Raw genomic sequence first — 57,671 nt, 5'->3', positions numbered from 1 at the left:
AGGAGACGCGAACACTCAAACTGCCCTCATTGCTGGCCAGCCAGTCACTCGCCAGTTCCATCGTGCGCAAGTCACACAGCCCTGACAGACCCAGACGCACCGCCACCGGAATGAATAAATAGGCCGGTAAACTGGCCTGACCTTGCTGCTCAGGCAACAAATTCAAGGTTGCATCGTAAATCTGACCAGCCTGACCCCACACCTCGACGCCCGGTTTCACATTCAACTCAATGCGGCCTTGCTCCAGACCGCGCTCAATACGCGAATGCCATTCCTGCTCGCCAATGGACGATCCCGCCTCGGAATGGACGCCTTCGGAGGGACGGTACTCCACCTCCTGGTGCCCTGCCCCTTCAGCACGCATCAACGCATTGTCCAAACGCGTCATCACGGCGCTAAGCGTGTCCTGTCCTTCGTAGTTCGTCATCGCCATCGACCAGCGGCACAGACTGCCATCGGGCAGGGGCTGGCGCAGTTCCTGCAAAGCGTTACGCAACTCTTGCGCAAAACCCATCACCTGAGGACCCGTCTGGCCCTGGAGCAGCACAATAAAGTCAGAGCCATTCAGGCGGGCCAGATTGCCTGAGTCCATGCCATTTTTCTGCAATAGTTCAGTACAGCGCTGGGTGAGCAACGTCAACCAGGCATCCACCGCATCCCGCGACAAAGACGTATTCAATGGCAGTAAGTCCCGCTGACGGAACAGGAGCACATGGCCACCTTCTTCTTGCTGAAGAACCTGACGGAACAGGTTCACGAAATATTTGCGGTTAGCCAGGCCCGTTACCGGATCACAGTTCAACTCCAACTGCAGTTGCTCGATTCGGGCGTTTTGCTCCTGGCTACTGACACGGATGCGTCTTCGCACGGTGCTTAAGGTATGTGTCACGGCTTCCAGCTCGGGAATCGTGCGTACTTTTTTGCGGCTGGGTACAGATTCACTTTGATCCATCTGCTGCAACTCGAACTGCACATGTTCGCGCAAGGCACGACGCAACCAGGCCATGACCATCAAGACAAACACACACCAGGCAATTCCAGCGCCCAATACCAGCAAGGTCACGCGCACAAAGCTTTTCCACAAACTGGCACGGGCGTATTCGTCAGCGGGTTTTACCTCAATAGTGCCGATCTGGTTCCAGCCGTTGCTGACATGAGCCGAGGCCACAGGCACCTCAATCGGCAAGGAGTTGGCAAACCACGCAGGCGAAGATCCAGTGAGCTCCTTTTCTTGTTGAGTGCTACGCTCCACCAAGATCGTACCGGAGGTGTCAGCAAAACGAATACGCTCAAATTGCCCGGTATCGTACAGAGCAGCAATCAGCAGCTCTTGGGTCACCGGATCCTGGTTGCTGGGTTGGGACAAGGTCAAGGCCAGCGAAGTCGCGGCCGACTCACCCTGAGCCTGCAACTGACTGCTCAAGTATTGCCTTGCCGAGTCAACGCTGAACCACAGCGTGCCAATCAAGATAGCAAGAATCGCGCACGAGACACTTAGCAGGAGCTGTTTAAGTAAAGACATAACGCTTCCGTATATTCCATAAATTCTGGTCTAGCCCACCCAGCAAGGGTGTCCTGAGAGCTGTTTCCGATCAGGGTTCAAGCCCTGGGGCCGGTACATCATCAAGGAACAAACCCTTCCTTACGCATTTTTTCCAGCAAACCACGCCAGCGGCTGATACTGTCTACCGAACCTTTCTGGGCGTTACCCACATACACCCCTTGGGAATTGAAGCTGAACACGGGGGTCAAATCAGGACGCTGGCTGGCGGGACGAATCGAGCCACTTAAATTATCCAGCAATAAAGGCTCGGACTGCGGTGTGGGGTAGTAGCCCAGCACCATGTGCGCAATACTTTGGCCACCTACTTGTGCCCGTACATAAATCAATCTTAATTTTTCATTGGGCACACCCAGGTGTAACAAGGAAAAATATTTGCCAATCACAAAATCCTCGCAATCGGCCGCCATTTTGCCCAGCGTTTCAATCGGTGTTGCCCAATAATCCAACTGCCCCCAGATGTGAATATCCTCACCAGCCATCGCATTCGCGTTCCAGAAATCGTTGACGACATCCAGTTGGCGGCGCTCGCTTTGCCCGCGGGCGGAGTCCAGGTTAACGATCCAGCGATCTACAGCATTTCCAGCACGGGCGCCAAAGCGGGAGACGGCAGTCTGGCGAATCTTGCTTGCCTCGAATTGCAAGGCTGGCACCGACAAAGGCAGCCACACCAAAACAAGCAGCGCAATCAACGCTAGCAGCGCAACCCTAGATCGAAGAAAAAGGCGTAGCCAGGCAAAAGACAAGAGCACGTCAATCCCAAATAAGCAAACCCTTATAACGGCCTTATAGCGTGCCTATTTAGTAAACACTTGATAACCGCTATTGACCACTAAGGCCTGAGCAAAAGCCCCCCGCCTGATCCCTATTCACATCCAGACCGGTCAGACAAACAAATCATAGGCACAAATACTACAGGATGCTATTGGCAGAAACGACAAGCCAAATAAAACCCCACAAGCCCTGACGGACTTGCGGGGTTCAATACGCTACCAACTACCGTAGCGCTCAGTGAATACACAATTTAGAAATCACTGCTCTTTAAGGTGCCGTCTTTGAGCGAGTTAGCAATCTGAATTGCTTTTTCCGCATCAAAGTCGATATTTTCCAAAATGATCTTCTGATCAAACTGGCTATTGCCTTGAGAGCTGATACCGATTTCCATCTTGCCACTGTCGGACTCTTTTACGGACAAGTACTTGCTCAGGTTGGCATCGCTACCGTCATAACCACTTAACAGATCGCTAATGTCCAAGGTGTCTTCACCAGCCGCACCAAAGTCCATCACACGATCTACAGCAGGCTTGGCAACACTACCCTGGTCTCCGGCATTCCACTGGAAGGTGTCATTGCCAGCACCACCGAACAGGATGTCGTCACCAGCACCACCGATCAATGTGTCGTTACCACCCTGACCATACAAGATGTCGTTACCACTACCGCCATCCAGGGTGTCATTACCACCACGGGTGTCACCAGCCACATTGAAGGCTTCGTGATTTCCCTTGATGTAGGCGTACAAGTCGGTGTTGCTTGGAGCAGACCCATTCTTGAGTTCAAGGAATACCTCCAGCGCCTTCAAGCCGGCTCCATCGGGCAAGTCAGCAGGACGACCACCTGGGATTTCATGCCATGGCAAGACATCACCATCGGTATTAATCGCATCACCAAAGATGATGTCGTTACCGTCACCACCCAATACAGTGTCATCGCCCACATCCAGCAACTCGCTGCTGCTCGAACCACCCTGCAAGGCAGCAGCCAAGTCTTCAGCGGTATGCACGATGTCAGGTGTGCCGGCAGGGCCAGACACCCAGCTTCCCTGCCAGGACCACTTACCTTCTTGCACCCAGACATCCTTATCACCGATAGAAGATGTGTCATCGAAGAACTGCAGATAGTCTTGGGCCACACCACTGCCAATACCGATACCATGCACCGCGCTCAAATCGCTTAAAGCCTCAAACGCGTCGATCGACTGCTCCATAATCGTACCAGTTGTCGAACTACCGCTTCCTTTGACCTGCTGACCATCCATGTAATACGTTGGATTGCCGTCGGTCAGGAAATAAGTCAGATTCTCAAACTGGAGACCAGAAGTCTGCTTAGCCGCTTGTTCATTAAACCATTTCACCGTTTCATTAAAGGCAGCTTCATAGTTCGTACCCTCATACGCGGTCAGATTGTTAAGGGCATTAATCAAAATATGCACATTATCTGTGGTGAGATTATCCAGCTTCACTACTGAGGTAGCTGTTTTGGCAAAATCAACCAACACCACATTCACAATGCCATCGTGGTCCTTCAAGTCCTCGGCCAAATTCTTCAAGGCATTGATAGCCAACTGCATACGTGTCAAACCAGGAGTACCGGATGCGGACCCCATACTGCCGGACGTATCCACCACCAACGCAATGTTGTAATTCTTACCGGGTTCAACAGTCGTAACAGTGCCACCGACGTCAGCCAGAATAATGTCATCACCCTGACTGCCTTGCAGCGTGCCACCACTGTTGTCACCATCATAGACTTCACCGTGGTGCAGCGTGAGGCTGACAGGAACCTGGACATCCTCAAAGTTTCCGTCCACCGCTACTACCTTGGCAGTCAGATCTTTAGTGCCATCGGTGGTCACCGTCACCGAACCTTTGCCATTTCTGTCCAGCGTTACCTCGTAGGTCTGACCGTCGATTTCTACCGTTGCCGTCGGGAAGGTAGTCTCAAAGTCATACTTGCTAGGATCAGGCGGATTCGAGGTTTCGATATCAAACACAACCTCGGATTCCATGCCAGGAATACTGGATGCATCATCATTGATCACCTCTTTGTAGGAAATGGAATGCACCAGATAGTCATCGGTAGCGCCGGGAGCTGTGAACTCTGCTTTCGTAAAGTTCTGACCACTGCCTGGCTCAAACGTGTATGCCAAATCGACTTTGTCTGAGCCGCCGGCTACCCGTTCGGTCTTGGTCACATCACCATTCGCGTCGTAATACGTAACCAAGGCTTGGGTGTTGGAACCACCACCAGAAATGATGGCCCAGCCCACTGAGTTACCCGCGGCATCAAAGAACTCAACCTTCGCTTTTTCAGAATTGGCTCTCCAGGCAAACTGAACATCAAAGGACTTGACCTCATTGTTGAATTCAACCGTGAGAGTCTCCCCATAGCCAAGCTCTTTGTCGTCGCCATTCCCAGCCTGTCCAGACACGCCAAAGCCATCATGGTCCGTACCTGTCACTGTAGAGACATTAGTAGTCTGACCATTTTTATCGGTGGCTGTCACGGTAAAGCTGTCAGTGTTCCCGACGTTACCCACATCAATTGTCGAGGTCTTAGTGACCGTTGCCTTAATGCTGACCGACGTTGGGTCAAAGTCATCCACAATGACGGTACTTGCAGAATCCTGAGTACCCACAGACAGATGATCGAACGCATCATTAGCGTCCACAACGCCCGTAATCTCTACCTGCAAGCCTTCATTGGGCTCTTTGTAAACGTCATCTACCGTATTAACAGTAAATTCTGTTTCGGACGTTCCACCCTGAATAGTCACACTATCCGGCAAGGTGCCTGTATCGCCCGCATTGGCGGCAGCGCCACTCCAATCAAGAGTCACATCGATACTTTGACCTGCTGGCACTGTGACCGCATTGCCCGCACCATCGACTAACTGCACGGTATAACGCAGCTCTCCACCCTCAGATACGCTAGCGCTATCTACAGAGATGATCGCAAAGACTTCACTCATATCCACAATCGTGGCATCACCGCTGTCGGTAATACCGCCAGGCAGATCCGTGCCACTGGCGGTTTGACCCGTCAGTGTGGCTTCCAGCGTGAAGTCCTCATTACCTTCGAACACATTGTCGTCGGTCGTAGGCACCGTCACCACAATGCCATCGGTCGTGCCAGCGGGCACCGTCACGCTGTAGCTGCCATCGGCGTTCTTGGTCACGGTCACATCTTGACCACCAATCGTCACCGTAGGCTCACCAATGTCGTCGGCCTCGATCTCACCACTCAGGGTGAAGGTCAGGGTCGTGTCGGCATCAACGGCCTTGTCCAGGCTCACGTTGAACGTAGCGTTCTCGCCTTCGTTCACGTTACCGGCATCGTCCACCGTCAGAACTGGTACGTCCGCACCGGGGTTGTTTGGATCACTATCCACAATCGTGGCATCACCGCTGTCGGTAATACCGGTGGGCAGATCCGTGCCACTGGCGGTTTGACCCGTCAGTGTGGCTTCCAGCGTGAAGTCCTCATTACCTTCGAACACATTGTCGTCGGTCGTGGGCACCGTCACCACAATGCCATCGGTCGTACCAGCAGGCACCGTCACGCTGTAGCTGCCATCGGCGTTCTTGGTGACCGTCACATCTTGGCCACCAATCGTCACCGTAGGCTCACCAATGTCGCCGTCCTCGATCTCACCACCTAAGGTGAAGGTCAGGGTCGTGTCGGCATCAACCGCCTTGTCCAGGCTCACGTTGAACGTGGCGTTCTCGCCTTCGTTCACATTACCGGCATCGTCCACCGTCAGAACTGGTACGTCCGCACCGGGGTTCGGGTTGGTTGGATCGGTCGATTCGGTATCCACAATCGTGGCATCACCGCTGTCGGTAATACCGCCAGGCAGATCCGTGCCACTGGCGGTTTGACCCGTCAGTGTGGCTTCCAGCGTGAAGTCCTCATTACCTTCGAACACATTGTCGTCGGTCGTGGGCACCGTCACCACAATGCCATGGTACGTCCGCACCGGGGTTCGGGTTGGTTGGATCGGTCGATTCGGTATCCACAATCGTGGCATCACCGCTGTCGGTAATACCGCCAGGCAGATCCGTGCCACTGGCGGTTTGACCCGTCAGCGTGGCTTCCAGCGTGAAGTCCTCATTACCTTCGAACACATTGTCGTCGGTCGTGGGCACCGTCACCACAATGCCATCGGTCGTACCAGCGGGCACCGTCACGCTGTAGCTGCCATCGGCGTTCTTGGTCACGGTCACATCTTGACCGTTGATGGTGACAGTAGGCTCACCAATGTCGCCGTCCTCGATCTCACCACCCAAGGTGAAGGTCAGGGTCGTGTCGGCATCGACCGCCTTGTCCAGGCTCACGTTGAACGTGGCGTTCTCGCCTTCGTTCACGTTACCGGCATCGTCCACCGTCAGAACTGGTACGTCCGCACCGGGGTTGTTTGGATCACCATCCACAATCGTGGCATCACCGCTGTCGGTAATACCGCCAGGCAGATCCGTGCCACTGGCGGTTTGACCCGTCAGTGTGGCTTCCAGCGTGAAGTCCTCATTACCTTCGAACACATCGTCGTCGGTCGTGGGCACCGTCACCACAATGCCATCGGTCGTGCCAGCGGGCACCGTCACGCTGTAGCTGCCATCGGCGTTCTTGGTGACCGTCACATCCTGACCACCAATCGTCACCGTAGGCTCACCAATGTCGCCGTCCTCGATCTCACCACCCAAGGTGAAGGTCAGGGTCGTGTCGGCATCAACGGCCTTGTCCAGGCTCACGTTGAACGTGGCGTTCTCGCCTTCGTTCACATTACCGGCATCGTCCACCGTCAGAACTGGTACGTCCGCACCGGGGTTGTTTGGATCGCTGTCCACAATCGTGGCATCACCGCTGTCGGTAATACCGCTAGGCAGATCCGTGCCACTGGCGGTTTGACCCGTCAGTGTGGCTTCCAGCGTGAAGTCCTCATTGCCTTCGAACACATCGTCGTCGGTCGTGGGCACCGTCACCACAATGCCATCGGTCGTGCCAGCGGGCACCGTCACGCTGTAGCTGCCATCGGCATTCTTGGTCACGGTCACATCTTGACCGTTGATGGTGACAGTAGGCTCACCAATGTCGCCGTCCTCGATCTCACCACCCAAGGTGAAGGTCAGGGTCGTGTCGGCATCAACCGCCTTGTCCAGGCTCACGTTGAACGTGGCGTTCTCGCCTTCGTTCACATTACCGGCGTCGTCCACCGTCAGAACCGGTACGTCCGCACCAGGCTCACCGGTGTTGCTATCTGTAATCGTGGCAGTACCTTCGCCCGTTACATCCTTCAACTCAACATCACCCACAGTACCCGTCAGCTCTGCATCCAGAGTGAACTGCTCTTCACCTTCAAAAACGGCATCATCCACAGTGGGGACGGTAACGGTAATCCGGGTCTCACCAGCAGGCACATCCACGCTGAATTTGCCGTCGGCATCGACGGTCACGGTCTGCACCACGCCATTGCCTACCTGCACCTGAACGGTACGGGGCTCACCATCGGTCCACAGATCGCCAAAACCTGCACTGCCCTCGTTAAGCTGGAGTTCCAGCGTCGTGTTTGTTTTTACTTGATTGCTTAAATCAACCACAAAAACAGCGTCACTACCCTCGCTCAGAACAGGGTTATTAACAGCCAAACTAGGAATGTCATTATTGGCGGGCTCGGTTGGACCTGTTGGATCGGTAGGATCAACCGGCACTTCGCGGCCATCATCAACAATTGTGCCTGTACCTTCACCCTGGACTTTATCAACAGGGGTACCGTTCTGTGTCTCGCCTTCTTGCGTAACAGTCAAGGTGAAATCTTCTTCACCTTCAAAAACATCATCGTCTTTAGTATCTACAGTTACCGTGACGTCAGTGACACCGGGAGGCAGTGTGAAACTGTATGTGCCATCACTATTTTGTGTGACAGGCACCGTATCACCATTGGGCAATTGCACAACAGGGGGCTGATCAAGAGCTATATCGCCATCGTCCGTGGAGCCATGCCCCAATTGCAGCGTAACCGTGGTCTCGTTGTCGACTGGTTTACCAAAATTCACGTTGAAGGTACCCGAACCTCCCTCACTGATGACCGTGTCGGACACAGTAATCGCAGGTACATCGTTATCTTCAACGGTAGTCGTTACCGGATCGCCGTACTCAACCTTCTCGTAGTTGCCGCCCGTGCTGCTCTCAATCCCGACATTTTCCGGGATATTGCCTTGCACCGTCCCATCATCAGGACGAGCTGGATACGTGACAGAACCGCTAGTCTCACCTTCTTTGATGATAATTTCCTGACCATTAGTCAGTTTAATCACCAAGTCTCCGCCTTGCGGAGGATTTTCAACTGTCGCGGTAATGGTGATGTCCTCACCTTCTACAACCGTATCGGGGCCTTCCAAAGTAATTTTTGTAGCATCATCATCGTCCGTGATGGTGCTGCTGGATGTACTGCTCGTATCCAGATTCTCGTAGTTACCGCCCGTTGTCGTGCTGATACCAATATCCTCGGGACGATCGCCTTGTGTGTAAGCATCATCTGGATAAGGATTATCAACAAGCACCCGGCCTTCCGTACTGCCAACCGGAATCGTAATAGTGCTGCCATTGGTCAGCGTGATGATCAGATCTTGCCCAGTAACTGGGTTATCGACGCGCGCAATGATTTCAAATGGCTCGCCTTCCGTGACTCGCTCTGGTGTTTCCAATGTCACAGTCGATGTGCCAGCAACGAGAGTTGGATCCGTCTCATCGCCACCACCACCGCTAAAACGAGGCAATTCTGTGCCTAATACGCCTGGTTTGGGATACTCCAGGGCTAATGGTCGGGTTGTCTCAACAATACTGACCAAACGCACAAAACTACTTCCGCCCTCTCCGCCACCCGTCAGCACAGCAGCGGTAGGATCTAACTGTTCAAATGGGTCATTACCCGCTTCCAGTGCTGCCAGTACTGCAGCAATCGCTGGATCATCAGGATTGGTCAGAACGGCCACAGCAGGATCGACATCCGTCTGGGCAATATCGTCACTCAGCAAGAATTCCCGATTATCGGAAATGGTCATAGGCGGCCCGCCAGGAATCTCGAGCTCGACAAATGCGCCTGTTTCGGTAGTGATCTCAGCGTTTACGGGAACACGCATTCCCTCTTTGAGCGCTACTTTTGAGCCATCGCTGGTACGCATCCATGCTGTACCTTCAACGCGTGTCACTAAAACAGTATCCAGTGCCATAATTGTCTGATTCCTAAAAAAGACCGTCGCAATGCGACCATCTGAAATTGGCTTTCTTTGGTATGAGAATAGCGAGTTGATCTGCTATGTGATATTGGCGCTGCCGCCAGTTCGCCGCTTTACTTGCGATTCTTTACGCAAGTTGACAATGCAGGACTGGACGGCCCAAACAGGCTTATGAAATGCCGTGTACTTTTAGCGCCAACATTAAACGATCAGTTACACCAAGCTTTTCAAAAATAGCTTGAAGGTGGGCACGCACTGTTCGTTCAGTAATGCCAAGATCCTGGGCAATCAATTGATTGGAGTGCCCCAACGAGGCGCGTTGCGCCACCTCGATTTCACGGCTGGTCAAATTGCTTTCCCAACCCGTGCGAATTTCCAAGTGACGAGTCACGTCACTGAGCAGGCGACTCAGCAAAGACTCTCCCACCCAAACCTGGCCCGAGGCCACGTGCTCCAACACTTGCTCCAGCAGAGCCGACGAGCTGTACGCGTGAATATAAGCTCGGGCGCCCAACGCCAATACGGCTTGCCCTTCAGAGTCGACAGGCCGAGGGCTGGCGACCACCACCTTCATCCCTTTTACTGCCTGTACCCATTGCGGGTGATTCCATAACGCAAGCGCACTGTCCATGACGACAAGCTCACGATGTTGCTGTTTCCACCGTAACAAATCCTCCATACCTCGCCCTCGGGCAGGCAAGTAGGTTACGGAATTCTGGTGACTCCAATGCTGCCACAAGGCTTCATCGTTCGTCAGAAATAAAACCGAATTTACTTGTCGCATACCGCTTTTCCCTTACTGGTAACACGAGCTAAAAAGCCATCAGCTCTGAGGCTGACGTGGGATTATTTATCCTCTATCGTCAGCACTACTCCCCCCGTACAGGCCACCCCTGCCGCTTTAACGCTCTGTAAAGGCGTTAGAGCGGGCCCTGAGAATGGGTTTGAGTAAATACTGCATGACAGTGCGTTTACCCGTGAGGATATGAACCTCTGCCACCATGCCAGGCAAAATAGGCCGATTATCATCACCCACGTAAACGGTATCAGTGCGCACTTTGGCTATATAAAATGAATTACCCTTTTCATCGGTAATCGTATCGGCACTGGTTTGCTCCAACACCCCGGCAAGGCCGCCGTAAATCGCAAAGTCATAGGCAGTAAACTTAACTTCAGCAGATTGACCCGGGTGAAGAAATCCGATGTCACGCGGATGGATACGCACCTCCAACAACAAGGAGTCATCAGTCGGCACGATCTCCAAAATATCCTTACCAGGTTGCACAACCCCCCCCACCGTATTAGCGGCAAGAGTTTTAATCGTCCCACGTACTGGCGAGCGCACTTCAGCCAATCGGACACGATCCGCCAATGCGCGCTGCCCTTGCTCTAAAGAAGCCAATTTGGCGCGAGTTTCTGCCAGCTCTGTACGAGCCTGGTTACGGAATGTAATTTCAACATCACCGATCTTGTTCTGCGCCTCTTGTATGGAGGCCTCGATCCTGCTTATTTGCGCCGTAGCGGCTCGTTGTTCTCCGCAATAACGCGCTACATCGCGCTGTAAGCGCAACAAATCCACTTCAGAAACAGCCCCGCTTTTCAGCAAAGGCCGCGTCATTTTCAATTCTTGCGATGTCAGGCCACAGCTCGATGCCGCCTGATCCCGATTGGCCTGCGTTTCTCGTAGCTCTTGCTGGCGTTGATGCAGTTGCTCCTGAGCGACAGAGATATTGGAGCGCAGCTCCTCGGTACGAGCTTGCCAGACGCGACGCTCCATTTCAGCAAGATCCGGCGCCTTTTCCACAACCTCGGCAGGCATATCCAGGGCTTGATCAGCCGCAATGGCCTCAAGCCGGGCCGCCTTGGCCAACAACGACAAGGACTCTGCCTCATTCTCACCCAAGGAAGACGATGCTCGCGTGGGATCAATGCGCAATAGCACCTCGCCCTGCTCAACGGATTGCCCGGGCCTGACAAGAATTTCCTCAACAACACCACCATCGAGGCTTTGTATGATCTGTACCTGCCGAGAAGGCACCACCTTCCCTTCTCCACGCACAACCTCGTCAATGTTGGCCAAGCTTGCCCAAACAATCAGCACGCAAATTGCCAACAGCGTCAACCAGATCAACAAACGCGAACCACGCACCTCTTGCTGACGTGCCGTCCAAGCTGCATTTTTGAGAACACTTCGGCTTGGTGCTGGCCCAGAATCGGCCTTCAGCCTTGCCCGTATCCGGGAAAACAAACTTTTTTTCGTCATGTCGCGCTCCGGGCCTTGCCAATCTGCCCACTACGCAATGCTGTAATGACCTGCTCCTTGGGACCATCGGCCACAATTCGCCCCATATCCATGACAATCAAGCGATCAACCAAGTCCAGTAGCGCTGTACGATGCGTGACCAGCACCACTGTTTTGCCCTCACATTCAGTGCGCAAACTATTGCGCAAAGCGGATTCGCTTTGATTGTCCATGTTGCTGCTAGGCTCATCGAGCAACAGAATAGAGGGGTTTCCCATCAAGGCCCGGGCCACCGCAACCGCTTGACGCTGACCGCCAGAGAGCGAATCACCACGCTCGCCGATCATCATGTCGTAGCCATCTGGGTGCCGACGAGCAAAATCATCCACACCCGCCAACTTGGCGGCAGCCAACATCTGATCATCCGTAACGTAGGGCGAACCCATCGTCAGATTATGTTTCAAGGTGCCATAAAACAGCATCGGATCTTGTGAGACATAGCCCATAGAACGACGCACATCTGCTGGGTCAATCTGCTGATTATCGATACCGTCTAACACAATCGTGCCCGAGGTCGGTTTATACAAGCCCAGAATTAACTTGGACAACGTGGTCTTACCTGAACCTATACGCCCGATAATGGCCACTTTCTCCCCTGCCTTGAGGGAAAAACTAAGCTGATTGATCACATTCTGAGTTGCACCGGGATACGCAAAACTAACACCACGGAACTCGATGGAACCTTCAAGATAAGGCCGAGGCACAAAATTGCGATCATCAGGGTGTTCGACCGGCAACTCCATATACATACCAATCGAATCCAGCGACGTACGCGCATTCTGATATTGCATCATCAGCCCGGCCACTTGCCCAAATGGGGCAAGACAACGGCCCGCAATCATGGAGGAAGCAATAATGCCCCCCATCGACAACTGCGCGTCCTGAATCAGATATACACCGATGATAATCACGCAGATCGTGACCACTTGGGTCAACATCTGCACGGTGCTTACCGTTACAGCCGAAGTCATCTTGATTCTGGCCCCTTGTCGAGCCAGGTACTCTGTAGACTGCTCCCAAGCGCGCTGAGCATTGCTCTGCGCATTCAATACCTTCAAGGTTTCAAGCCCAGCCAAGGACTCCACCAGGCCTGCGTTGCGCTGTGCAGCCGCTTGAAATGTTTGCTTGGTCAACCGCTCCATCCGAGCCTGGGCAAACCAGGACACGGCAAGAATAATGATGATAGCCACGACCGGCGGGATTAACATCCAAGGCGATATCCAGGCCAGTACCGCAAGAAACAGGACGACAAATGGCAAATCAACCAGCGTTGTCAGACTGGCAGAGGCAATAAAATCGCGCACAGACTCAAACGAGCGCAAATTGGCGGCAAAAGAGCCCACCGAAGGCGGCCGATTCTCCATGCGCAAATCCAATACCCGCTCCATAATCCGTGCTGATAACTGAATATCAACCCGCTTACTGGCCGCATCAACCACATACGCGCGTACGCTGGTCAACAGAAGGTTCAGCACGAGCACCAAACCAATCCCTATAGACAGTACCCACAACGTTTCTATCGCATTGTTAGGCACCACGCGGTCATACACATTCATGGTGTACAAGGGGATCGCCAAGGCAAACACGTTAATCAGAAACGCCGCACCGAGCGCATCCCGATATAACTTCCAGTTTTGCGATACGGTCGCCCAGAACCAATGCTTGCCTTTCAGGGGCGTTATACCCTCTGTTGCTCGCACCTCGACCCGGAAGTCAGGTTGCACAACCGCGAGCAGGCCAGAATACAGCTCCTGCAATTGCTCCAGGTCAATTTCACTGGGGCTGCCGCTTTCTGGAAAATGCACAAGAGCACGATCATCCTCGAAGCCCAACAACACGCAAGCCCGACTATCGTTCAGCAGCAAAATGGCTGGCAACAGATTGGGATTGAGTTCGGCAAAAGAACGGCGCCAAATACGCGAGGTGCAATGCCCACGCGCTGCAGCCCGACTCAAAAGAGCGGGCGTCAGGCGTCCCTTCTGCAAGGGCAGACCCGTAGACAGATGCTGGGCCGTACATGGATTGCCGTGAATACGGGTAATCTCTACCAAACAATTCAGTAACGGATCATCATGAGTCAGATGAGGCGGGATACTGAATGTCTCGCTCTGTGGTGTTGGATTTTCAGATGAGTGGTTCGTCGTCATTAATCAAATCCAGCGAATCTCGCAGGCGCTGACGGGTTTGTTTGCGCTCGTTTAATTTAGCCAAGGCTTCAGGGGGCAAATCAGTCATGCGAAGAACGCCATTCGCAATCAAGGCGTCAATCAAGTCTTCCAGAACCCGAATAAAACTGGCATCCGAGACTGACAGCTCTTGTTTATAGCCCTCTTCTTCTGGACTCATATAGCCCCCTAACCTTCAAGTACGCTCAAGCAAAACCAATTAGTTCAGCCCAGCTGTTTTTTCACGCAAGACCGGCGGAGCCATATCGTCACGATAGTCAACTGTTATCGGAGTCAGATTGCTGGTATCCGGTACAGGTGCCATACATGCCTGAAAGGCCTCTTCGGGGAAATCCAGTTTGGCGGCTTCGTCAGGTTGCTCCGAGTAGGGCTGCGCCAAACCAACTGCTGATACCAGACGGTGCGACAGCATCAACCAGCTGTACTCGGCCTGTTGCAGGTCATAGGTGGCATTGGCCAACGCACGACGGGCATCAAACAATTCGTTTTCAGTATCCAACAAGTCCAGCAAGGAACGCTGGCCAATCTGAAATTGCTGCATATAGGCCACACGAACTTTAGACGTAGCCAGCTCATGTTGTTGCAGGAAAGGCAACTGGGCACGCAAACGTTGAACGTTGTTCCACGCTACGGACAAGTCCTGTTGCACGTTGCGGCATGTATAGTCGCGAACATCCCGCGCGGCATACTGCTGGGCAGTGGTCTGACGAATGCGCGCCATATCTGCCCCACCCCGGAACAGGTTATAGGACAGCACTAACTGCACGTTGGAGTTTTGGGCATCACGGTAAGACGATCCGGGTGGATCATTTTTATCTTTACCTGTTGCCGCACGGAACTCAAGTTTTGGGGACATACGCCCTTGAGCCACATGCTTGCCAAACTCGGCCGCTTGATACAGAGCCTGTTTAGCCAAAATGGAAGGACTGTTGCGCAAAGAAGGCAAGAAATCGCTGGTTTTTGTGGGCAGGGATTCGCTCAAGGAAGGAGCAGGCTGCAACACCTCAGGAGCCGCTACCCCGACGATACGACGATAGCGCTGCAAAACGTCATTCAAGTTCCCGGCCTCGGTCATAACGTTACTTTGTGCCAAAGACTGGCGGCCATATGCCTGTTCCAGATCAACACCACGCCCGACGCCCGAGCTGGAGCGCTCCTCGATCTGCTTCAGGATATTCAAGTGCAGATTGTAATTTTCACGCGCCAACTTTTCCATTTCGCGGTATCGCAGCACGTCAATATGAGCATTCGCCGCCTCCAGCGCCAAGGAATCTACGGAAGCCAACAAATCATAGTAGGTGGCCAGTTTTTCGTAGCCCAACTGACGCACCTGATTAATCGACGAGAAACCATCAAAAATCAACTGGCGTAACTGCAAGCTATAGCCACTGCGAGACCAGTTCACAGACGATGCACTGGATGTGCTACCACGCCACTCCCGACCTACCCATCCTTCGGCATTGACTTCAGGCAATAACGCACCACGGCTGACATTCTGCCCTTCCAACGCAGACTGGAAGTCTTGGAAGCGAGCGCCAAGTTCGGGGTTGGACATGATTGCCCGCTCGATACTGTCTTTGAAGCTCAAGCTGTTTTCCTGCGCATGAACTGGCTGAGCCAGCACAAGCGCTGTCAGCAGCGAACTTACCGTTAGAGTTTTTTTACCACGCACGTCGGCCTCCGTAAGATCCTGTGCTGCGCCCACAACGGAGAACATCACCTCAGCGTTGTAACGCATTGCCAGATCAAATTTAAGTACAAAAATGAAAGAAGAATGGGTTCGGTGTGCCGCCTAAACAAAGCGAAAGAAACACCCCCCGAGGGCCCAACACCTATGTATTGCACATGGGCTTTACATCTAAGGCTGGTAAACACATCACCAGCCGCAGCAGTATGTTCATAATGGACCGGGGCAAGACAAGGCGGAGCTACAGGCTTCTGGCCTGTATTCTTGGAGCATAACCTTGTGTCTAATTGTGACTTTTTGCACGAAAACACACTATGATCGTCACACGAGTCACGGGACAAATTGTATCTTAGATTACAAGGGCTTTCGTCGATGACAATGTTAAAAATGATAAATAGCCTGTGACAAAAAGGGCAACAAAACTCTGAAATTAAACGATTTTAAGAAATCAGGGGCTTAACAAATAATAGCGTCATCATGCCCTACTTCTAGATTTCTCCGTAAGAATCTACAAAATCTTTCACCTTAATAAGTATTTAGGTTACATCAACACCCAACAAAATTTTTAACATGCAATAAAAATAATTTTCTTGTCATACCTCTCGGCAACACGCTTATTGCAAATGCCACATTTGTAACTTTTACTTATGACACTGCAATGACCCCTACCCGCCGTATCAAGCAAAATCTAAAAAGAAATTAATAATCAAAAACTTATAACAGTATTTGAATTTCCACCCAGGTTAACGGGCACACCCGAAGCAAAACCAATCCCACTCTACAGGCAGGAAAACGGGCTGATAAACAGCCCGTTTTCTTACCACTTCCCTACTCCTTGTCCAGATGGCCTACCACTGATAGCCTACCCCTGCCGCCGCCCCGAGGTCTCCTCGAGACGTACCGTTGGCATTGACCTTGTACACCCAAGTCCCACTTTCCGAGACACGGGAAATGCCCAAAGCGTAGCCCGATTCACCATTCCAGGTCCCCCCCGCCAAAGAGACCATATTGCGCCCTGGCAAGTACGCCTGCGGCAAGGCTGCAGTTGCCATGGCAGCAGCGACCCCGGCACTCAACTTGCGCTCCTGAGACTGCAGATCACGATCCAGACGCCGCACAGACTCACCAAAGCGTGTCTCGGCCGCCTGGCTTGCTGCCCTTAACTGAGCCACATTGACAGCATCTGTCTCCTCACTACCGGGAGCTAGCCCTGTCAACTGCCGACCACCCAGATTCACTTCGCCCTGAGAACGATGGACACCATCCAAGCCATAGGCAACATATTCCTGGGATGCTCCGCGCACAGCCTGCGACCCGGCCCCTAATGCGACACTGCCTTGCACAGCCTTCGCTCCCGAACCCAGCGCCACACCGTCAGTACCCGCTACGGCACCCGCTCCCACTGCGACACTTCGATCTGCAACCGTACCGCGACCAGCCCCCGAGCCAATTGACACATTGTCATTGCCTTGAACGCCCCCACCGGCGCCAGCACCATGAGCAATATTGTTATCACCCGTCACATCGCGGCCCGCCCCCAGACCTAATGCAGCGTTACCCTCACCTGTGACGCCATAACCCGAATAGGAACCCAACGCCATATTGTTGGAACCCTGTACATTCTGGCCGGCATTCTTACCCTGGGCCAAATTGCCATTACCCACTACCTGTTGACCGGCATTTTGGCCCATTGCCAAATTGCTATCACCTTGCACATTACGGCCGGCCTCCTGGCCCAAGGCGGTATTACCATTTCCGGTTACGTCACGCCCCGCATTGCTTCCATAGGCAGCATTGTTATTGCCCACCGTATTCGTGCCTGCCCAAAAGCCCATGGCATCGTTGTAGTCTCCCTTGACGTTTTGTCCCGCACTACGCCCAATCGACTGATTCCACCCCCCTTCGACATTGGTGCCGGCGTAATAACCAATAGCCTGATTGGCATTTTTGCCGCTGACATTAGAGCCGGCGCCTTCCCCAATACCCAAATTCCAGTTCGTCGACACATCATTGCCAGCGCCCTTGCCCACCGCAATATTCACGCTGCCTGAGACATCCTGGCCTGCGTTATTGCCAACCGCCACATTGTTCTTCCCGCCCACATTCTGCCCGGCTCCCTGACCATACCCGGCATTGCTGCCATCCCACACAGCAGGCGGAGCAGTCTGAGCCCGCACATCCATTGGCTGCAACACAGCCCCCAGCACGGCTGCCGTCAATACCCCATTCACGGCAGCGGCTATATACGTGTATTTCATGAATTTCTCACACTCAAAAAAGCAGCTCGACACGCCCGTAGCCTCAAAACTCCGGGCCTGTCTCGTTAGACCTTACAGTTGCACCGCCATAGCAGGATCGCTGACGCCATGCTTGCCCGTTTCCATACGACCGGCAAAACGGCGCTCAAAGCCTTCGGCCTGCACCGAAAAGTCGTACCAGTTCCCACTGTCTTTCACCGACCAACGCTGCTCAGTCACCTGTCCGGGCTCCACAAGCAGATCCCATGGACCATCAGTGCGATACATGTTCGACAGCACCGTCGCCTTCTGAGCACGATCACCCTGATTGAACAGTTTCAAATAGACATCACCTGCAGTCGGCTCGTAACAGACCTGCACTTCCAGCGATACACCTGTCTCGGTATTGCCCACAAATGTGCGCACAAACCCATTCGTGCTGTACACCCAGAACTCGTAATCCCCGTTGTCCTGTGTGACATCCCAGGTATCCGACAATAATTTGCCAGCCTCGACGGTGTAGCGACGCGGGATCAAGTCCAGATGCTTCTTGTCATAAACATGGAAAACAGCCCCTGCTTGCCCGGTATTGCTAAACAGCAGCTCGACAGAACCTTTCTTGTCTGCTCGCGCACTGGTATGCAATTCATAGGGCAAGGCACGTGAATAACGAACACCGGCTTCCTGATACAGAGGCTGCGGTGTCGCAGGAGGTTCAGCGCGAGGCATCGTCTTTTGCTGTGCTTCCATCGCCTTGTAGTCGCTCATGTCAGGCAAGGTCGGGAAGGAAGGATCATTCGGGCTGGCAAAGTCAAAGGCCGAGGTCAAATCCCCACACACTGCGCGATGCCAAGGGCTAACGGCATCAACGGTGATATCGAAACGTTTTTCCAGAAACTGGGCTACAGAGGTATGGTCAAACACCTCGGAATTGACCCAGCCGCCACGACTCCAGGGGGAAATAACGTACATCGGCACGCGTGGGCCCAAACCCCAAGGGCGCAAATTGCCACTGATGGTGTCATCGGCCTTCAAATACTTACGAGCAGGGTCGGAGAAATACTCACCGTCAAGCGAGACCGTCGATTTACCCATCAACTTGCCATCGACGTCATAAGAAGGGACAGCAGGGGGAGGCAAATGATCGAACAAGCCATCATTCTCATCAAACGTAATGATGAAGGCTGTCTTACTCCAGACTTCCGGGTTCGCCGTCAAGGCATCGAGTACCTGCGAAATATAATCCGCACCTTGGGCTGGGCTACCACCACCACTGGGGTGCTCAGACACCGAGGGCCAGGGCAGGATCCAGGACACCGCAGGCAAGGTCGCATCCAGCACATCTTGCTTGAGGTCCTCCAAGCTGTGATTGCTCATGCCCTGCTCATACAAAGGCTCACCGGGCTTGGACTCACGGAATGACTCAAAGGCCAGACCTCCGTGCATAGCACCCGTCCAGTTATTGTTCGGATCCTGATAAATACGCCAGCTCACACCCGCGTCCTGCAAGACATCAGGCAGGGTTTTCCAGGTAAAAGCCGAGCCTTGATAGGTATAGCCCGGTGTCGGTAAGGCCCCTTTGACCCAACAGCGCAGGTTAACGGGTTCCGAATCGGAGTCTGTGCAATTGACCCCCATGCGGCCGAGTTTGGGATCGTAGTTAGAGCCAGACCAGAAAATAATCCGGTTGGGATCTGTGCCAGTTGCAATCGAACAGAAGTTTGCATCACACATGGTGAACGATTCGGCCAGCGCGTACTGGAAGGGGATATCGTCGCGTTTGTAATACCCCATCGAGTACGCTTTTTTGTACTTGGGCCACAAACCAAACTTGCCTTGCCCCCAGGCCGCCTGGGCATCTGGCATGTTGTGAGGCGTGCCAGGAACAAACAAAGCGTTCATCGTGGCCGAGTTCAAATGGTAAGGCAGCACTTCCTTCGTACCGTCAGACTCATGCCAAACGGATTTACCCGACTCCAAAGGAATCGGGAAACGATCGCCAAAGCCACGAACCCCTTTCATCGTGCCGAAGTAGTGGTCGAACGAACGGTTCTCCTGCATCAAAATGACAACATGCTTGACGTCCTTAATCGTTCCTGTATCCACCGTCGCTGGAATAGCCAAAGCGCGTCGAATGGAAGCGGGCAACATTGCCATCGCCGACAAAGCGCCAGCAGTCTGAGCAGAAGCCCGGAAAAACTTACGTCGGCTCGGCTGGGACAGTTCGATACCAGCATCGTCTGGGGGCAGAATCTTGGTCATGGTGCTAATCACTCAAAAAAGAAAAACGTCATCAAGGAGCGCAGCGCAACTGCGGTGTCTCAGGGAGCTCGGGTTGTTCAATATCGCCACCGCCACCAGGTGGCGGGGTAGCAGAGGAATCCGTATCAGAGCCACCACCACAGGCGGCCAGTGTCAAACTCAGGGCAATAGCCGCAACAACGCTACGGCCCAGTACAAAGTACGAGGTCATGAATCACTCCAGATCGGGAAAACAGGGCCGGCACGAACCGGCAAGGACTTGATAGAACGGCAGCCCTTACGGGATGCCGCTACTTAGCTCAGGCGCTGACGCAAGCGGGCCGCTACCTGATCCAACAAAAAAACGGTGATAAAGATCACGACGAGAATGGTCCCGACGTGGGCGTATTGATACATGTCATAGCGTCCTTTCAGCTCTTGCCCAATACCGCCCGCACCGACCAAACCCACCACCGTCGCCATCCGGACGTTACGATCCAGGATATAGAGGGTGTAACCAGTAAATTTAGGCATTACCTGAGGCAATACGGCATACGCCAAAACCCGCAACTTGCCCGCGCCGATCGCCGTCAGCGCCTCTTGTGGCTTCACATCAGCAGTCTCGATATCCTCGGCATAGAACTTGCCCAGAAACCCCATGGAGTGGATGGCCAATGCCAAGACACCTGCAATCGGGCCAAAGCCATACGCCAGCACCAGAAACAAGGCGGAGATCAGCTCTGGCATGGCTCTAAATAGGCTGACCAAGGCCCGTGCTGTGACATAAAACACGCGATGCGGTGTGTAATTGCGCGCACTCCAATAGGCCAATGGCGCACTCCCCACCATGGCTAACAGGGTGGCCCAAATGGCGATCTCGAAGGTTTCAACCATCTTGACGGCTACCCGCCACACATACCCCAACGGCTCAACCAAGTAAGTCTGCGTATAGACCTCTTCTTCCATCTGCAAGGTATGCGGGTTCAACGATTGCTCGACCACATCAACCGTTTCCACATAGGCAAACAAAGGGAGTTTCTGCGGGTCAAAACCTTCGATACGGCTCACTTGAGTGCGATATGACACCTGCAAGGGAAACATGTTGTCTGCCAAGGCGCTCAGACCCGAAGTCACCTGCGACTGATCCTTAATACCAACCGTCGCCAAGACCCCATCTGCACTCAATGCCGCCATACGATCCATCTCTACCCGCTTGCCGGTATACAACAGCGCAATAAGCACCACGATCGCTATCAAAACGGCCCGCACACCGTAAGGAGGATCCAAATGCCAAGCGGCTGCACTTTCAGGCTTATTCATGACACGCCCTCCACCAACACAGTGCCCGGTCTGACCGTCGAACTGCCTGGCGATGCAGTGGCACGGCCAGGCGTCATGACCGCCCCAGACCATGCCTCCACGGGACTTCCTGGCGTCCCGGCCTGGTACAAGGCTGTGGCTGCGGCCTCATCGAATGCACTGGCTGGCCCATCAAAAACCACAACACCCTGACGCACCGCCACAATCCGATCCGCAAACTCACGGGCCAGCTCTACCTGATGCAAACTGCACAGAACAGTCGCCGCCCGATCACGCGCCTGGCTACGCAACAAACTCAAAATGTCACGGCTGATGCGCGGGTCCAAGCTGGCCACCGGTTCATCAGCCAGCAGCACCGCAGGCTCCAGCATGAATGCACGGGCGATACCAACCCGCTGCTGCTGCCCGCCCGACAGTTCACTGACGCGCCGATGCAAATGCTCCGGCTGTAGTCCGACCTCACGCACCAAGCGGCAAGCCCGCTCGCGTAGTGAGGCTGGAAACTGCATCAAAAACGCTCGCCACGCAGGCAAACCGGGCAAGGCTCCTGACAGCACGTTCGTCGCGACGGTGGCACGCGAGACCAAATTAAAGTGCTGATGCACCATCCCAATTCCCGGTCGCACCGCTTTCAAGCTGCTGCGCTGCACACGCTGGCCATCGACCCAAACTGCCCCCTGCGTAGGAACAGTGAGCCCATTAGCCATACGTAACAAGGTCGATTTGCCTGCTCCAGAGGCCCCCAGCAGCACACAGAACTGTCCTCGAGGCACACTCAAAGACACCGATTTGAGCGCAGTCGTGCCATCGGGATATCGCATCCCCACAGATTCAAAACGCAACATGGCAGCGATCTCGTTCATCACACTCACCGCTGTGCAGCCTTGGCCAGAATCTCGCCTTTGACCTCGTCAGTGAGCAATGACATCTTGGATGCGGGGCCACTGAACTGCTCTTCCGAGAATGCCGTGTCGTAGCGATCCAATTTGGCACCGCCATAGCCACGCACCATGTCTGGAGTCACGCCTGGAGCTTGATGAACCGTCGAGAATGCTTCTTTCAAGGTCTTTTTCAGCCCCTCAGGCAGTTTGGTGTTCATCGCCAGCGGGGGATAAGGAATTGGCTCGCTCTTGAAGATAACCTTGACCGATTGAGGATCAACAGCGCCTTGGCGAACAGCTTTGTCAAAAGAGTCAAAAGACAAGGCGGCTGCATCGACCTGCCCTTGCACCAAAGCAGCCAAACTGCTGGCATGGCTACCGGTCAAATGCAACTCGGCCAAATCCTGGGCGGGATTCATGCCATCGTTAATCATAGAAGCCATCTGAAACGTGAAACTGGATGCCGAATTGACATCACCAAATGCGGCACGTTTACCTTTCAGGTCCTTCAAAGAGGTCACAGAGGATTCTTTCGGGGCAAACATGGCGGCGTAATAGGAAGACTGCCCCTTTTGCACACCCACCGCTAACAACTGAGCGCAACCCCGGTCATGTGCCTGCACATAAGAGACAGGTCCCAGAAAGGCAACTTCAGCCAATTGGTTGCACATCCCTTCCACCACAGCTCCATAGGACTGCCCAACCGTCAAATCAAAATGCAGACCCGTGCTGCTTGTGATCGCGTTGAAGATGGGTTGGTAGTCTGCCTTGGTACCGGACTCTGTACCGCCATCAGCAGGGATCAACAACACGCGCAAGGGGTGCTGTTGTGAACCATCCGCCAATGCCTGTGCCTGTGCAGCAGCGAACGGAGTCAGCATGAAAGCCAGGGCCAATGCGGAAAGATGAAAGCGGTTCGTCTTCATTTCGATAATCCTTGTCGTGAAAAGGTGTGCGTCATGACATGGGTACTTGTCTGACATCGAAACGAAGATTAGCTGCCTTATATGACAAAAAAATGAAAATAGCTCAAAACAACAAAAATGATTTTTGAATAATGTTCAGTTAGAATTTGAGCCATTCCAGCGCGCAGAGCCGGCATTGCGGCCAGTTCGACGCGGTCCTTTTTTGACACTCTGTATCTCGTTTATGACCTCCTTGCTCTCTGCTGCGCCACCCAGCTCCCAACCCGATGCTCCATCGGATGCATCATGGCTCTCTCAGTCCCTAGGTTTGATTCTGGATTTAGATGGCACACTCATCCGTGGCGATGAAGTACTACCCGGCGCCAAGGAATTACTACATTACTGGGAGGGTCGGTATATCGTGGTTTCCAACAACTCTACCCATACCGCACAAACGCTGGCCCCCCAACTGCAAGCATTGGGGTTACCAGTGCCACCGGCCAACTTGGTGCTGGCAGGAGAACAAGCCATACATCACATTGCCTGCCGCTACCCACACAACCCGCTTATGCTGTGCGCCTCTCAAGCGCTGCGGGCACTGGCCATGGAGCTGGGTTTGACTCTGGTAGAGCGAAATGCCGACATTGTTCTGCTGACGCGAGATCGCCATTTCAGCTATGACACTTTGCAGCAAGTCATCCGTGAACTCAGCCAAGGCGCCACGCTTCTGGTCAGCAATGCTGACCTGACCCACCCTGGCCCGCAAGGTCTACTCACCCCGGAAACAGGCGCACTATTACAGGCGGTATTAGCCTGCATACCTGGGGCGCAAGCGGAAATTCTGGGTAAACCGCAATCGATGCTATTTAGGGAAGGCTTGCAACGTCTGGGCTTGCACAATGAGCATGTGACCGTTATCGGGGACAATGCCGCCACAGATGCCTTGGGTGCAGTCAGCCTCGGATTAGGCTATCTACTGGTCGGCCCATCCTCGCAAGCCGACGCGCCAGACGTAGGCGCCTTGATGCTCCGAAACATCCCCGTGCGACGTCATCTCCACGAAGTCAGCCAAGGTTAATAACGCTTGTTGGATAGCACTTCAAAGGTGCTGCGCAAAGTCTGCACCGATTTATCATAGTCAGCTAAGGCCAGGCAGGCGATCAAAGTATCAATAATAGCCAGTTGAGCTAAACGACTGGTCATCGCCTCGGTGCGAAAATGGGTTTCGCGGGACATGGTGTGCAAGACGACATCGGCATAGCCTTGAATCGGAGACTTGCCAAAATTGGTAATACATATCGTGCTGGCGCCCGCCTCTTTAGCCAGACGAGTGGCCAGTACGGTTTCATGTGTACTGCCCGAATGAGAAATTGTCAGCACAACCACCTGCGGCCCGGTTAGCGAAGCGCTGATAGCCTGTACGTGTGAATCCGTGACCGCTGTTGCCTGCAAACCAATACGCAACATCCGGTAGTGGGCATCGTGCGCAATCACCGACGAACTACCAATACCGTAAATTTCAATACGCTGCGCCTGACGGATCAACGCAACCGCCTTGGCCAAGGCAGCCGGATCGAGTACCGACTCTGTCTCTTGCAAGGTTTGAATATTGCTGTGAAAGATCTTGCTCACAACCTGATCGATTGAGTCACCCGACTCCAGATCCTCGTGTATGTACTGGACGGGTTGCACAATTTGCTGGGCCAGCGAGATTTTCAATTGCTGAAAACCTGTTGCACCCAGCAGTTTGCAAAATCCAACTACGCTTCCCTCACTGCATTGCGTGCGCTCAGCCACTTCACTGACCGACATGTGGACCACATCTGCCGGATAGTTAATGACAAATTCACCAATGCGCTGTGAGGCCGCCCCCATGGTCGGTAACAAACTCCGAATGCGCGCCAGCATGGCCTGAGGAGTGCTGCGAGGAGACTCTGCCTCCGGTGAGATACGGCGTGTACGTTTCGTGGTGACCATGACAGGAATTGGATTTCAGACAGGAGAGTTTTACTATGAGTCAAAGACGGCCATACAGGATGATCCTGCCATTTTAACGAGCCGACATGACAATGGGAGCATAGGCCGCATAAACGGCCAATGCTCATCAGGCCCTCGCGACCGGCCCTGTCCCTTCGGTGCGCTGCATTCGATCTGCACAGTCTACTCTGGAGAAAAGCACATGTATCAACATCTGGCCCTCTATATCAATGGCCAATTCCTGGACGGGCAAGCTCGTCAGACCCAAGCCGTCATCAACCCAGCCGATGGCAGTACCTTGGGCCAACTGCCCCTGGCATCCCAGGCAGATCTGGATGCGGCTCTGCATGCCGCTCAAGCCGCGTTCCAAAGCTGGCGTCATAGCTCGCCCATGGATCGCAGCGCGATCTTGCGCAAGGTGGCGGAACTATCCCGCGAACGCGCCCAGGAAATTGGCCGTAACCTGACGCTGGACCAAGGCAAACCGCTGGCCGAGGCCGTGGGTGAAATCATGTCCTGCGCCGATCATGCAGACTGGCACGCCGAAGAATGCCGTCGCATCTATGGTCGCGTTATTCCCGCACGCAACCCCAAAGTGCAACAACTGGTCTTGCGCGAACCCATTGGGGTTTGCGCCGCCTTTACGCCATGGAACTTCCCCTATAACCAAGCCATTCGTAAAATCTGCGCGGCAATTGGTGCAGGTTGCACGATCATTCTCAAAGGCCCCGAGGACTCCCCCAGCGCAGTCATGGCCATTGCTCAAGCCTTCCACGACGCCGGTCTGCCGCCAGGCGTGCTGAATATTGTATGGGGTGTGCCACACGAGGTCTCGGACTACCTGATCCGTTCGCCCATCGTGCGCAAAGTCTCCTTTACCGGCTCTGTACCAGTAGGCAAACAACTGGCTGCGCTAGCCGGCGCTCATATGAAACGCATCACCATGGAATTGGGCGGTCATTCTCCCGTGCTGGTCCTGCCCGATGCCGATGTAGCCCGCGCCGCCCGTCAATTGGCTCGTTTCAAGATCCGTAACGCGGGACAGGTTTGCATTTCGCCCACGCGCTTTTACATCCACGACGATATTTACACCGCGTTTGTGGATCGCTTCACCCAAGAGCTGGCCAATGTCAAAGTGGGTGATGGACTGGACCCGGATACGCAAATGGGCCCCTTGGCTCACGAGCGCCGCATCCCCATGATGCAAAAGTTTGTCGACAATGCCCGCTCTCTGGGCGGCAAAGTGCTGTTGGGTGGTGAGCAGATCAAGCGCGACGGTTTCTTTTTCTCGCCCACTGTACTGACGGATTTGCCAGACGATGCGCTGGTCATGACCGAGGAGCCTTTCGGCCCTATCGCCCCCCTGACTCGCTACAGCGACCTGGACGATGCCATCGCCCGCGCCAACAGCCTGCCCTTTGGTTTGTCGGCCTATGCCTTTACGCAATCCTTGCAAGACGCGCATCGACTGGGCACCGAGCTGGAATCCGGTATGGTCAATATCAACCACTTTGGCAGTTCCCTGCCCGAAACGCCGTTTGGTGGCGTCAAGGACAGTGGTATTGGCAGCGAAGGCGGTGCGGAAACCTTTGACGGATATTTAGTCACCAAATTTGTGACTCAAATCTAAAGCTGGCTCCTGGCCCTGCTTTGCAGGGCTAGGGTGAACCCCTACTGTACTAACCGCCTATTCCCGCTACATTATTCAAACACTCGTTTGAAATTAGGAAATAACGGTGAAACGCTCTGATAGGACACAGTCCGCCATTCTCGATGCAGCCGAACATCTGTTCGCGCTGTATGGTCACGAAAATACCTCCATGCGCCAGATTACGGCGCAGGCCAAGGTAAACCTGTCGGCTGTTAATTACCACTTTGGCAGTAAAGACGGACTGACACAGGCCGTATTTCAGCGCCGCTTGAACAGTATCAATCAAGAACGCCTGGAAAAGCTGGCTTTTTATCGCCAACAAGCCGGTGAGGGTCCGTTGAAAGCATCACAGGTAGTAGATGCCTTTTTTGGGCCACTAATCCGCTTGGCGGGTTCTGGCAATGGCACACCACGCTCGTTTATTCCTTTGCCCGGGCAAGACCGCCCGGCACCGCAAGACTTCATCCAATCCATTTGTTGGGACGAGCAAGTCGCCATCTTCCTGCCTTTCAAGCAGGCTTTGCACGAAGCCCTGCCCACCGTGCCCGAAGAAGAAATCATCTGGCGATTTCATTTCATGCTGGGTGCCACCTCTTACGCCTTGATGGGCACCCAATCACTACGTCGGGCCTTGCAATTACCCCTTAGCGACAGCCCCGAAAGTGAGCAACAACTGCAACAGCGTCTGATGAGTTTCCTGCTGGGTGGATTACGAGCGCCTTTACCCGCCAGCACCTGAGCTGAACGGTCCTGACCACCAAGCTACACCAAGGTGAACCACGCCCTTCTTTTAAGGGCAGCAAGCCGAAGGTGCAGCGTGGGGGTATTTTTTACCGCCGGGCCGCCCCAAGGCAAAAAGCTCCCCCTTGGGGGGCAGCAAGCCAAAGGCGCAGCGTGGGGGCATTTTTTTCTTTTCTTAGCTAGTCCGGAGTTGCCATGTTTGTGACCTTGCTATTGATAGTGCTAGTGCTTGGCTGCGTCTACGTTCTCAAAAACCGGAATCTACGCACCAAGTGGCTAAGCCGCCCAATTTACCGCGCTTTTTCCAGTGTTTTGCCTGCCATGTCCCAAACCGAGCGCGATGCGCTGGAAGCGGGTACGGTCTGGTGGGAAAGTGAACTGTTTCGCGGCAAACCCAACTGGAATACCCTGAGCTCTTATCCAGCCTACCGGCTGACCGATGAAGAGCGCCAGTTCATGGACAATGAAGTCAATGTGGCTTGCGCCATGATTGACGACTGGCAAGTCAGCCAGGAAGACTTCGACATGCCTGTCGAGGTCTGGAATTACCTGAAAGAAAACCGCTTCTTCAGCCTGATTATTCCCAAGGAATACGGCGGTCGCGGTTTTTCGGCGCAAGCGCACTCGGCAGTCGTGGCCAAGCTCTCCACCCGCAACTCGGCTTTGTCCGTATCGGTGATGGTGCCCAACTCGCTAGGCCCGGCTGAACTGCTGCTGCACTACGGCACCGACGAACAAAAGCAACACTACCTGCCCCGTCTGGCCGATGGCCGTGACATTCCCGCTTTCGCACTGACCAGCCCTTGGGCCGGTTCCGATGCCGCCTCCATTCCTGACGTAGGTATTGTTTGCAAAGGCGAATGGGAAGGTCAGGAAGTGCTGGGCATGCGCGTCACCTGGGACAAGCGCTATATCACGCTGGCTCCGGTGTGCACCTTGCTGGGTCTGGCCTTCCGCCTCTATGACCCGGACGGTTTGCTGGGTGGCGAAAAAGACATTGGCATTACCTGCGCCCTGGTCCCTAGCGACCACCCTGGTGTCGATACCGGTCGCCGTCACTTCCCCTTGAATGCCATGTTCATGAACGGCCCCACCCGTGGCAAAGACGTGTTCATGCCGCTGGAATTCATTATTGGTGGTCCCGACATGGCTGGCCAAGGCTGGCGCATGTTGATGGAATGTCTGGCTGCCGGCCGCTCCATCTCCCTACCCTCCTCCTTTACCGGCATGGCCAAACTGACCAGCCGCGCCGTGGGTGGTTACTCCGCTGTGCGTACCCAGTTCCGCAGCGCCATCAGCAAGTTTGAAGGTGTGGAAGAAGCACTGGCTCGCATTGCTGGCCATACCTATGCCATGGATGCCGCCCGCACCATGACGGCTGCTGCCGTGGACCTGGGCGAGAAACCTTCCGTGGTCTCGGCCATCGTCAAATATCACGTCACCGAACGTGGTCGTATTGTGGTGAACGACGGTATGGACGTGATTGGCGGTAAAGGTATTTGTCTTGGCCCCTCCAACTTTCTGGGCCGTGCTTATCAACAGATCCCCGTCGGTATTACAGTGGAAGGCGCCAATATTCTGACGCGTAGCCTGATCATCTTTGGTCAAGGCGCGATCCGTTGCCATCCTTTCATTCTGGAAGAAATGACAGCCGCGCTGGATCCTGATCGTGAAGCCGGTTTGCGTAAGTTTGATCAGGCATTTTGGGCACACATTCGCTACACCCTGGCTAACACGGGCCGTTCCTTCTGGCTGGGCCTGGGTGGCTGGCGCTTGCTAAGTGGCCCTACCGGCACCGCCAAGGCCATGCACACCTACTACAGCCAGGCCAGCCGTTACAGCGCCGCCTTCTCCTTGCTGGCCGACGCGTCCATGCTGGTGCTGGGAGGATCCCTGAAAATGCGTGAGCGTCTGTCCTCGCGTCTGGGGGATGTGCTGTCCGAGCTGTACATGCTAAGTGCCGTGCTCAAACGCTATCAGGACGAAGGTCGTCAACAAGAAGATGCTCCTTTGGCTCACTGGGCGGCTCAAGACGCCCTGATGCGCGCTCAACACGCCCTGGACAAGGTGCTGGAAAACTTCCCGAACCGTCCTTTGGCGGCCGTGCTGCGCTTCCTGGTCTTCCCTCTGGGCCAGCGCCGTCTGGGTCCCGATGACAAACTGGATCACACCGTTGCCAAACTGTTGACCAAACCCGGTGCCACTCGTGATCGCCTGACCTACGACACTTACTTGCCTGACGACGATATGGAACCCGTCGGTGCGATTGAAGCCGCCTTGCTGGCGACGCTGAACACTCGTGATATTGACGCCAAAATCCGTCAGTTCGAGAAAAGTGGTCAATTGCAGGACAACCCCAAAGCCAACGTGCGCGATCTGGCCGAAGCCGTCTTCCAGGCCGGTGGCATCACCGCCCAGGAGTATGAACAAATCCAGGCCCGCGATATCGTGCGCGACCGCGTTATTGCCGTGGATGATTTCCCCTTCGATCTGCGTCGGGAAAATCCTGCCGCTGAAGCCGCCAGTGGGAGCCAAGTATGAGTTTTCAACCGGTCTATATTATTGACGGCGCACGCAGCCCGTTTCTGAAAGCGCGTAATGCGCCCGGCCCTTTCTCCGCTGGAGATCTGGCCGTGCAAACTGGACGCGAGTTGCTGCTGCGCCAACCCTTTGAGGCCCCGCAACTCAGCGAGGTCATTCTGGGTTGCGCCGCCCCCTCGCCCGATGAAACCAATATCGGTCGGATTCTGGGTCTGCGTCTGGGCACAGGTCACAAAGTGCCCGGCTGGACGGTCATGCGAAACTGCGCCTCGGGCATGCAGGCTCTGGATTCTGGCGTACAGGCCATTCAAACTGGCCGTTCGGATCTGGTGCTGGCCGGTGGCGTTGATGCGCTGTCCCATGCCCCCATCTTGTTCAGCGATGACATGGTGCACTGGCTAGCCACCTGGGGCAAAGCCCGTAATGTCGGCGCCCGCCTGAAAGCCCTACGCAGTTTGCGTCTGTCCTACTTGAAACCTGTCATCGGCCTGCTCAAAGGGCTGACCGACCCCGTGGTTGGGTTGTCCATGGGCCAGACCGCTGAAAATCTGGCGCATGAGTTTGGCATTACCCGTCAGGATATGGACGAGTTTGCGGCCCGCAGCCATCGCCTGACGCTACGCGCACAACAAGAAAACGCGTTTGAAGAAATCGTGCCGTTGAGCGACACGCGCGGCAATAGCTACCCGCAAGATGATGGCGTGCGCGAAGACTCCACACCCGAAAAACTAGCCAAGCTGCGCCCGGTCTTTGACCCGCCCTGGGGCAATATCACAGCCGGTAACAGCTCTCAGGTAACTGACGGTGCGGCCTTGTTGATTCTGGCCAGTGAAGCAGCCGTCAAAGAACATCAGCTCAAACCCATTGGCCGCATTGTGGATGCGCAATGGGCTGGGCTGGACCCAGCCACCATGGGCCTGGGCCCTGTTTTTGCTGCGACGCCTATTTTGGAGCGCAACCGCTTGGCCCTAAATGGCCCGGACTTGTGGGAAATCAACGAGGCTTTTGCAGCACAGGTACTGGCATGTCGTGCTGCATGGGACGATCAGCAGTGGTGCCAACAACACCTGGGCCGTGATGCGTTGGGACTGCTGGATATGGACAAGCTCAATGTAGACGGTGGCGCTATTGCAATTGGCCATCCGGTGGGTGCCTCCGGTGCCCGAATTGTGCTGCATTGCTTGAATGCCCTGCGTCGTCGCAACTTGCGTCTGGGCATGGCCGCTATTTGTATTGGCGGCGGTCAAGGCGGCGCCATGCTGATCGAATCGCTGCAAGGAACTGAATCATGATGCCCGTCGCTACCTTGGATTTGCAAAACTTCACGCTGTACACGGACGATCAGCACATTGCCTGGCTGAAAATCGATTGCGTGGGCAGCTCGGTCAACCGGCTCTCGGCAGCCGTCCTGCAGGAACTGAACCAGACGCTGGACTACCTGAACAGCCATCCTCCTAAAGCACTGATTATTTACTCCGGCAAAGCGGCCGGTTTTATTGCCGGTGCCGATATCGATGAGTTCTCCGAACACGGCAACAACCCGGAAAAAGGGCTGGCACTGGTCACACGCGGCTGGACCGTTTTCAACAAGCTGGCCAAGCAAAGCTACCCCACGCTGGCCCTGGTACAAGGGCACTGCCTGGGCGGTGGGCTGGAACTGGCCCTGGCCTGCCGCTATTGCCTGACCGTGGATCAAGACGACACACGGCTGGCTCTGCCCGAAGTGATGTTGGGTATTTTCCCCGGCTGGGGTGGCATGTTGCGCCTGCCTGAATATATAGGCCCTGCCGCTGCCATGGACTTGATGCTCAGTGGCAAGAGCGTAGATGCCCGCAAGGCTGCTCGCCTGGGTATGGTCGATGCCTGCGTTCCCGTGCGTCTGGCCAAACAAGCCGCCGTCAAACAAGTACTGAGTGGCAAAAAACCACGTCGTGCCAAAGGTCTGCCACGCCTGATGAACAGCAAGCTATTGCGCCCCCTGGTGGCGGGCCAAGTACGCAAGCAGCTAGAAAAGCGCGATCCCTATCAGCACTATCAGGCCCCACGTGCCATTTTGGAAATCTGGGAGAAGCACAACGGCAATGCCTTGAAGGCTCCCGAGCTGATCGAGCAAATTACCCGTTCCAACACCGCCGCTAATCTGCTGCGTGTCTTCCATCTGCAAGAACGACTAAAAAGCATAGGCAAACATTCATCGACTCAAGAGATCAGCCATATCCATGTAGTCGGTGCAGGCGTCATGGGAGGCGATATTGCGGCCGTATGTGCACTGAAAGGCATACGTGTGACCTTGCAAGACCAGGACCGCAAACGCATCGCCCAGGCTCAAGGCCGTGCTGCCAAGCTGTTCCAGCGTCGTCTCAAAGACCGCAGGCTGGTACAGGCCGCCCTGGATCGCTTGATTCCAGACCCAGACGGCCACGGCATCCCTTCTGCAGATCTGGTTCTGGAAGCGATCTTTGAGAACGCTGATGCCAAGCGCAGCCTGTACACCCGCATTGAGCCCCTGCTAAAAGCCGGTGCTGTGCTGGCAAGCAATACCTCCAGCCTGCCCCTGTCCGAGCTCAGCCTGAATCTGATCAATCCGGAACGGCTGGTAGGGATTCACTTCTTTAACCCGGTATCTCGTATGCCATTGGTTGAAGTGGTGGAAAGTGAACTGCTGGCTCCGGACGTACGCAGCGCCGCCTATGCCTTTGTGAATCAGATTGGCAAACTGCCCTTGCCCGTTAAAGACAGCCCTGGTTTTCTGGTTAATGCCGTCCTGGCTCCCTATATGTTGGAAGCCATGCGCTGCGTGGACGAAGGGCTGGATCCGGCCACCGTGGACAAAGCTATGTTGCAGTTCGGCATGCCGATGGGCCCGCTTGAGTTGGCCGACACCGTAGGCCTGGATATTGCCCGTGATGCCGGTGCCCAACTTAGCCAGCAGGCGGCCATGCCCGCTTGCCTGAAAACCCATTTGGACCGTCAGGAACTGGGTCGAAAAACCGGCCAAGGTTTCTATACCTGGAAAGAGGGTAAAGCACAGAAATCTCCTGCGGGAACGGTTCCAAACGGTCTGGCAGACCGCTTGATCAAACCGCTGGTCGAGCAGACCGAACACCAGGTTCGCATTGGTGTTGTAGAGGACGACGATCTGGCCGATGCAGGTGTCATTTTCGGTACCGGCTTTGCCCCATTCAGGGGAGGTCCTCTGCACTACAAAGCAACACAAAAACAACGCAATTAGTTCGAATTGGCACAAACACCTATACGCCGATTGGCCTAGGTCATGCACCATAGAAAACAAACAGGTGTTTTAAAACCTGTCCCAAGCCTCTGTCAGACGTCGCACCTATACCTTGGAGAAGAGACATGAAAAAGACGGTTGTAGCTTTGCGTACCATCCCCGCCTTGCTGATTCCTCTGGGAATGAGCATGGGAATGGGTCAAGCCCAAGCGGCTGGTTTTAACTTGCTAGAACAGAATGCGAGCGGCCTGGGTAATGCCTACGCGGGCTCGGCCGCCATTGGTGACAATGCCAGCACGATCTACTTCAACCCGGCTGGCATGACCTTGTTGCCCGAGACGAACTTCTCGGCAGGTTTTAACGCGATCAAACCTACGTTCAAGTTCACCGATAAAGGCAGTACCGACCCCCTGGCCCTGACGGGTGGCGCCAGCCGTCCCGCCACCGGCGGTTCGGGTGGTGACGCCGGTAAAGTCGCCGCTGTTCCCAATATTTATCTCTCCCACCAGCTCTCGCCCAAATGGTGGGTGGGTTTGGGTATTGGCGTCCCGTTTGGTCTGACGACTGAATACGACGAAGGCTGGGTTGGCCGTTACCACTCCGAAAAGTTCGCCATTGAAACCATCAACGTCAACCCGTCGGTAGCCTACAAGGTCAACGATCAATTGTCCTTCGGTGTGGGTGTGAACTGGCTGCACATCGACGCAGACTATCGTCTGGCAACACCCGTTGGTTACCATCCCGCACTGGGCCCACTGGACATGAGCACCCGCGTCAAGATGAAAGGCGATGCTTGGGGCTGGAACGCTGGTTTGCTCTATCAAATTACCCCCAGCACTCGACTGGGCGTCTCCTATCGCTCGCAAATCAAGGTCACGGCTGACGGCGATACCAAATTGCGCAATCGCAACATCCCTGCCGGCATTCCCGCTCCCAACATCAACTGGGATGCCGAAGCCACCATCAAGCTACCTGACACCGCCATTGTCAGCTTGGTACACGACTTGAACTCGCGCTGGCAACTGCTGGCCGACGTGTCCTGGACAGGCTGGAGCAGCATTCCACGCCTGACCATTGAAAACAGCGGCCCCGGCGCCAAAGATTCCGGCCTGGAGCTGAAGTTCAAAGACGCTTGGCGTGTCGCCTTCGGTGCCAACTACCACTACAACGAACAGTGGACGTTCAAGGGTGGTGTAGCGTGGGACCAATCGCCCGTACGCGACAAGAACTACCGTCCAACCGCCCTGCCTGACAGCGACCGTTACTGGGTTTCCCTGGGTGCCCAATACCGTCCCAGCAAAAACGCCACGTGGGACATCGGCTACACCCACTTGTTCCTGAAAAACACCGATATGAACAACAACACCGATGTCGGCGCTCGTGGTTTGACACGCGGTACCTACAAAAACAGTGGTGACATTCTGGGCGTGCAGTTCAGCTATCGCTTCTAAGGATGCATTATGGCCCGCAGTCGCCGCATGGAGCTGCTCGCACGCCTTCCCCCCGCATGGCGTGCCCGCTTTTTGCAGCTGGGCTTTAACTGGCACCCCGCCTTCCGGGCAACCGGCGGGCGGGTCCACAAAGTTTCAGCGAACTTGCAACACATCGTCGTACGCCTGCCATTGCGTCGACGCACTCGCAACATCAATGGTTCTTTATTTGGTGGTTCCCTGTTTGCCATCACCGACGGCGTGCACGCCACGATGCTTCTGGCTGGCTTGCAACGTCATGTCATTGTCTGGGACAAGAATGCAGAGATTCAGTATCGCCGTCCAGGCTACCAGACACTGTATGCCAACTTTCAAATCAATCCAGACGAACTGGACGCCATACGAGGACAGCTAGACCAATACCACGAGGCTGAAGCCACATTTACCGTGCAGATCCAGGACCCTGAAGGCCAGATCTACACCACGGTGGAACGCACCATCTATATTGCCGACGCCCACTTCTACCAGCAGAAATCACAATCACGCTAATTTGTCGGAGGATCGCTTCATGTTCACCCCCCGCTGTGCCGCCCTGATTTTAAGTCTGTCCCTAGGGCTAACCGCCGCTCAGGCGGCTACTGTTGCAAATGTCACCGTACCAGACATGGTCACCGTCCAGCAGCAAAGCCTGAAACTGAATGGGGCAGGCCTGCGTAAGAAAGTTGTTTTTAATGTGTACGTTGCCGCCCTATATACCGCGTCTCCTTCCCAGGATGCCGACACCATCATCCAGGCTCCCGGCCCGCATCAAGTACGGATGGTTCTTAAACGCGACCTGGACGCCCAAACCCTGATCGATGCCCTGAAAGACGGCATTCACAGCAACCTGACGGATCCAGAAAAACAGGAATTGGCCCCCGTTATCAAGCAATTTGAAGACTTGATGCGGCAAGTTGGCCAAGCCAAAGAAGGCGACATCATCGTGCTGGACATGAATACCCCCCAGGTCACGATTCTGTTTAACGACAAGGTTTTAGGTCAGCTCTCCCACCCTAATCTGCCCCCTGCTTTGTTGAAAATCTGGTTAGGCAAAAAACCTGCCCAAGAATCGCTCAAAAAGGCCCTGCTGGGATTGTCTTGAACCTACTCGCCCTGGAGCGCTTCATGGATAAAGTCTGGCTGCAGAACTACCCCGCCGGTATTCCTGCCACTATCGAAGATCAGGCCCAGCAGTACTCGTCCTTGCTGGATGTATTTGAACAAAGCTGCACCGAGTTCGCACAGCGCACGGCCTACATCAGTATGGGTAAACGCATGAGCTACCGCGAACTGTCGGCCAATGCCTTGGCCCTGGCCAGTTGGCTGCAAAGCCAAGGCGTGAAAAAAGGCGACCGCATCGCCTTGATGATGCCCAATATGCTGCAATACCCCATCAGCCTGTATGGGGTGTTGCGCAGTGGGGCCACCATTATCAACACCAACCCGCTGTATACCGCCCGTGAGCTGCGTCACCAGTTGCAAGACAGCGGTGCTGAAACCATCATCATTGCGGAAAATTTTGCCCACGTGCTGCAAGAGGTTTTACACGAAACACCTATCAAGCGAATCATTGTGACCAGCGTGGGCGATTGCCTGGGTGGCTTCAAAGGCTGGCTGGTCAATCAGGTGGTGCGCCACATTAAAAAAGGCGTGCCTGCCTGGTCCTTGCCTAACTCCGTCTCGTTCAAGACAGTGCTGGCACAAGGGCGCGGCCGCGCACCTGCTCCCGTCACACTGACCCACGATGACATTGCCTGCCTGCAATACACGGGGGGCACCACGGGCGTGGCCAAAGGGGCCATCCTGACCCACGGCAATCTGGTCTCAAACCTGAGCCAGGCTCTGGCCTGGATTCGCCCCAATCTGAAAGAAGGCCAGATCGACTGCATTGTCACTGCTTTGCCGCTCTACCATATCTTCGCCTTCACCGCGAACCTGCTGGTATTCCTGCGCCTGGGCGCAGAAAACCTGCTGATCATCAATGCTCGCGACATTCCGGCCATGATCAAGGACATGTCCAAAATACGGTTTACCGCCATTACCGGGGTGAACACCTTGTTCAATGCCATGCTGAACAATGCCGAATTCCGTAAGCTGGATTTCTCCTCCCTGCGCTTTACACTGGGCGGCGGCATGGCGGTGCAGGAAGTGGTCGCCCAGCGCTGGCTGGAGGCTACAGGCAAACCTTTGGCCCAGGCGTATGGTCTGACTGAGACCTCCCCCGCTGCCACCATCAATCCGCTGGATAAACAAGAGTTCACCGGCTCCATTGGTCTGCCCATCCCATCGACCGACATACGCATACGCGACGAAGACCAAAACGACTTGCCCCTGGGCGAGACGGGCGAGTTGTGCATTCGTGGTCCGCAAGTCACCCCGGGTTACTGGCAGCGCCCCGATGAAACCGCCAAGGTTTTTGATCGCGATGGTTTTTTACGCACGGGCGATATCGGCTATATGGACGAGCAAGGCTATGTCTTCCTGCTGGATCGCAAAAAGGACATGATTCTGGTCTCGGGCTTTAACGTCTATCCCAATGAAGTCGAAGCCGTGGCTGCCCAGCATCCGGATATCGTCGAGGCCGCTGCCGTCGGTGTTCCCGATGAAAAAGCAGGTGAAGTCGTCAAACTGTATGTCATCAGCCGTAATCCTGACCTGACAGAACAAGACGTGATCGCCTTTTGCCGCAAGAACCTGACCGGCTACAAGGCCCCACGCAGTGTCGAATTCCGCGACGATTTGCCGCGTACCAATGTGGGCAAAATCCTGCGTCGGGAGCTGCGTCCGTAGCACGTCTGGTGCACACGCTTAGACCAGGATGAAAGGGGCTTATGCCCCTTTTTCATTAACCGACGTATTCATAAACAAATAAGAATCGGATCGTTCGTCGCCCTGATACCGCTCTTTAGAATGGGACAAACTATTGATATAAGCGAGTGTCAGAATGCACGCCCTGTCCCGCCTCTCGGAGGCCAATCGCACCGCGATTGCCCACATTACCGACGAGCTCGATCCGCTTTCCCTGAACTGGCTATCCGGCTATCTCGCCGGTGTCGCTCAAGTACGCCACACCGGCCTTCCCGCTCAAGCGCCTGTTTCCCCTGAACTGTCTTTGGTGCCCGCCGCCGCTGCGCCCGCCCAACGACCTGCCACCATTGTGTTTGGCAGTCAGACAGGCAATGCCCAACGCGTCGCCGAAGCCTTTGCCCAACGCTGCGAAGCCGCCGGTATCCCCGTGCGCCTGCTGCGCGCCGACCGTTACCCCACGCGCGAGCTGAAAGAAGAGCGTCTGCTGTACGTCATTATCAGCACCCAGGGTGAAGGCGATCCGCCAGACGACTCCATCGCGTTCTTCGAATTCCTGTCCGGTGCCCGTGCTCCCAAACTGCCCGAGCTGAAATTCGGTGTGTTGGGCTTGGGTGATTCCAGCTACCCCCTGTTCTGTGGGATCGCGGAAAAGATTGATCAACGTCTGCTGGCTCTGGGGGCGGAACGCATTCTGGACGCAGGCCTGGCCGATCTGGATATTGATACCGTTGCCGCCCCCTGGCAGGACAAGGCCTTCGGTTTTCTGGAAACGGATCACCAGGCTCACGCTGCGGCAACAGTTCCTGCCGCCCAGTCCAGCAACGTTACAGTGCTGGAAACCCAGACTCGCAGCACCTTCACTCGCGACAATCCCTTTCAGGCCACCGTACTGCAAAGCCAAAGCATTACGGGCCGTGATAGCACCCGCAATATCTATCACTACGAGTTGTCGCTGGAAGGCAGTGGCCTGAAGTATCAGCCCGGTGATGCACTCGGTGTTTGGCCTACTCAAAATGCCAAGCTGGTCGAAGCGGTCATTCAGACTTTGAAGCTGGACCCGCAAGACACCGTCACCATTCAGGACAAGTCGCATACGCTGCAAGCGTGGCTTAGCCACTACCGTGAGCTGACACAACTGACCAAGCCTTTCCTGGTGGAACTGGCCAAGCGCAACAACGATGCCGTGCTGCAAACCGCTGTAGGCCCGGATGGTTTGAGCACCTTGCAAGAGCTGCTAAAGACTCATCAAGTGCTGGACGTACTGGAACGCTTCCCGGCCACCTGGAGCGCTGCCGAGCTGGTGCAAGCCTTGCGCCCCCTGGCACCCCGCATGTACTCCATCGCCTCCAGCCAGTCCGAGGTAGATGAAGAAGTGCATCTGACCGTGGCCAATGTGCACTACCAGTTCAATGAACAAGATCGTTGGGGCGTGGCTTCCGACTATCTGGCCCGCCTGAACGAAGGCGATACCGTGCCGGTGTTTATCGACCCCAACACACGTTTCCGCCTGCCTGAAGACAGCAACCGTGACGTGATCATGATTGGTCCCGGCACCGGCGTGGCCCCCTTCCGTGCCTTTGTACAAGAGCGCAGCGTTCAGGGTGGCGAAGGTCGCAACTGGCTGTTCTTTGGCAACCCACACTTTCACTCCGACTTCCTCTACCAGACCGAATGGCAACGCGCCTTGCAGGACGGCCAGTTGCAACACCTGGATCTGGCCTTCTCGCGCGATCAGGAAAACAAGGTTTACGTACAACACCGCTTGCTGGAAAAAGCAGCCGATGTTTACGCCTGGATTCAGGGCGGCGCCCACATTTATGTATGCGGTGATGCCAATCAAATGGCCAAGGACGTACACCAGACCCTGCAGGAAATCGCCCGCCAGGAAGGTGGATTGGACGCAGACCAGGCACGACGCTGGTTGGAAGAACTCTCGGCGCAGGGCCGCTACGCCCGCGACGTTTACTGAGAAGCAAGAACATGACAACTAAGAAAATCGCCGCTATCGAGCAAGTCAAAATTGATAGCCGCTATCTGCGCGGGGGCATCACCGAAGGTCTGGCCGACCCCATTACCGGCGCCATCAGCGAAGACGACAACAAGCTGCTGAAGTTTCACGGCAGCTATCAGCAAGACGACCGCGACCAACGCGAAGAGCGTCGCAAACAAAAGCTGGAACCGGCGTTCAGCTTCATGATTCGCGCCCGCTTGCCCGGTGGTGTGGTCACGCCCGCCCAGTGGTTGGCCTTTGACCAGATCGCCTGTGACTGGGCCCAGTTTGGCCTGCGCATCACCACCCGTCAGACCTTTCAATGGCACGGCGTGCGCAAGCCCTTTTTAAAACCCACCCTGCAAGCCATTAACAAGGCCATGTCCACGACATTGGCTACCTGCGGCGACGTGAACCGTCAGGTGGTCAGCGCCACCAATCCCTTGCTGTCCGAGCAGCACGGTCTGGTTCAAGAGTGGGCTGACAAGATTTCCGAAACCTTCTTGCCCAAAACCCGCGCCTATGCCGAGATCTGGCTGGACGGCAAAAAAGTCGAAGACGCCATTGATGGCGAAGACTTTGAACCGATTTACGGCAAAACGTACCTACCCCGCAAATTCAAGATCGGTATTGCCGTGCCTCCCTTAAATGATGTGGACGTATTTGCGCAGGACATCGGCCTGATCGCGATTATTGAAAACAACCAGTTGCTGGGCTTTAACGTCGCCATTGGCGGCGGCATGGGTGCCACTCATGGCGACGACACCACCTACCCGCGACTGGGCAGTGTGATCGGCTTTGTGCGCCCCGAGCAACTGCTGGCCGTTTGCGAAGCCGTTATCACCACGCAACGCGACCACGGCAACCGCGACGAACGCCGTCATGCCCGCCTGAAATACACCGTGGATAAGTTGGGTGTGGACTGGTTCCTGGAAGAAGTGCAAAACCGCAGTGGCCAAACTCTGGAGCCTTCGCGCCCCTATCACTTTGACCACAATGGCGACCGCTTCGGCTGGACCCAAGGCAGCAATGGCCGCTGGCACCTGAGCCTGCGTATCGATTCGGGCCGCATCATGGATACCGAAGTCGGTCCCTGGCTGACGGGTATGCGTGAAATTGCCAAGATTCACCAAGGGCAGTTCCGCCTGACCTGCAACCAGAACCTGATCATTGCCGATGTGCCTGAAGAAGATAAGGCCAAGATCGACAAGCTGGTCGCCGATCACAAGCTGGATGTGTACCAGACACAAAGCGGCATACGCAGCAGCACGATTGCCTGTGTTTCTCTGCCAACTTGCGGTCTGGCCATGGCCGAGAGCGAACGCTACGCCCCCATCCTGCTGCCCAAGCTGGAAACCTTGCTGGACAAGTATCAACTGCGTGACGAACGCATTGTGCTGCGTATTTCCGGCTGCCCCAACGGCTGCGCCCGTCCTTACCTGGGTGAAATCGCTCTGGTGGGCCGTGCCCTGGGTCGCTATGACTTGCGTTTGGGGGCGAACTTCAGCGGCGAACGCCTGAACGTGATCTATCGCCAGAATATTGATGAACCTGAGATTCTAAGCATTCTGGACGAGCTGTTTGGCCGCTTCGCTGCCGAGCGTCTGGAAGGCGAACATTTTGGTGATTTCCTGGTTCGCGCTGGCGTCGTTGCCGAGCCGTCAAGCCGCTTGATTCCTTTGGTTTTACAACCGGCCTGATATGAACCTTTTTCCTTTATTCGCCAACTTGAAGCAGCGCGCCGTACTGGTGATCGGCGGTGGAGAAATCGCCGAACGCAAAGTACGTCTGGTTCTGGCTGCCGGTGCCCAGGTGACACTGGTCGCCCCCTATGTAGTGGACAGTCTGCAAGAGCTGGCCAAACAAGGGCGCATCACCCTGATTCGGGAGCGCTATCAGGCCCCACATCTGCAAGGGGCCTGGCTGATTATTGCCGCAACCGACAAGCGAGACGTAAACCAGGTCATTGCCCAGGACGCACAAGAAGCGCGCATTCTGGTCAATGTGGTGGACGACCCCGAATTGTCCAGTTTTCAGGTACCTGCCATTGTGGATCGTTCACCGCTGATTATTGCGATTTCCTCGGCTGGATCAGCCCCCATGTTGGCACGGCGAGTACGGGAGCAATTGGAAACCATGTTGGACCACAGCCTGGGTGCGATCAGCCGTCTGGCACAGGAATACCGCAGTGCCATTCGACGCGCTCGCCCCGAGCTGGGTGCGCGCCGCCGTTTCTACGACTGGCTGCTGGATGGCCCGGTGGGTGCGGCACTACGCAGCCACCAAAATGAACAGGCACGCCTTAGCCTGGAAAGCGCACTGCAACAGCCTGAATCGCCCCGTGCCACACAAGGCCGTGTGATTCTGGTGGGAGCCGGTCCTGGAGATCCTGGTCTGCTGACGCTGCACGCCTTGCGCGCACTGAATCGTGCCGATGTGATTCTGTACGATAGGCTGGTATCCGATCAGGTGATGGAGCTGGCCCGTCGCGATGCGCACCGCATTTTTGTCGGCAAACAGTTGGGCGAAGACCATCATCAAACTCAGAACCGTATTCATCAGCTGATGATTGAACACGCCCGCGCCGGTCAAACCGTGGTGCGCCTGAAAGGCGGCGATGGCTTTATTTTTGGTCGCGGCGGTGAAGAGCTGGAATATCTGGCTAAGCACGGTATCGCGTTTGAAGTAGTACCCGGTATTACGGCTGCCATCGCATGCGCGGCTTACAGCGGCATTCCCCTGACACACCGCGATCACGCCCAGTCCGTGCAGTTCGTGACAGCACACCGCAAAAGCGGTCACGGTATCGACGATTGGAACCCGCTGCTCGATACCAGCCAGACAGTGGCTGTGTACATGGGTTTGCAGCAAATCCTGGGCTTTAGCCATGAGCTGGTGCAGCGTGGCCGTAATGCCACTACGCCCTGCGCCTTGATTGAAAATGGCTCGCGCCCTGAACAACGCACCTTGCTGTCCACACTGGAAAGTATTGCCCAGGATGCACAGCAGCATCAGTTTGCCAGCCCCTGCATTTTGGTAATTGGCCAGGTCGCCACCTTGGGCACGACTTTGTCCTGGTATGGCGAGTTGATTGATCAGCTCAGTCCACGTGCCGCGATTGAACAGGATGCGGATAGTACGCTAGTCGCTGCCTGAACCCGCCGTCCCTAGAGTAATAGCTGCACCAAGATGAACATGAAAAGGCCCTCAACATGTCTTGTTGAGGGCCTTTCTATTCGGTATTCCGGTGCTTCTGCAACAGCCGCCAGACACGCACACCACCGTTAACGAGCGATGCAGCAAAAGTGTGAAACGGCAGGTTCCGTGGTCATTTTCCTACCCTGCACTTCTTGAAAGCACTGAGCAGTCAACTGCCTCACCCTCCATGAGGTCGAAGGGCAAGCGTATGTTTTTAACGCTGTCCCAAAGCCGCAAACAAGGCTCGCAAAGCACTATCCAGCAGATAGCCAATCAGACCAATCAGGACAATTACGGCCATCAATTCGGAATACGCCATGCGATCACGCGTATCCAGAATCAGGTAACCCAAACCGGCTGATACGCCCAGCATTTCACAAGGCACCAGCACAATCCATAAGACACCAATCGCCAGTCGGCTACCTGTCAGCACCGAGCCAACAATGCCGGGCAGAATCAAATACAAAAGCGTTTCCAACTTGGTGGCTGCCAGACTGCGACCCAGCATCAGCCAGCGCGGATTCAAATGACGTACACCCGAAGCCGTATTCAGCAAGACAGGCCAGACACCGGCCACACCCAGCAGAAAATAAATCGGTGCATCCCCAATCCCGAAGGCCATGACGGCAATGGGCATCCATGACAGGGGCGAGATCATGCGCAAGAACTGGAACAAGGGAGTTAAAGCAGCATGAGCCCGATTAGACAGGCCCAGCAGCAGGCCAGCGGGCACGCCGACACCCAAAGAGATCGCCAAGCCTACAAAAATACGCTGCAAGCTGGCGCCGACGTGCATCCAGGTCTCCGACCAGCCCAGTATTTCCAGCAGGCTATGAAACGCGGCGGCAGGCCCAAACTGTTGCATCAAGGGGCTGCTTGACCAGACTGTGGCCAAGTACCACAGCACGACTCCCGCCAACAAACCGCCCAAACCCCACAGGGTGCTGGCAATCCAGGCATTCATTTTGGGGCGTCGCAAAGACGCAGCCGATCGCGACTCGGACTGCGTCACAGGCGTCGCACGGGAAGAAGTAGCAGACGCGCTCAAACTCATACAACAATGCTCTCGTTGCGGGTGTACTGCTCGGACAAGCCAAACTGCGCCAGGCCACCCTGCTTTTCCAAAGCGGCACGCACAAAACGATCATCCACCAGATCACTGGCTACGTGTTCAGGAGACAATCCTTCCAGAAAACCACGCTCGCCCTGGATCAAGGTCCCTTGCAGCATTTTCACCAAAGACTCGGTGTAGCTGGGGAAGGGATAGGGTTGAAAATCAATGCGCTGGTCGTCCCAGTCCGGGTGACGAATCACACCAGACTTCACGTATTGAGCGCGATCAGCCGGGTCCGGGGATAGCACTTTCAAAAGATTTTCCTGAGTGTGCGGGGTATAACGGTTGCCTCCTTCACGCGACAGGATTTGAGCCGCCTCGGCACGGTTGCTCCGTATCCAGATCTGCGCCTTGACCAGACCCTCCACCACACCTTGCGACCATTGGGGGCGAGTCTGCAAATCCTGCTCGTGCATGAAGGCCACGCAACAGGCGTGATCGCGCCAAACGTCACCGGTAAAACGCAAAATGCGGCCCATTCCCTGGGTTTCTGCCAAGGCATTGAAGGGTTCAGCTACGGTGAAACCGGCAATCCGCCCCGACGCCAAAGCCGGGGGCATATCGGCAGGAGCCATCACCACCAGATTGACCTCATTGGGTGCCAGCGCACCGGCGTTTTTCACGACCGGCGTCAGGCCATGTGCTTTGAGCACATGCTGCAAGACCACGTTATGAATGGAATACCAGAAAGGAATGGCCACCGTCTGCCCACCCAATTGTTCAGCCGAACTGATGTTCTGCGCCACCGTGATGGCAGAGCCACTCATGTGATTCCAGGCCACCACTTTGGCAGGCACTTTGCTGCCATAACGCGCCCACACCGTCATGGGCGAGAGCAAGTGCACCAGGTTGACCTGACCAGAGATAAAGGCCTCAACCAGTTGCGCCCAGCTGCGCACCATCACAGGCTTTTCCACCGCAATGCCAGCTTCTTCAAAGTATCCATTGTGATGCGCGACCAACATGGCGGTAGCATCAGTAATCGGCAAATAGCCGATACGCAAAGGCGCATTCGACTCGCTTTGTGCACGGGCAACGCCTTGAGCCAGCAAGGGCGCGGCACCCGCTACCGTCAGCAAGGACGCCAGTTTCAGCAAGTCGCGACGGGTACGGGACGTAGGAGATTCAATCATAAAGAGCACCTTACGAAACAGAGGCGTGAACCGCCTGGGAGAGGCTTTGCTCCAGATTGGCCACAATTTCCAGGCGTATGGTCTGAAGCCAGTTGTCCAGATGAGATCGGGGATGGGCCGGGCAGCTCCATTCCCGCTGCAAACTGGCAGGACGGCCCCCTAAAAGCAGGGCACGGTCTGCCAGCAAGAGCGCCTCATCAATATCGTGAGTGACCAGCACAATGGCGCAGCCGGTCTGATCGCGTATCGACAGAATCAGCTCTTGCATCTGACGGCGGGTCACCTCGTCCAGCGCACCAAAAGGCTCATCCATCAACAAGACTTGCGGACGTCGAGCCAGACAACGCGCAATGGCAACACGCTGTGCCATCCCACCCGACAAGGCACCGGGACGCTGGTGGCGGCTTTCATATAAACCGACCTGACGCAGCGCCTGTTCAACGCGCTGGCGGCGCTCTGCGGCGGATACGCAAGGCTGACGAGCAAAGCCCAGGCCAAAGCCGGTATTGGCCTGCACATTCAGCCACGGCAAGAGAATGGCTTCTTGAAACGCCATCGCCAAAGCAGGATGAACTCCGCGCACAGCTTGCCCCAGAAAAGAAACCTCACCCAGTGTGGGAGTCTGCAAACCGGCCAGGACTCGCAACAAGGAGGACTTGCCGACTCCACTAGGCCCCAGCAACGCCACGATCTCACCCGCAGCCACATTCAAGTCCAGGTTCTGCAAGATAGTCTGGCCACCGTAGGCCAGGCTGATCCCCCGTGCGGACAAAAGCCCGGCCTCTTCAGAATCGGTATGCAGGGGGGCGGCGGAACTCATACAGCATCCTGCCCAAGTTCAGCTTTCAGTTGCGCCACGGTGGGCGAAATCAAAGGCACCAGCATGGCTTCCCGATAACGGCGCAGCAATTGGGGATGCTTGCCTTGCATATAGGTGGCCCCACCAATGGCGGAGCTTTCCAAAGCCACGGCCTGCGACGCCAGACTGCTTAACTCGATACGGACGTTGAACAGATCAGGCGGCGTAGCCGAGCCGGGTTTACGTACGGCATCAACCAGCACATCCGACAATTCCTGCACACGATCCAGGAAGCGGCGGGCGGGCTGTTCCTGTACCCATTGGCAGCGTGGCGCCGCCAGCACTTGCTTCAAGGAACGACGTGCCAGCCCCATGGCCATGCCGCATTGCAGTGCCATGAAACGAGGGCGCACCGAGCGCACAAAGTGACCCGCATCGGGATGCAGCAAACGCTCCTGTCCCAGACGCACGGTATTGAACGTCAAGGCTGCGGTATTGCTGCCACGCAGTCCGACCAGATCCAGATCCGCCGAACGCTCCAATCCTGGATCGCCCAGCTCTGCCACCCAAATGCCGGCCTGATCCTCGGGCATGGCGGCCACAATGGCGACCAGGCAATGATCGGGGCGCAGATTAGTAATCCAGGGCAAGCGGCCTTCAAACTGCCATTGCCCTTGTTCGGGCTGGGCACGCACTTGCAGCTCTTCAATACCACCCAAAAACTTGATGGCATTGGACAGGCCCGTCGCACCGGCAATACTGCCGTCCAGCAAACCCGGCAAATAGCGCTCACGCATGGCAGGGTCCTGAACGTCGCGCAGGTATTCAATGAACGTACGCTGGCTCCACAGGACAAAACCCGCTGTCAGCGAATGCTCGGCCACTTCCACGATAGATTGAACGGCATCACCGAAGTCAGAAAAGTCTGCTTTCAGGCCCAGACCCAACAAACCGTCTTGTGCCAGGCGAGGCAGCAAGGCCTGTGCCTGGGACGCATCGCTGTCCAGTGACAGGGCATGCTCTTCCAGCCACTGTGCCAAGCCGCGCGACAAAACAGGACGCTCTGAGGCCAGCGCAGGCTGCTCAGCACGCTTTAGGGCGTTTCCCATGCGTAGGCCTCCAGCTGGCTATTGAGCGGCGTACGGGCCAGATTATTGGCAAAGTTGCAGATCGTCGCCAAACCAATGCCGGTAATCACTTCCAACGCCTGCTGGTCGCCGTAACCGGCTGCGCGGAAATCGGCCAGAGCCTGATCCGACACCTGACCACGGGTATCAATCACCGCACGGCTAAACAAAGCCAGAGCCTGCAGGCGCTCGTCGTTGATCTGGTCAAAGCCACGCGCACGCAAGGCAGCCAGGATTTCCGGGTCCAGCTTGGCTTTATTGGTCGCAATGGCGGTGTGACCAGCCACGCAGAAGCGGCAACCATGAGTGGTGCCAGCGACCAGTTGCACCACCTCGCGCTCGACCAGCGACAGGCTGGCGGTGGCATTCAGGGCGGACATATCCTGATAGGCTTGCAAGGCAACGGGCGCATTGGCCAAAATAGCCAGCAAATTGGACAAAAAGCCGCTACCACGTACCGCTTTTTCAAGGGCTGGTTTGACCACCTCTGGTGCGGAGTCCACAGTATGCAAGGTTAAGCGGGTCATGATGGCGACAATTCCTTAGTTAATCCGAGAAGGTTTCATTGTCGATTGCCTGACGCCTTATCTCCATGTGCGAACATAGCGGTATTCATATTAAAAATATCCACGAAAAGAAATAAGCATATTTTCTGCATGAGCCACTCTGCCTTTCCTGACAGCCATTGCGCCGTTGATTCCAAAGACACCGGACACCCTGTGGAGGATCTGCTCTTGTCCGGGCTGGAGATCTCCGCCAGCCTGTTTCACTTGGGGCAATACTGCAATCAATGGGAAAGCAGCCTGCACGGGCATCAACGGGCAGGCTTTCATGTGGTCTTGCATGGACCGTGCTGGCTACATATTCAGCATCAGGAAGCCTTGGCCTTGCAGGCGGGTGATGCGGTGTTCTTCTTGCGTGATGTGCCCCATCGCCTAAGCTCTTCACCCACGCCGCCGAACTGGAATGTGGCCATACAGCGGCAAGCCATGCAGAATCTGGAGCCACAAGTGCCACAGAGCACGGGCTTGCTCTGTGGCTTCCTGGATCTAGGCCGTGGTTTGAGCGAGTTGCTACTGGCAACGGTGCCGGATGTCTTGCTGATTGATGGTTCGCAGGCGGATGCGGATTCGGGGCGTCCCTTGCTGGACTTGATTCAGGCCGAGATGCGACGTCAGCCACAAGCTAATTCCAGCCTGCTGGAGAAGCTGGTGGAGCTGTTGTTGTTCTATACCTTGCGTCAGCAAATCGGGCAGGCACCCGCCGACGGAGCCCTGCCTGCCGGCTTGATTCATCTGGCTAGCGATCCTGCGTTTGGTGGCTTGATCGAGCAACTATTGCGTGAGCCTGCCAAAGCCTGGTCGGTGGACGATATGGCCGCCTACCTGAATATGTCACGTGCGGCCTTTCACCGGCGCTTTACCCTGCTCTGCGGGATGGCACCGGCCCAGGTCCTGTTGCAGCTACGCATGCAGTTGGCCAAACGCCAGTTGGAGCAAGGGCTGACCATGGAGCAGATTGCCGAACGTATCGGCTACAGCTCTGCAGCAGCCTTTAGCGCTGCGTTCAGGCGCAGTGTCGGTATCAGCCCGGCACAATGGCGCAAACAGGAACCACGTGGCTAAGTCTCGAGTACGACTTACGGCGGCAACTAGCCTCTGTTTTCAGCCCAATCATCTACGCGGGTAAATGGCTCGAACCAGAGGGTCGAGTCAATGTCCTGCGCAAGATGCCCTGCTGCCCAGGCAGGAGTGAATCCCACGGGCACTCAAAAACACACGCTAGTTCCAGCCTTCATGCCAGCACCACGCACACCATACGGTCATCCTGATCTTCCAGCACCCGTCGGCAAACAGCCGGGCATAAAAAAACCCCAATCTGTAAACAGATCGGGGTTTTTTGACTTACCAGAGCCAGACCGGAGCCTGGCATCTGAGCAAGCGTTTAGATCACGCGGGCTGCTTCGATCAAACGCACAACAGTCCAGGACTTGCTGCGGCTGATAGGACGACCTTCGGTAATCTCAACGGTATCGCCTTCGTTGCACTGGTTGGTCTCGTCATGCGCTTTGTACTTATTGGAGCGCACGATGATCTTGCCATACAAAGGATGTTTAACGCGGCGTTCAACCAGAACGACGACAGTTTTGTCCATCTTGTTGCTGACAACTTGACCAATCAGGGTACGTTGACGTTTTTCGGTAGTTTGAGTTTCGCTCATCTTACTTTCCTGCGGTCTCAGCCATGACAGTACGGACGCGAGCGATGTCGCGACGTACTTTGCCCAATTGGCTGGTGTTGGAAAGCTGTTGAGTAGCACGCTGCATGCGCAGGTTAAATTGTGCTTTCAACAGGCTCTCGAGCTCTTTCTGGAGCTCGGCGGCATCTTTAGTACGGAGTTCGCTGGCTTTCATGACGTCTCCTTAAGCACCGATCTGACGCGTTACGAACGTCGTCGAGATAGGCAGCTTGGCAGCGGCCAGACGGAATGCCTCGCGTGCCAGCTCTTCGCTAACACCTTCCATTTCGTACAGGACCTTGCCTGGTTGAATCTCAGCGACCCAGAACTCTGGATTACCCTTACCGTTACCCATACGAACTTCGGCAGGTTTCTGCGAAATTGGCTTATCGGGGAAGATACGGATCCAGATGCGGCCACCACGTTTGATGTGACGGTTAATTGCACGACGTGCTGCTTCGATCTGGCGAGCAGTCAGACGGCCACGGTCAGTGGCTTTCAGACCAAATTCGCCAAACGAAACTTGCGCACCGCGAGTTGCCAGACCGGTATTACGGCCTTTGTGCTCTTTGCGGTACTTTCTGCGAGAAGGTTGCAGCATGTTTTATTCTCCTTCGGACGCAGCAGGAGCAGCGTCTTTACGAGGACCGCGGCCACGACCACCTGGACGGCGGTTTTCAGGGCGGTCACCACGTGGACGACGTGGGCGGCGCTCTTCAGGGGCTACGGTGTCAACAGGCATTTCGCCGTTAGGCAGCATGTCGCCCTTGTAGACCCAGACCTTGATACCGATGATCCCGTACGTCGTGTGCGCTTCGGAAGTGCCGTAATCGATGTTAGCGCGCAGGGTGTGCAGAGGCACACGGCCTTCGCGGTACCATTCGGTACGAGCGATTTCGATGCCGTTCAAGCGACCCGAGCTCATGATCTTGATGCCTTGGGCACCCAGACGCATGGCGTTTTGCATGGAACGCTTCATCGCACGACGGAACATAATGCGCTTTTCCAATTGCTGAGCAATGGAGTCGGCGATCAGTTGAGCGTCGGTTTCAGGTTTGCGAATTTCTTCGATGTTAACGTGCACGGGCACGCCCAACAGTCGCTGCAGGTCAGCCTTCAGGCTTTCGATGTCCTCGCCGCGCTTGCCGATCACTACACCAGGACGAGCCGAGTAAATAGTGATGCGAGCATTTTTGGCAGGACGCTCGATGACCACACGGCCAACGGACGCGCTTTTCAGCTTGCGTTTCAGGTATTCGCGCACACGGATGTCATCAGCCAACATCGTACCGAACTCAGCACCGTCAGCGTACCAACGCGAGCTCCAGTTACGGTTAACAGCCAGGCGGAACCCAATTGGGTGGATTTTCTGTCCCATTGTGACTCCTTAAGCGCCGACTTTGACCACAATGTGGCAAGTCTGCTTCTCAATACGGTTACCGCGGCCTTTGGCTCGTGCAGAAAAACGCTTCAACGACTGAGCCTTGTCCACGTAAATGGAGGTGACTTTCAGTTCGTCGATATCGGCGCCGTCATTGTGCTCAGCGTTGGCAATAGCCGATTCCAGAGCTTTCTTGATGATGCCAGCGGCTTTCTTAGGAGTGAAAGTCAGCGTATTCAGAGCGTGAGCGACGGACTTGCCGCGGACCATGTCCGCAACCAGACGTGCTTTTTGCGCCGAAATATGGACTCCACGAATAATTGCTGTAGTTTCCATCACTTATCTCCGGGCCTTTTTGTCCGCAGCGTGACCCTTGAACGTACGGGTCAAAGCGAACTCGCCGAGCTTGTGGCCAACCATGTTCTCGTTGATGTAAACGGGAATGTGTTGACGGCCATTGTGAACGGCAATCGTCAGCCCAATGAACTCGGGCAGGATGGTAGAGCGGCGCGACCAGGTTTTGATTGGTCGCTTGTCGTTACCCACAACGGCTGCGTCAACCTTTTTGATCAGGTGAGCATCAACGAATGGGCCTTTTTTAATCGAACGTGACATAGTGTTCGCCCCTTACTTGCGCTTACGGCGCGAAACAATCATGTTGTCTGTGCGCTTGTTACGACGGGTGCGGTAGCCCTTGGCAGGCGTACCCCATGGGCTGACTGGCTCACGGCCTTCACCCGTACGACCTTCACCACCACCGTGCGGGTGATCGACTGGGTTCATCGCCACACCGCGAACGGTAGGACGAATACCACGCCAGCGAACAGCACCGGCTTTACCGATTTGACGCAGGCTGTGATCGTGGTTGCTGACTTCGCCAATCGTGGCGCGGCAGTCGATGTGGATGCGGCGAACTTCACCGGAACGCAGACGTACTTGAGCGTACGTGCCTTCACGAGCCAGCAACACAGCGGAACCACCAGCGGAACGAGCGATTTGAGCACCCTTACCAGGCAGCATCTCGATGCAGTGAATGGTTTGACCCACAGGAATGTTGCGGATAGGCAAAGTGTTGCCGGAACGGATAGGAGCTTCCGCGCCAGAGACAACCGTTGCACCCACTGCCAGACCACGAGGGGCGATGATGTAACGACGCTCGCCGTCTGCGTAGCACACCAATGCGATGTGAGCGCTGCGGTTAGGGTCGTATTCCAGACGTTCTACTTTCGCAGGAATACCGTCTTTGTTGCGACGGAAGTCGACAATACGGTAGTGCTGCTTGTGACCGCCGCCACGGTGACGAACCGTGATGTGGCCGTTGTTGTTACGGCCAGCACTGCTGGATTTCTTTTCCAGCAAAGCCGCGTAAGGAGCGCCTTTGTGCAGTTCAGGGTGAACTACTTTGATCATGCCACGGCGACCTGGCGACGTTGGTTTTACTTTTACCAATGCCATATTAGTTCACCTCAGAAAAGTCGAGTTCCTGACCGGGCTTGAGCGAGACATATGCCTTGCGCACACTGCGGCGGCGACCCATGAAACGGCCAAAGCGCTTTTCTTTGCCCTTCTGATTGAGCACCTGCACCGACTCAACTTCTACCTTGAACAGCAGTTCAATAGCAGCTTTGATTTCAGGCTTGGTAGCATCAGGAGCGACGCGGAAAGCGATTTGCTGATTTTTTTCGGCAACGTACGTGGCTTTTTCAGTCACGACAGGAGCCAGAATGACTTGCAATAGACGTTCGGCGTTCATCCCAACATCTCCTCAAACTGAGCGACAGCCGCTTTGGTGACCAACACTTTTTTGTAGTGGATCAGGGACAGCGGGTCAGCGTAGCGTGGCTCAACCACAGCAACGTGAGGCAGGTTACGCGTAGCCAAGTACACGTTCTCGTCCAGCGCGTCGGTGATGATCAGCACGGATTCCAGGCCCAGGTCTTTCAGCTTGTTGGCTGCCAGACGAGTCTTGGGTGCTTCCAGAGTGAAGGAATCAACAACCAACAGACGCTCGTCACGGACCAACTGAGACAGAATCGCGCTGATACCGGCGCGGTACATCTTCTTGTTGACCTTGTGCGTGTAGTTTTCTTCACCGGTGTTGGGGAATGCACGACCGCCTCCACGCCACACGGGCGAGGATGTCATACCAGCACGAGCACGGCCAGTGCCTTTTTGGCGCCATGGCTTTTTGGTGCTGTGGTTGACTTCGGCACGAGTCAATTGCTTGCTGTTACCGCTGCGAGCATTGGACTGGTATGCAACAACGATCTGGTGAACCAGAGCTTCGTTGAATTCACGACCGAAAACGGTTTCGTTGGCCTGCAATGTGGATGCAGCTTGGCCTTGTTCGTTCAGGAGCTTCAGTTCCATGGATTAGGCTCCTTTCACAGCAGGGCGCACAACGATATTGGCATTCTTGTGACCTGGGACAGCGCCCCGGACCAACAACAAGCCACGCTCGGCGTCGACGCGGATCACGTCAAGATTCTGAACCGTACGGGTAACATCACCCATATGGCCCGACATTTTTTTACCTTTGAACACACGGCCTGGATCCTGGGCTTGACCAATGGAACCGGGTACGCGGTGCGAGCGCGAGTTACCGTGGCTGTTACGCTGGCCGCCAAAATTGTGGCGTTTGATGGTACCGGCAAAGCCTTTACCAATCGTAGTGCCCGTAACGTCAACCTTCTGACCCGCTTCGAAAATGCTTTCCACAGCAACTACGGAACCGGCGGAAAGCTCGGCGATAGCAGCGGGGTCGAGGCGGAATTCTTTCAGGATGCTGCCAGCTTCAACGCCAGCTTTTGCATAGTGCCCTGCCTGGGGCTTGGTAACGCGTGTTGCACGACGGGTGCCAAAGGCAACCTGTACAGCGGCGTAACCGTCAACTGCGGGCGTCTTGACCTGGGTGATGCGGTTGTTGGACACGTCCAGCACGGTCACAGGGATGGACTCGCCTTCCTCTGTAAACACACGGGTCATGCCAACTTTACGCCCAACAAGGCCCAGCCGCCACGCGGCAGGCGTAGGTGTCGAGTTCGACATCGTTTTCTCCATTCCTGACTACGATTGGTCAGGGCTAACTGAGAGTACACGCAATGATTTGCGCGACGACCATAGCCAAAACTTTTTGGCTAAGCTAGTAAATATAGCACGCGGCTGTAAAGCCAAGCAAGATTTACTGCAAAAATCTGCCCTAAACTGCTTGATTGACAACAGTTTTTTCGGATTTGGCCGTCGTGGCTATGCAGTCACGATCAGAAAAATTGATTCATGATCAATTTTCTATTGATGTGCCTTATTCACAAAACGGGCGACGTATTCGTTCACTGGTTCATCACGAATTTGAGCCGGAGTACCGCTTTGTTCCACCCTGCCCTCGCGCAACACCACAATATGCTGACCCAAGCGCAATGCCTCATCAATATCATGCGTAATAAAGATGATGGTTTTGTTCAGGCTGCTTTGCAGGCGTAACAGCTCGTCCTGCATCTCGTAGCGAATCAAGGGGTCCAGCGCCGAGAAGGCCTCGTCCATCAGCAGGATGTCGGCATCCACAGCCAAGGCACGTGCCAGACCGACCCGTTGCTGCATCCCCCCTGACAATTCATCGGGGTAGTTATCGGCATAGTCGTGCAAACCCACACGCTCCAACCATTGCCGAGCCTGCTCCCTGGCTTGCGAGCGTTTGTCGCCCCGTACCTCAAGGCCGAAAGCAACGTTCTCCACCACTGTTAAATGGGGCAGCAAACCAAAGGCCTGAAAGACCATGCTGATTCCATAGCGGCGAAATTGCCGCAAGCGGGCCAAGTCCAGCTGCAATATGTCCTGCCCGTCTACCAACACCTGCCCGGCGCTTGGATCGATCAGGCGGTTAATGTGACGCACCAGGGTGGATTTACCTGAACCGGATAAGCCCATCACGCAGGAAATCTGCTGCGCAGGAAAACAGGCATCCACACCTGCCAGCCCCACAATGCAATCCGTCTGCTTTTGTACGGCCTGTTTGTCGGCCCCCTGCTTTAACAACGCCACCGCTTCCGTCGCCCGGCTGCCAAAGACTTTATAGACATCTCGCAACTCTATCTTGCAGGTCTGCTCGCCCGAGGGGGTAGGTATGGTATTCATGCTTGCCTCCTGACCTTGCGACGATGACGCTGGGAGCGACCAAAGGATTGAGAGATTCGGTCAATAACAATAGCCAGGATCACGATCGCTACTCCCGCCTGCAAGCCACGCCCTATATCCAGGGTCTGAATGCCGGCCAGTACGTCTTCACCCAAACCTTGGGCGCCAATCATGGAAGCGACCACCACCATGGACAGTGCCATCATCGTAGTTTGATTAATGCCCGCCATAATGCTGGGACGTGCCAGAGGCAGGGTCACTTTAATCAGCATTTGCCAACGCGTAACCCCATAGGCTTGTGCCGCCTCCATCACATGCTTGTCCACCTGTTGCAAGCCCAAACTGGTCAGGCGAATCAAGGGAGGAACGGCATACACAACAGTGGCAAGAACCGCAGGTACTTTACCTAGGCCAAACAACATCAGCACCGGAATCAGATACACGAAGCTGGGCATGGTCTGCATGACATCCAGCACAGGCGTCAGCACTTTTCTAAGCAGACGGCTGCGGGCACTCAGAATACCCACCGGGACACCGATCAGGACAGAGAAAACAGTTGCCACCAAAACCAGGGTGAAAGTTTGCATCAGCTTGTCCCACAGGCCCATGGCGCCTATCAAGTACAAGCCCCCCACATACAGCAAAACGGGCAGAAAGCGACGCTGTCCCCACCAGGCCAACAAGCCGGTCAAAGCCAGAATCGCCCAGGCAGGCACCTGTTGCAAAGCGCGTTCTACCGGCAAGATGGCATATGTCAGAATCCACGAACTGATCTGGCGAAAGCCTGTCCCCCAATCTTGCACGGCAACCAACAACTGACGATTCACCCAATCTGCAGCTGACCACTCCGGGAAGAAGCGGGACTGCGCTGCGGCTACCGGCTGTATTGACTGAGGTTCCAAAGCTGCCTGCAAGCGATCTGCCTGGGCCATTGGCATCCACTGACGCCATTGCTCTGCATTCTCTTTCAGGAATTTTTGTACCTGCGTGCTGGCGTTCTGCCCACCTTCCGTCATGCCCAAAATGATCTGGTTCATCTGCTCTGGCTCCAACTGGATCTTTTCAAACAAGGCCACCAGCTCGGGGTGAGACTCCACGAAAGGGGTGGAAACCGCAACCCCTATATTGGCCAAGATGAAATCCGTAGGACAAATCTCGCCCTTGCCTGAGACAGCCGCCTTCCAGCAGGTTTCATTGAAAGGCGCACTGGCTAACTTCTTGAAGGAGTATTTCGCCATCAGGCCCGCAGGCTGCCAGTAATAGAACAGGATTGGCTCACGTCTGTCATAGGCGGCACTGATTGCCGCATCCAGCGCCGCACCCGTACCGGGTCGGAAATTCTGATAGTGTTCGCCCAGGCCATAAAGATCAAATAGGCGGCTATTGAACGTTTCACACACCCAGCCGGACGGACAGTTATAGAAGCGGCCCTTGTCAGGTTGCTCCGGATCACTAAAGACGGCGGCGTAGCGTCCCAAATCCTCAACTTTCTGCAGATCAGGAGCCACTGGCTTGATTCCCTTGGCAGAGTCGCCATCGACTACATAGTCTGGCACATACCAGCCCTGCTCAGCCCCGCCTTTTAAGGTATTGCCCAGCACCTGAACCTGACCGGCTTCAATGGCTTTTTCAATGATCTCTGTGCGTCCTGACCAGATCTCGCCAATCACCTGAATATCATTCTGAGCTAAGGCACTTTCCAGAGCCGCCGAAGAACCCGGCACCCGTTCCGTCTTGCAGCCGTAGGCCTTCTCCAGAATCTGCTGATACAGCTCAGTGCTAAACGCTGCGCTTTCCCAGCTCAGATCAGCCAGCCGTATGGGTTTGTCGTCCGCACACACTTGCGCTGATGCACTGCTTGCCCACAGACATAGCCAGAGTGCCAGGAAATACCACCAGGCCAGGAACGGCTTTCGTCTCCGATTTATCATTCTTGTCCTCCTTAAAGCCTGCACATCGTCGCATTTGTTTCCGGGTCAAAGTGTGTCCGGTCGTAAAAAATATACCAAACCCCCCTTTATCCAATAGCAATGCTGTGATGAATGCGCCACGAAGAGGCAAAGAGCAAGGCTATCGTCCTTTTTAGGGGAATCGAGCAATCGCGGCATCCGCTTCTACATCAGAAACAAATCTACAGACGAAAAAAAACGCCATGCAGTTGCATGGCGTTTCTTTCGATGTATCTCGAACAGCTAGGCAGAATTACTGCAGAGCGATTTCGACGTCAACACCGGCTGGCAAATCCAGACGCATCAGAGCGTCGACGGTCTTGTCGGTAGGATCGACAATGTCCATCAAGCGCTGGTGGGTACGCATTTCAAACTGATCGCGCGATGTCTTGTTGACGTGCGGCGAACGCAGAATGTCGTAGCGACGGATACGTGTTGGCAGTGGTACTGGACCACGAACAACAGCGCCGGTGCGCTTGGCGGTTTCTACGATCTCAGCAGCAGACTGATCGATCAACTTGTAATCGTAAGCCTTCAGACGGATGCGGATTTTCTGGTTTTTCATGGGTAATCCTAAAGAACGATATAAGTGGGGGCTTTTTGACTGAGCTTATCAATTGCTCGAAGAAACTCTGACTAAAAAGCACCCCTTTTGGGGGTAGCAAAGACGCGGCGGGAAGGTTTGCACCTTCACACCGCGATCAAGGCTTATTACTTGATGATTTTTGCAACCACGCCAGCGCCAACGGTACGGCCGCCTTCGCGAATAGCGAAGCGCAGACCTTCTTCCATGGCGATAGGAGCGATCAGGGACACTTTCATCGAAATGTTGTCGCCTGGCAGAACCATTTCTTTGT

The 57,671-nt window shown here is 55.2% G+C and carries 49 protein-coding genes (1 of these 49 running past the window's edge); 14 read left to right on the top strand and 35 right to left on the bottom strand.

The window, feature by feature from the left end; translation table 11 throughout:
• From CA948_RS13905 to CA948_RS13835, 15 genes are all read right to left on the bottom strand, one after another.
• Positions 1 to 1,522, bottom strand: partial view of a bifunctional diguanylate cyclase/phosphodiesterase gene (locus CA948_RS13905; protein ID WP_108728327.1) — the 5' portion only. Its footprint begins 419 nt before the window's first position; only the first 1,522 of its 1,941 coding nucleotides appear in the window; its start codon is at positions 1,520 to 1,522; its stop codon lies off the left edge, out of view.
• Positions 1,523 to 1,623: 101 nt separating this feature from the next.
• The gene (locus tag CA948_RS13900; protein ID WP_395013983.1) at positions 1,624 to 2,262 is read right to left on the bottom strand and encodes a transglutaminase-like cysteine peptidase; all 639 of its coding nucleotides are present in this window, start codon (positions 2,260 to 2,262) and stop codon (positions 1,624 to 1,626) included.
• Positions 2,263 to 2,585: 323 nt separating this feature from the next.
• Entirely contained in the window at positions 2,586 to 6,320 is a 3,735-nt protein-coding gene (locus CA948_RS13895; RefSeq protein ID WP_159086139.1) for a type I secretion C-terminal target domain-containing protein, read from the bottom strand.
• Positions 6,256 to 9,570 carry a retention module-containing protein gene (locus CA948_RS13890; protein WP_108728325.1) on the bottom strand — a complete coding sequence of 1,105 codons (3,315 nt, stop codon included), beginning with the start codon at positions 9,568 to 9,570 and terminating at the stop codon, positions 6,256 to 6,258. Before CA948_RS13890 ends, CA948_RS13895 begins: the two co-directional genes overlap by 65 nt.
• Positions 9,571 to 9,745: 175 nt before the next feature.
• A complete protein-coding gene (locus CA948_RS13885) occupies positions 9,746 to 10,360 on the bottom strand; it encodes a response regulator transcription factor (RefSeq protein WP_108728324.1) in 615 nt (204 codons plus the stop codon).
• Positions 10,361 to 10,477: 117 nt separating this feature from the next.
• Positions 10,478 to 11,839, bottom strand: coding sequence for an HlyD family type I secretion periplasmic adaptor subunit (locus CA948_RS13880; RefSeq protein ID WP_108728323.1), 1,362 nt, complete (start codon positions 11,837 to 11,839; stop codon positions 10,478 to 10,480).
• Positions 11,836 to 14,025, bottom strand: a complete 2,190-nt coding sequence (locus CA948_RS13875; protein ID WP_108728322.1) for a type I secretion system permease/ATPase — start codon at positions 14,023 to 14,025, stop codon at positions 11,836 to 11,838. The genes CA948_RS13880 and CA948_RS13875 overlap by 4 nt, the downstream gene beginning before the upstream one ends.
• Entirely contained in the window at positions 14,003 to 14,224 is a 222-nt protein-coding gene (locus CA948_RS13870) for a hypothetical protein (protein ID WP_094198149.1), read from the bottom strand. The genes CA948_RS13875 and CA948_RS13870 overlap by 23 nt, the downstream gene beginning before the upstream one ends.
• Before the next feature lie 39 nt (positions 14,225 to 14,263).
• On the bottom strand, positions 14,264 to 15,802 hold the full coding sequence (locus CA948_RS13865) for a TolC family outer membrane protein (protein ID WP_230019571.1): 1,539 nt from the start codon (positions 15,800 to 15,802) through the stop codon (positions 14,264 to 14,266).
• A gap of 797 nt (positions 15,803 to 16,599) precedes the next feature.
• Complete coding sequence (locus CA948_RS13860; RefSeq protein WP_108728321.1) at positions 16,600 to 18,009, bottom strand: YadA family autotransporter adhesin; 1,410 nt, start codon at positions 18,007 to 18,009, stop codon at positions 16,600 to 16,602.
• 72 nt (positions 18,010 to 18,081) lie between these two features.
• On the bottom strand, positions 18,082 to 20,250 hold the full coding sequence (locus CA948_RS13855; RefSeq protein ID WP_108728320.1) for a phosphocholine-specific phospholipase C: 2,169 nt from the start codon (positions 20,248 to 20,250) through the stop codon (positions 18,082 to 18,084).
• A 31-nt stretch (positions 20,251 to 20,281) separates the two neighbouring features.
• The gene (locus CA948_RS13850) at positions 20,282 to 20,461 is read right to left on the bottom strand and encodes a hypothetical protein (protein WP_094198152.1); all 180 of its coding nucleotides are present in this window, start codon (positions 20,459 to 20,461) and stop codon (positions 20,282 to 20,284) included.
• Positions 20,462 to 20,544: 83 nt separating this feature from the next.
• Positions 20,545 to 21,549 carry a phosphonate ABC transporter, permease protein PhnE gene (phnE, locus tag CA948_RS13845; protein WP_108728319.1) on the bottom strand — a complete coding sequence of 335 codons (1,005 nt, stop codon included), beginning with the start codon at positions 21,547 to 21,549 and terminating at the stop codon, positions 20,545 to 20,547.
• Positions 21,546 to 22,412, bottom strand: a complete 867-nt coding sequence (locus CA948_RS13840; RefSeq protein ID WP_238988598.1) for a phosphonate ABC transporter ATP-binding protein — start codon at positions 22,410 to 22,412, stop codon at positions 21,546 to 21,548. Before CA948_RS13840 ends, phnE begins: the two co-directional genes overlap by 4 nt.
• Positions 22,413 to 22,417: 5 nt before the next feature.
• Positions 22,418 to 23,356 carry a phosphate/phosphite/phosphonate ABC transporter substrate-binding protein gene (locus CA948_RS13835; protein WP_108728318.1) on the bottom strand — a complete coding sequence of 313 codons (939 nt, stop codon included), beginning with the start codon at positions 23,354 to 23,356 and terminating at the stop codon, positions 22,418 to 22,420.
• Positions 23,357 to 23,579: 223 nt separating this feature from the next.
• Here CA948_RS13835 and CA948_RS13830 point away from each other — a divergent pair, with 223 nt between their 5' ends.
• A complete protein-coding gene (locus CA948_RS13830) occupies positions 23,580 to 24,413 on the top strand; it encodes an HAD-IIA family hydrolase (protein ID WP_094198155.1) in 834 nt (277 codons plus the stop codon).
• On the opposite strand, the gene CA948_RS13825 is transcribed toward CA948_RS13830, so the two are convergent.
• On the bottom strand, positions 24,410 to 25,312 hold the full coding sequence (locus CA948_RS13825) for a MurR/RpiR family transcriptional regulator (RefSeq protein WP_230019566.1): 903 nt from the start codon (positions 25,310 to 25,312) through the stop codon (positions 24,410 to 24,412). The two genes, CA948_RS13830 and CA948_RS13825, sit on opposite strands and share 4 nt — an antisense overlap.
• Before the next feature lie 202 nt (positions 25,313 to 25,514).
• Between CA948_RS13825 and CA948_RS13820 the strand changes: the two genes are divergently transcribed.
• From CA948_RS13820 to cysG, 12 genes are all read left to right on the top strand, one after another.
• A complete protein-coding gene (locus CA948_RS13820; RefSeq protein ID WP_108728317.1) occupies positions 25,515 to 26,942 on the top strand; it encodes an NAD-dependent succinate-semialdehyde dehydrogenase in 1,428 nt (475 codons plus the stop codon).
• A gap of 106 nt (positions 26,943 to 27,048) precedes the next feature.
• Positions 27,049 to 27,702: a TetR/AcrR family transcriptional regulator gene (locus tag CA948_RS13815; protein WP_094198158.1), complete on the top strand. Its 654-nt coding sequence runs from the start codon at positions 27,049 to 27,051 to the stop codon at positions 27,700 to 27,702.
• Positions 27,703 to 27,899: 197 nt separating this feature from the next.
• Positions 27,900 to 30,245 carry an acyl-CoA dehydrogenase gene (locus tag CA948_RS13810; protein ID WP_108728316.1) on the top strand — a complete coding sequence of 782 codons (2,346 nt, stop codon included), beginning with the start codon at positions 27,900 to 27,902 and terminating at the stop codon, positions 30,243 to 30,245.
• Positions 30,242 to 31,537 (top strand): acetyl-CoA C-acetyltransferase, encoded by a 1,296-nt coding sequence (locus tag CA948_RS13805; protein ID WP_108728315.1) that lies wholly within the window; start codon positions 30,242 to 30,244, stop codon positions 31,535 to 31,537. Before CA948_RS13810 ends, CA948_RS13805 begins: the two co-directional genes overlap by 4 nt.
• On the top strand, positions 31,534 to 33,477 hold the full coding sequence (locus CA948_RS13800) for a 3-hydroxyacyl-CoA dehydrogenase NAD-binding domain-containing protein (protein WP_108728314.1): 1,944 nt from the start codon (positions 31,534 to 31,536) through the stop codon (positions 33,475 to 33,477). The genes CA948_RS13805 and CA948_RS13800 overlap by 4 nt, the downstream gene beginning before the upstream one ends.
• A 125-nt stretch (positions 33,478 to 33,602) precedes the next feature.
• A complete protein-coding gene (locus CA948_RS13795) occupies positions 33,603 to 34,928 on the top strand; it encodes an OmpP1/FadL family transporter (protein ID WP_108728313.1) in 1,326 nt (441 codons plus the stop codon).
• 9 nt (positions 34,929 to 34,937) lie between these two features.
• On the top strand, positions 34,938 to 35,456 hold the full coding sequence (locus CA948_RS13790) for a DUF4442 domain-containing protein (RefSeq protein ID WP_094198163.1): 519 nt from the start codon (positions 34,938 to 34,940) through the stop codon (positions 35,454 to 35,456).
• Positions 35,457 to 35,475: 19 nt separating this feature from the next.
• Positions 35,476 to 36,048: a chalcone isomerase family protein gene (locus CA948_RS13785; RefSeq protein WP_108728312.1), complete on the top strand. Its 573-nt coding sequence runs from the start codon at positions 35,476 to 35,478 to the stop codon at positions 36,046 to 36,048.
• Positions 36,049 to 36,071: 23 nt separating this feature from the next.
• A complete protein-coding gene (locus CA948_RS13780; RefSeq protein WP_108728311.1) occupies positions 36,072 to 37,736 on the top strand; it encodes an AMP-binding protein in 1,665 nt (554 codons plus the stop codon).
• Between the two features lie 154 nt (positions 37,737 to 37,890).
• On the top strand, positions 37,891 to 39,723 hold the full coding sequence (locus CA948_RS13775) for an assimilatory sulfite reductase (NADPH) flavoprotein subunit (RefSeq protein ID WP_108728310.1): 1,833 nt from the start codon (positions 37,891 to 37,893) through the stop codon (positions 39,721 to 39,723).
• An 11-nt stretch (positions 39,724 to 39,734) separates the two neighbouring features.
• Positions 39,735 to 41,444, top strand: coding sequence for an assimilatory sulfite reductase (NADPH) hemoprotein subunit (cysI, locus tag CA948_RS13770; protein WP_108728309.1), 1,710 nt, complete (start codon positions 39,735 to 39,737; stop codon positions 41,442 to 41,444).
• Position 41,445: 1 nt separating this feature from the next.
• Positions 41,446 to 42,900 (top strand): siroheme synthase CysG, encoded by a 1,455-nt coding sequence (gene cysG / locus CA948_RS13765; protein ID WP_108728308.1) that lies wholly within the window; start codon positions 41,446 to 41,448, stop codon positions 42,898 to 42,900.
• A 256-nt stretch (positions 42,901 to 43,156) separates the two neighbouring features.
• Here the strand turns inward: cysG and CA948_RS13760 are convergent, their stop codons facing one another.
• From CA948_RS13760 to CA948_RS13740, 5 genes are all read right to left on the bottom strand, one after another.
• On the bottom strand, positions 43,157 to 43,906 hold the full coding sequence (locus CA948_RS13760; RefSeq protein WP_108728307.1) for an ABC transporter permease: 750 nt from the start codon (positions 43,904 to 43,906) through the stop codon (positions 43,157 to 43,159).
• Between the two features lie 86 nt (positions 43,907 to 43,992).
• Positions 43,993 to 45,189, bottom strand: coding sequence for an ABC transporter substrate-binding protein (locus CA948_RS13755; protein ID WP_108728306.1), 1,197 nt, complete (start codon positions 45,187 to 45,189; stop codon positions 43,993 to 43,995).
• Between the two features lie 10 nt (positions 45,190 to 45,199).
• A complete protein-coding gene (locus CA948_RS13750) occupies positions 45,200 to 46,009 on the bottom strand; it encodes an ABC transporter ATP-binding protein (RefSeq protein ID WP_108728305.1) in 810 nt (269 codons plus the stop codon).
• The gene (locus CA948_RS13745; protein WP_108728304.1) at positions 46,006 to 47,097 is read right to left on the bottom strand and encodes an acyl-CoA dehydrogenase family protein; all 1,092 of its coding nucleotides are present in this window, start codon (positions 47,095 to 47,097) and stop codon (positions 46,006 to 46,008) included. The genes CA948_RS13750 and CA948_RS13745 overlap by 4 nt, the downstream gene beginning before the upstream one ends.
• Positions 47,082 to 47,642, bottom strand: a complete 561-nt coding sequence (locus CA948_RS13740) for a carboxymuconolactone decarboxylase family protein (protein WP_094198173.1) — start codon at positions 47,640 to 47,642, stop codon at positions 47,082 to 47,084. The genes CA948_RS13745 and CA948_RS13740 overlap by 16 nt, the downstream gene beginning before the upstream one ends.
• 129 nt (positions 47,643 to 47,771) lie before the next feature.
• On the opposite strand from CA948_RS13740, the gene CA948_RS13735 reads away from it, so the two are divergent.
• Positions 47,772 to 48,740 carry an AraC family transcriptional regulator gene (locus CA948_RS13735; protein WP_108728303.1) on the top strand — a complete coding sequence of 323 codons (969 nt, stop codon included), beginning with the start codon at positions 47,772 to 47,774 and terminating at the stop codon, positions 48,738 to 48,740.
• Positions 48,741 to 49,059: 319 nt separating this feature from the next.
• On the opposite strand, the gene rpsQ is transcribed toward CA948_RS13735, so the two are convergent.
• From rpsQ to CA948_RS13665, 14 genes are all read right to left on the bottom strand, one after another.
• Complete coding sequence (gene rpsQ / locus CA948_RS13730; RefSeq protein ID WP_094198175.1) at positions 49,060 to 49,335, bottom strand: 30S ribosomal protein S17; 276 nt, start codon at positions 49,333 to 49,335, stop codon at positions 49,060 to 49,062.
• Between the two features lies 1 nt (position 49,336).
• The gene (rpmC, locus tag CA948_RS13725) at positions 49,337 to 49,528 is read right to left on the bottom strand and encodes a 50S ribosomal protein L29 (protein WP_003803032.1); all 192 of its coding nucleotides are present in this window, start codon (positions 49,526 to 49,528) and stop codon (positions 49,337 to 49,339) included.
• Positions 49,529 to 49,537: 9 nt separating this feature from the next.
• Positions 49,538 to 49,954 (bottom strand): 50S ribosomal protein L16, encoded by a 417-nt coding sequence (gene rplP, locus CA948_RS13720; RefSeq protein WP_003803033.1) that lies wholly within the window; start codon positions 49,952 to 49,954, stop codon positions 49,538 to 49,540.
• 3 nt (positions 49,955 to 49,957) lie between these two features.
• Positions 49,958 to 50,731, bottom strand: a complete 774-nt coding sequence (gene rpsC / locus CA948_RS13715; RefSeq protein WP_003803035.1) for a 30S ribosomal protein S3 — start codon at positions 50,729 to 50,731, stop codon at positions 49,958 to 49,960.
• 9 nt (positions 50,732 to 50,740) lie between these two features.
• Positions 50,741 to 51,070 (bottom strand): 50S ribosomal protein L22, encoded by a 330-nt coding sequence (gene rplV, locus CA948_RS13710; protein WP_009462426.1) that lies wholly within the window; start codon positions 51,068 to 51,070, stop codon positions 50,741 to 50,743.
• Positions 51,071 to 51,073: 3 nt separating this feature from the next.
• Positions 51,074 to 51,349: a 30S ribosomal protein S19 gene (gene rpsS, locus CA948_RS13705; protein ID WP_003803039.1), complete on the bottom strand. Its 276-nt coding sequence runs from the start codon at positions 51,347 to 51,349 to the stop codon at positions 51,074 to 51,076.
• A gap of 12 nt (positions 51,350 to 51,361) precedes the next feature.
• Positions 51,362 to 52,189, bottom strand: a complete 828-nt coding sequence (rplB, locus tag CA948_RS13700) for a 50S ribosomal protein L2 (RefSeq protein WP_042489246.1) — start codon at positions 52,187 to 52,189, stop codon at positions 51,362 to 51,364.
• 1 nt (position 52,190) lies between these two features.
• Positions 52,191 to 52,487 carry a 50S ribosomal protein L23 gene (gene rplW / locus CA948_RS13695; protein WP_003803043.1) on the bottom strand — a complete coding sequence of 99 codons (297 nt, stop codon included), beginning with the start codon at positions 52,485 to 52,487 and terminating at the stop codon, positions 52,191 to 52,193.
• The gene (gene rplD / locus CA948_RS13690) at positions 52,484 to 53,104 is read right to left on the bottom strand and encodes a 50S ribosomal protein L4 (protein WP_094198176.1); all 621 of its coding nucleotides are present in this window, start codon (positions 53,102 to 53,104) and stop codon (positions 52,484 to 52,486) included. The genes rplW and rplD overlap by 4 nt, the downstream gene beginning before the upstream one ends.
• Before the next feature lie 3 nt (positions 53,105 to 53,107).
• Complete coding sequence (gene rplC, locus CA948_RS13685) at positions 53,108 to 53,782, bottom strand: 50S ribosomal protein L3 (RefSeq protein WP_003803046.1); 675 nt, start codon at positions 53,780 to 53,782, stop codon at positions 53,108 to 53,110.
• Between the two features lie 240 nt (positions 53,783 to 54,022).
• Positions 54,023 to 54,865, bottom strand: coding sequence for a quaternary amine ABC transporter ATP-binding protein (locus tag CA948_RS13680; RefSeq protein ID WP_108728302.1), 843 nt, complete (start codon positions 54,863 to 54,865; stop codon positions 54,023 to 54,025).
• Positions 54,862 to 56,796, bottom strand: coding sequence for a glycine betaine ABC transporter substrate-binding protein (locus CA948_RS17945; protein ID WP_108728301.1), 1,935 nt, complete (start codon positions 56,794 to 56,796; stop codon positions 54,862 to 54,864). The genes CA948_RS13680 and CA948_RS17945 overlap by 4 nt, the downstream gene beginning before the upstream one ends.
• Positions 56,797 to 57,067: 271 nt before the next feature.
• Positions 57,068 to 57,379, bottom strand: a complete 312-nt coding sequence (gene rpsJ / locus CA948_RS13670; protein ID WP_003803053.1) for a 30S ribosomal protein S10 — start codon at positions 57,377 to 57,379, stop codon at positions 57,068 to 57,070.
• Between the two features lie 146 nt (positions 57,380 to 57,525).
• Entirely contained in the window at positions 57,526 to 57,636 is a 111-nt protein-coding gene (locus tag CA948_RS13665; RefSeq protein WP_420866728.1) for an EF-Tu C-terminal domain-related protein, read from the bottom strand.
• Positions 57,637 to 57,671 lie beyond the last annotated feature (35 nt).

Origin of the sequence: Alcaligenes aquatilis, assembly GCF_003076515.1 — a bacterium.
Taxonomy (GTDB): domain Bacteria; phylum Pseudomonadota; class Gammaproteobacteria; order Burkholderiales; family Burkholderiaceae_B; genus Alcaligenes; species Alcaligenes aquatilis.
The sequence above is the reverse complement of the archived record's forward strand: the minus strand, read 5'-3'. Positions and strand labels throughout refer to the sequence as shown.

What these genes read in the sequence shown, in the direction of transcription:
- CA948_RS13890 (WP_108728325.1), bottom strand. Translation starts at nt 9,570, where the DNA reads ATGGCACTGGATACTGTTTTAGTGACACGCGTTGAAGGTACAGCATGG.
- CA948_RS13885 (WP_108728324.1), bottom strand. Translation starts at nt 10,360, where the DNA reads ATGCGACAAGTAAATTCGGTTTTATTTCTGACGAACGATGAAGCCTTG.
- CA948_RS13880 (WP_108728323.1), bottom strand. Translation starts at nt 11,839, where the DNA reads ATGACGAAAAAAAGTTTGTTTTCCCGGATACGGGCAAGGCTGAAGGCC.
- CA948_RS13875 (WP_108728322.1), bottom strand. Translation starts at nt 14,025, where the DNA reads ATGACGACGAACCACTCATCTGAAAATCCAACACCACAGAGCGAGACA.
- CA948_RS13870 (WP_094198149.1), bottom strand. Translation starts at nt 14,224, where the DNA reads ATGAGTCCAGAAGAAGAGGGCTATAAACAAGAGCTGTCAGTCTCGGAT.
- CA948_RS13865 (WP_230019571.1), bottom strand. Translation starts at nt 15,802, where the DNA reads ATGCGTTACAACGCTGAGGTGATGTTCTCCGTTGTGGGCGCAGCACAG.
- CA948_RS13860 (WP_108728321.1), bottom strand. Translation starts at nt 18,009, where the DNA reads ATGAAATACACGTATATAGCCGCTGCCGTGAATGGGGTATTGACGGCA.
- CA948_RS13855 (WP_108728320.1), bottom strand. Translation starts at nt 20,250, where the DNA reads ATGACCAAGATTCTGCCCCCAGACGATGCTGGTATCGAACTGTCCCAG.
- CA948_RS13850 (WP_094198152.1), bottom strand. Translation starts at nt 20,461, where the DNA reads ATGACCTCGTACTTTGTACTGGGCCGTAGCGTTGTTGCGGCTATTGCC.
- phnE (WP_108728319.1), bottom strand. Translation starts at nt 21,549, where the DNA reads ATGAATAAGCCTGAAAGTGCAGCCGCTTGGCATTTGGATCCTCCTTAC.
- CA948_RS13840 (WP_238988598.1), bottom strand. Translation starts at nt 22,412, where the DNA reads ATGAACGAGATCGCTGCCATGTTGCGTTTTGAATCTGTGGGGATGCGA.
- CA948_RS13835 (WP_108728318.1), bottom strand. Translation starts at nt 23,356, where the DNA reads ATGAAGACGAACCGCTTTCATCTTTCCGCATTGGCCCTGGCTTTCATG.
- CA948_RS13830 (WP_094198155.1), top strand. Translation starts at nt 23,580, where the DNA reads ATGACCTCCTTGCTCTCTGCTGCGCCACCCAGCTCCCAACCCGATGCT.
- CA948_RS13825 (WP_230019566.1), bottom strand. Translation starts at nt 25,312, where the DNA reads ATGGTCACCACGAAACGTACACGCCGTATCTCACCGGAGGCAGAGTCT.
- CA948_RS13820 (WP_108728317.1), top strand. Translation starts at nt 25,515, where the DNA reads ATGTATCAACATCTGGCCCTCTATATCAATGGCCAATTCCTGGACGGG.
- CA948_RS13810 (WP_108728316.1), top strand. Translation starts at nt 27,900, where the DNA reads ATGTTTGTGACCTTGCTATTGATAGTGCTAGTGCTTGGCTGCGTCTAC.
- CA948_RS13805 (WP_108728315.1), top strand. Translation starts at nt 30,242, where the DNA reads ATGAGTTTTCAACCGGTCTATATTATTGACGGCGCACGCAGCCCGTTT.
- CA948_RS13800 (WP_108728314.1), top strand. Translation starts at nt 31,534, where the DNA reads ATGATGCCCGTCGCTACCTTGGATTTGCAAAACTTCACGCTGTACACG.
- CA948_RS13795 (WP_108728313.1), top strand. Translation starts at nt 33,603, where the DNA reads ATGAAAAAGACGGTTGTAGCTTTGCGTACCATCCCCGCCTTGCTGATT.
- CA948_RS13790 (WP_094198163.1), top strand. Translation starts at nt 34,938, where the DNA reads ATGGCCCGCAGTCGCCGCATGGAGCTGCTCGCACGCCTTCCCCCCGCA.
- CA948_RS13785 (WP_108728312.1), top strand. Translation starts at nt 35,476, where the DNA reads ATGTTCACCCCCCGCTGTGCCGCCCTGATTTTAAGTCTGTCCCTAGGG.
- CA948_RS13780 (WP_108728311.1), top strand. Translation starts at nt 36,072, where the DNA reads ATGGATAAAGTCTGGCTGCAGAACTACCCCGCCGGTATTCCTGCCACT.
- CA948_RS13775 (WP_108728310.1), top strand. Translation starts at nt 37,891, where the DNA reads ATGCACGCCCTGTCCCGCCTCTCGGAGGCCAATCGCACCGCGATTGCC.
- cysI (WP_108728309.1), top strand. Translation starts at nt 39,735, where the DNA reads ATGACAACTAAGAAAATCGCCGCTATCGAGCAAGTCAAAATTGATAGC.
- cysG (WP_108728308.1), top strand. Translation starts at nt 41,446, where the DNA reads ATGAACCTTTTTCCTTTATTCGCCAACTTGAAGCAGCGCGCCGTACTG.
- CA948_RS13760 (WP_108728307.1), bottom strand. Translation starts at nt 43,906, where the DNA reads ATGAATGCCTGGATTGCCAGCACCCTGTGGGGTTTGGGCGGTTTGTTG.
- CA948_RS13755 (WP_108728306.1), bottom strand. Translation starts at nt 45,189, where the DNA reads ATGATTGAATCTCCTACGTCCCGTACCCGTCGCGACTTGCTGAAACTG.
- CA948_RS13750 (WP_108728305.1), bottom strand. Translation starts at nt 46,009, where the DNA reads ATGAGTTCCGCCGCCCCCCTGCATACCGATTCTGAAGAGGCCGGGCTT.
- CA948_RS13745 (WP_108728304.1), bottom strand. Translation starts at nt 47,097, where the DNA reads ATGGGAAACGCCCTAAAGCGTGCTGAGCAGCCTGCGCTGGCCTCAGAG.
- CA948_RS13740 (WP_094198173.1), bottom strand. Translation starts at nt 47,642, where the DNA reads ATGACCCGCTTAACCTTGCATACTGTGGACTCCGCACCAGAGGTGGTC.
- CA948_RS13735 (WP_108728303.1), top strand. Translation starts at nt 47,772, where the DNA reads ATGAGCCACTCTGCCTTTCCTGACAGCCATTGCGCCGTTGATTCCAAA.
- rpsQ (WP_094198175.1), bottom strand. Translation starts at nt 49,335, where the DNA reads ATGAGCGAAACTCAAACTACCGAAAAACGTCAACGTACCCTGATTGGT.
- rpmC (WP_003803032.1), bottom strand. Translation starts at nt 49,528, where the DNA reads ATGAAAGCCAGCGAACTCCGTACTAAAGATGCCGCCGAGCTCCAGAAA.
- rplP (WP_003803033.1), bottom strand. Translation starts at nt 49,954, where the DNA reads ATGCTGCAACCTTCTCGCAGAAAGTACCGCAAAGAGCACAAAGGCCGT.
- rpsC (WP_003803035.1), bottom strand. Translation starts at nt 50,731, where the DNA reads ATGGGACAGAAAATCCACCCAATTGGGTTCCGCCTGGCTGTTAACCGT.
- rplV (WP_009462426.1), bottom strand. Translation starts at nt 51,070, where the DNA reads ATGGAAACTACAGCAATTATTCGTGGAGTCCATATTTCGGCGCAAAAA.
- rpsS (WP_003803039.1), bottom strand. Translation starts at nt 51,349, where the DNA reads ATGTCACGTTCGATTAAAAAAGGCCCATTCGTTGATGCTCACCTGATC.
- rplB (WP_042489246.1), bottom strand. Translation starts at nt 52,189, where the DNA reads ATGGCATTGGTAAAAGTAAAACCAACGTCGCCAGGTCGCCGTGGCATG.
- rplW (WP_003803043.1), bottom strand. Translation starts at nt 52,487, where the DNA reads ATGAACGCCGAACGTCTATTGCAAGTCATTCTGGCTCCTGTCGTGACT.
- rplD (WP_094198176.1), bottom strand. Translation starts at nt 53,104, where the DNA reads ATGGAACTGAAGCTCCTGAACGAACAAGGCCAAGCTGCATCCACATTG.
- rplC (WP_003803046.1), bottom strand. Translation starts at nt 53,782, where the DNA reads ATGTCGAACTCGACACCTACGCCTGCCGCGTGGCGGCTGGGCCTTGTT.
- CA948_RS13680 (WP_108728302.1), bottom strand. Translation starts at nt 54,865, where the DNA reads ATGAATACCATACCTACCCCCTCGGGCGAGCAGACCTGCAAGATAGAG.
- CA948_RS17945 (WP_108728301.1), bottom strand. Translation starts at nt 56,796, where the DNA reads ATGATAAATCGGAGACGAAAGCCGTTCCTGGCCTGGTGGTATTTCCTG.
- rpsJ (WP_003803053.1), bottom strand. Translation starts at nt 57,379, where the DNA reads ATGAAAAACCAGAAAATCCGCATCCGTCTGAAGGCTTACGATTACAAG.
- CA948_RS13665 (WP_420866728.1), bottom strand. Translation starts at nt 57,636, where the DNA reads ATGAAAGTGTCCCTGATCGCTCCTATCGCCATGGAAGAAGGTCTGCGC.